The sequence below is a fragment of the Nocardioides plantarum genome, from assembly GCF_006346395.1.
GTDB lineage: Bacteria > Actinomycetota > Actinomycetes > Propionibacteriales > Nocardioidaceae > Nocardioides > Nocardioides plantarum.
The window spans coordinates 111,896-169,566 of sequence record NZ_VDMS01000001.1; the positions used below are offsets into that span (position 1 = coordinate 111,896).

The following is a 57,671-nucleotide window of genomic DNA, read 5'->3' on the forward strand; positions in this document are numbered from 1 at the left end:
GGGCCTCGGACTCGCTGAAGTTGCCGCTGATCTCGGCGTTGCCGTCGGAGATCACCGAGCTGAAGTAGGGCGCGGACAGCACGACGCCGTCGAGCACCATCGCGAAGTTCTCGCCGCTCTGACCCTTGGTCAGCTGGCTGGACACGTCGGCGAAGGCCTTCTCGCCCTTGCCGCCGATGTCGAGGGTCACGGAGTACCGCAGCGCGCCCTGCGGGATCTGGTAGGACGCGTTCTTGAGGTCGGTGCCCTGGATGACGGCGGGCGAGAGGAGGTACTTGGACGGACCCGAGTCGGGGAGATCGGGGTCGGTCGACTTCTGAGCGGCCTCGCAGGCGACCAGGGGCTTGGTCGGGTCGTCGGCGGGCACCTCGGGCGCGGACTTCGCCGCCTTGGCCTCGGGGGTCAGCGCGATCGTGCCGTCGTTGGCGCAGGTGTAGGCGTTGAACAGCGTGACGTCGGCCGCGCTGTAGCCACCGCGCATGAACGCGATCGCGTCGTCGACCGGGACGACGGCGTTGGAGTCGAACGTCTCGGCGTCGGGAGCCGTGGGCGTCGCGCCGTCGGTCGCGCTGGGCGTGTCGGTGGGCGTCGCGCCCGGCGTCTCGGTGGACGTCGCGCTGGGCGACTCGGAGGGGGCCTCGCTCGTGTTAGCGGAGGGCGAGTCGGTCGGGCTGGCGGTGCCGCTGCCGGCGAAGCCCGGGGCCACGCGGTTGGCGGAGGTCGGCGCCTCGGCCGGCGTGGTCGCGTCACCCTCGGGACTGGCGCTGCCGCTCGGGTCGGCGGGGACCGAGACGGTCGGGTCGGCCGTCGGGTCGGCGGTCTGCGGGATCGACGGGGTGGCGGCGCTCGGGTCGGAGCAGGTGTCGCGGCAGGCCACCAGCCGGAACCGCAGCTGCGCGGCGCGCTGGACGGTCGCGACGAGGTCGCGACGCGGGTCGCCCGGGATCTCGACGACGATGTTGGAGTTGCTGGTCTGGACCTCGGCCTCGGAGATGCCCGAGCCGTTGACGCGCGCGTCGATGATCTTGCGCGCTTCCTCGAGGTTGTCGTTGCTCGGGTCGCCCTTGGACTTGAGGGTGATCCGGGTGCCGCCCTGCAGGTCGAGGCCGAGGTCGGGCTTCCAGGCGCTCGAGTTTCCGCTGCTGGTCGCACCAGCCAGGGCCACGAGGCCGTAGAGGATCGCTGTGCCCAGGAGGAACACCAGCAAGGTGCGCCCCGGTCGGGCCTGCTTCTTCGCCACGTGTGTCAGTTCTCCTCGGGCTCGGGCGTCGACGTCTTGGCGTCGCTCGTCGTGGGGTGCGCCGTCTTGCGCAGGTCGGTGGTGGGCTCGGGGGTCTCGGGAGCCCGGTCGGGCTCGAGTCCGCCGACGGCGCCGAGGGCGACGGTGACCGTCGTCCCGGGCGCGAGCTCGATGTCGGCGCGGTCGTCGTGGAGGGCGCGGATCGTGCCGAAGAAGCCCGACGTCAGCAGCACCCGGTCACCGACGGCGAGGGCGGCCTGCATCGAGCGGCGCTCGCGCTCTCGGCGTACGCCTGGACGGATGACAAGGAGCCAGAAGACGAGCGCGATGCCCAGGATGGGCAGAACGGGGGCGAACCCTTCCACGAACGAGACCTCTCAGCAGGCAGGAGCACGGGCCGCGAGAGCGCGACGCGACCGACGGGGAAGTGTAACCGTGGGGGTGTGTCCCCCGACCAATCGCCCGCCAGGGGCAACAACGGGCGAGGGACGGACAGAGTTCCGCGAACGCCCACCCGGCCACGCACGCGCCTCAAGCGTCCGTGGCCGGGCCGTCAAGGTCGATCCGGACGGTCAGCCGTCCTTGGAGTCACTAGTTGTAGGGGTTCTCGTAGTCCGAGTATGAGTTGGTGCAGTCGACGCCCGCGTAGCAGGTGTCGCTCTCCTGCAACCGGAACATGAGCCACTCGAGCTTGCCGCTGACGGTGATGGTCTTCTCGAATGAGACATAGCCCGTGCCGCAGCCGTTGGCGTCGTCACCCATGAACGGGGTGCCGATGGAGGTGGTGCCGTTCTTGGCGCCGGACGCGTAGAGCCGGGCCTCCTGGCCGTCTGCGGGACACGCGTCACGAACTCCGCCCGACACGACTGCGGTACTCCGAGACACCCAGTGAATCCTCACGTTGGCGAAAGCCTGTCCGGCGAACCGGCCGCCCTTCTCCGTAGCCAGGCTGGTGGCGACGGTAGTCGACGCAGCACCCGCCGACGCGACTTCAGGACTGACGAGGAACGACGACGCCATTGCAGCGACTGCTACCCACTTCACCAAGGTCACCGTTGGATCTCCTATGCGCACGCCCGAGTTGGCGGCGCCGAACCTAACATGGCTAGCAATGCGTCCTGAAGCGGACTGGTGGAAGTCGGCTATGGATGCATGACAGGTCAACTGCTGAACAACGGCGGGTCCGAGTCGGGCAGTTTCGGTGCCGTGAGCCCGAGGTGCTCCCACGCCGCCGGAGTGGCGATGCGGCCGCGGGGGGTGCGCGCCAGGAACCCCAGGCGCACCAGGAACGGCTCGGCGACCTCCTCGACCGTCTCGCGCTCCTCGCCGACGGCGACGGCCAACGTCGAGACGCCCACTGGGCCGCCGCCGAAGCGGCGGCAGAGCACGTCGATGACCGCCCGGTCGAGCCGGTCCAGGCCGAGCCGGTCGACCTCGTAGAGGTCGAGCGTGGCGTGGGCGACCGCGAGGGTCACGACGCCGTCGGCCCGGACCTGTGCGTAGTCACGGACCCGACGCAGCAGTCGGTTGGCGATGCGGGGCGTGCCGCGCGAGCGCAGGGCGATCTCGGCGGCCCCCTCGTCGGTCAGGCGTACGCCGAGCAGGTCGGCCGAGCGGTGGATGATCAGGTCGAGCTCGGCGGGGTCGTAGAACTCGAGGTGGCCGGTGAAGCCGAACCGGTCGCGCAGCGGCCCGGGCAGCAGCCCGGCCCGGGTCGTGGCACCGACCAGCGTGAACGGCGGGATCTCGAGCGGGATGGCGGTCGCGCCGGGGCCCTTGCCGATGATGACGTCGACGCGGAAGTCCTCCATCGCGAGGTAGAGCATCTCCTCGGCCGGGCGCGACATCCGGTGGATCTCGTCGATGAAGAGCACGTCGTCCTGGTTGAGACCGGACAGGATCGCCGCCAGGTCGCCGGCGTGGGTGATGGCGGGCCCGCTGGTGAGTCGCAGCGGCGCGGTCATCTCGGCGGCGATGATCATGGCCAGGGTGGTCTTGCCGAGGCCCGGGGGGCCCGAGAGCAGCACGTGGTCGGGAGCGCGGCCGCGCTGGCGCGCGGCCTCGAGGACCAGGCCCAGCTGGTCGCGCACGCGCACCTGGCCGACGACCTCCTCGAGCGTGCGCGGGCGCAGCGCCGCCTCGATGGTGCGCTCGTCGCCCTCCGCCTCGGCGGCGGTGAGCGAGCCGCCGAGGGCGCGCAGGTGCAGCTCCTCGGCAGCCGCGAGGCCGTCCAGCTGGCCCAGGTCGTCCTCGTCCACGTCGTGAGCCTGTCAGGCCTTGCTCAGCGACCGCAGTGCGGCCCGCAGCAGCGCGCCGACGTCGGGGCCGTGGGGCGTCTGGAGGGTGTCGGCCTGGTCGGCCACGGCCTCGATCGCCCGCTCGGCGTCCTTGGGGGTCCACCCGAGCCCGACCAGGCCCTGGTGGACCTGCTCGCGCCACGCGTCGGCGGCCTGCGGGCCACCCGCGGTCGCGCCGGACCGCGCGCCCGTGGGGGCGCCGATGCGGTCCTTGAGCTCGAGGATGATCCGCTGGGCGCCCTTCTGCCCGATGCCGGGGACGCGGGTCAGGGTCTTGACGTCGTCGGCGGCGATGGCGCGGCGCAGGTCGTCTGGGGCGAGCACCGCGGTGATCGCCTGGGCCACCTTGGGCCCGACGCCCGAGGCGGTCTGGACGAGCTCGAACATCGACTTCTCGTCGTCGTCGACGAACCCGAACAGGGTCAGGGAGTCCTCGCGCACGACCATGCTCGTCGGCAGCGTCGCCGGCTGCCCTGGGCGCAGCGTCGCGAGGGTGCCGGGGGTGCACATCAGCTCGAGGCCGACGCCCCCGACGTCGACGACGGCGCTGGTGAGGGAGACGGCGGCGACCTGGCCGCGGACGTAGGCGATCACGAGATTCCCCTTCGGGCCGTGGGTCGGGCTTGGCTGGGCGGTCGAGCCTGACTAGGTGGTCGGGCCTGTCGGGACCCGGCGGCGGCGAGCGCCGCGTCGATGCGGGCCTGCGCTCCCCCGCGCCAGATGTGGGTGATGGCCAGGGCGAGCGCGTCGGCGGCGTCAGCGGGCTTGGGCATCGCGTCGAGCCGCAGGATGCGGGTGACCATGGCGCCGACCTGCGCCTTGTCGGCGCGCCCGTTGCCCGACACGGCGGCCTTGACCTCGCTCGGGGTGTGCAGGGCGACGGGGATGCCACGCCGCGCGGCGCAGACCATGGCGATGCCGCTGGCCTGGGCGGTGCCCATGACGGTGCTGACGTCGGAGCGGGCGAAGACCCGCTCGATCGCGACCGCGTCGGGCTGGTGCTCCTCGATCCAGGCGTCGACGCCCTTCTCGATGGTGACCAGTCGCGTGGGCACGGCCAGCGTGGAGGAGGTGCGGATGACGTTGACGTCGACGAGGCGCAGCGGCTTGCCCACGTCGCCCTCGACGACCCCCATGCCCATCCGGGTCAACCCGGGGTCGATGCCCAGCACCCGCACGCGCGCACCCCTCACCATCTCGTCCGTCGAACGTGTGTTCGGGAGGAACGTTAGGTGCAGCACGTCGATCTTCCGGTCCGACACGCGGGAGGGTCCGCAGATCGCCTGCGGTGGTCTCGAGACGCGTCGCTCCTCAACCTTCGCTCAGGCGAGCTCCAGCTCCGCCAGCACGTCGTCGGAGACGTCGTAGTTGGCGTAGATGTTCTGGACGTCGTCGAGGTCCTCGAGCACGTCGATGAGCTGGAAGACCTTGCCGGCCCCCTCGGCGTCGAGGCCGACCTTGTTGTCGGGCACGAACGAGGCGTCGGCGGCGTCGTAGTCGATGCCGGCGGCCTGGAGCGCGGTGCGTACGCCGACCAGGTCGTTGGACTCGCTGATGACCTCGAGCTTGTCTCCGAGGTCGTTGACCTCGTCGGCGCCGGCCTCGAGGGTGGCCTCGAGGACGTCGTCCTCACCGATGGTCTTGCCGTCCTGCTCGACCGGCACGAGCACGACGCCCTTGCGGTTGAACAGGAACGACACCGAGCCGGGGTCGGCCAGGGATCCGCCGTTGCGCGACATGGCGGTGCGGACCTCCATCGCGGCGCGGTTCTTGTTGTCGGTGAGGCACTCGATGAGGATCGCGACACCGCCGGGGCCGTAGCCCTCGTACATGATCGTCTGGTAGTCGGCACCGCCGGTCTCGGCGCCGGAGCCCCGCTTGACCGCACGGTCGATGTTGTCCTTGGTGACCGACGACTTCTTCGCCTTCTGGATGGCGTCGAACAGCGTCGGGTTGCCCGACGGGTCTCCCCCGCCCATGCGCGCAGCGACCTCGATGTTCTTGATCAGCTTGGTCGTCATCTTGCTGCGCTTGGAGTCGAGCGCGGCCTTCTTGTGCTTCGTGGTCGCCCACTTGGAGTGCCCGGACATGCGCTACCTCTTCTAGATCTGCGTCACGAGGTCCACGAACAGTCCGTGGACCCGGGGGTCGTCGCCCACCTCGGGATGGAAGGACGTCGCCATGAGCGGGCCCTGTCGCACCATGACGATCCTATCCAGGACCTCGCCGTCGTGACCGTCGACCTCGACGCGCGCCAGCACCTCGACGTCGGGACCCGTCGACTCGACCCACGGCGCGCGGATGAACACCCCGTGGACCGGGGCGTCGAGGCCGGTCACCGAGACGGGTCCCTCGAACGAGTCGACCTGGCGCCCGAAGGCGTTGCGTCGCACGGTGACGTCGAGCCCGCCGATGGTCTCCTGGCCGGCGGCGCCGTCGAGGATCCGGTCGGCGAGCAGGATCATCCCGGCGCAGGTGCCGAGCACCGGGCGGCCGTCCGCGACGTGACGGCGCAACGGTGCGAGCAGGTCGAAGGTACGGGCCAGCGTGGCCATCGTCGTCGACTCCCCACCCGGCAGCACGAGGCCGTCGACCGCCTCGAGCTCGGCGGGGCGTCGTACGGCGACCGCGCGGACGTCGAGGGAGGCGAGAGCGCGGAGGTGCTCACGCACGTCGCCCTGCAGGGCGAGCACCCCGATGGTGGGGCCGGAGGGGATGCTCATCCGAGGGATCGTAGGGAGCGACGCGCGCCGCTCGACACCGGGGCTCAGGAGGTGGCCAGGCGCAGGAACCGGAGGCGGCCGAGCCGGCCGTCCACGGGGAACGGCGTGGGGCCCTTGGGTCCGAGCGCGAGGTAGGCGCCGTCCTTGGCGTCGGGCCACGTCGGCAGCCCGGCGACCTCGGGACGCCCGGTGCGGGCGAAGGCCACGAGGTAGTCGGCGACGGCGTCGGAGAGCTCGCCGTCGCGACCATCGGTGACGGTGTCGAAGACGTAGTCGGCGTCGGAGCCGTGCCCGGAGGACGTCGAGGCGGCGAACAGGTAGCGGAACGCCGGGGCCCTGCGGGCGTGGGTGAGCGACTTCGCGACGGCCGGCAGGTCGAAGACGACGTCGTCGAGCACCTCGCCGGCGTAGTCGTCGCCGTAGCGCTTGACGAGACGGGCGTGCCGGATGCCGCCGAGCTTGTTGCGCACTGCCCCGGGGGCGATGCCGCGCGCGCGGAACCTGGCGTCGGAGAACTCGTCGCGCATGGTGCCGGTGAGGTAGGGCACCGCCGCCTCCTCGCCCCGCTGGAAGGCGACCGACGCGGACCGTGGCAGCACCTCGTCGAGGACCGGGGCGTCGCCGACGAACGTGCTGAAGGTCGACGACAGCAGCGCCTCGGCCGGCAGCTCGCGCAGCTCGTCGGCGGTGAGGTCGGGGAACGCGGATCCCCCGCGGTGACGGGCCGCCTTCAGCGGGAGCGCGCGGGCGTCGGTCGGCGCGGACTGGCTGATGGCCTTGTCGAAGAGGCCCTCGGCTGCCGGCGAGACCATCAGGGCGTTGACGGACATCGCACCGGCCGAGGCACCGGCGAGGGTGACGTTGTCGGCGTCACCGCCGAACGCCGCGATGTTGTCGCGGACCCAGGACAGGGCGGCGACCTGGTCGAGGAGACCGAAGTTGGCGATGCCGCCGGGCAGCGACGGGTGGGCGAAGAACCCGAGGCGCCCCAGGCGGTAGTTGACCGTGACCAGCACGATGCCGCGCGTGACCAGGTTGTCGGCCCTGCTCGACACGGCGTTGCCGCTGCCCTGGACGAACCCGCCGCCGTGCAGGTAGACGACCACCGGCAGGCCCTCGCTGGTGTCGTCGGGACGATCGACGTTGAGGTAGAGGCAGTCCTCGCCGGACCCGGCCCGCTGCGTCAGCTCGTCGGCGCCGAACCGGTAGGGCTCGGGCTGGGTGCAGGTCCTGCCGAACCCCACGGCCTGACGGGTGCCCTCCCAGGGTGCGGGCGGCTGCGGCGGCTGCCAGCGCAGCGGGCCGGTCGGCGGGGCGGCGTACGGCAGGCCGCGCCAGGACCGGATGGTCCCGTCGGTGATGCTCTGCACCCGTCCCGACGAGGTGACGGCGACACCGGCCACCGACTCGTCGCCGCCGGAGGATCGCTCTCGGTCGGAGGGCGGGCGGACGACGACCAGGACGATCGCGATGACCAGGAGGGCCGCCGCAGCGAAGACAACCAGGGTCGGGAGGACGGAACGGCGCACGTGAGGGCGCTGCTACCAGCCGCGCTCGGCGAGGCGGTGGGGCTGCGGGATGTCCTCGACGTTGATGCCGACCATGGCCTCGCCCAGGCCCCGCGAGACCTTGGCGACCATCGCCGGGTCGTCGTGGAACGTGGTGGCCTTGACGATGGCCTCGGCGCGCTGGGCCGGGTTGCCGGACTTGAAGATGCCGGAGCCGACGAACACGCCCTCGGCGCCGAGCTGCATCATCATCGCCGCGTCGGCCGGGGTGGCGATGCCGCCGGCGGTGAAGAGCACGACCGGCAGCTTGCCCGCACGGGCGACCTCGGCCACCAGGTCGTAGGGCGCCTGGAGCTCCTTGGCGGCGACGTAGAGCTCGTCGGCCTGCAGCGAGGCGAGTCGGCGGATCTCACCGAGGATCGTGCGCATGTGGGTGACCGCGTTGGAGACGTCGCCGGTGCCGGCCTCGCCCTTGGAGCGGATCATCGCCGCGCCCTCGGTGATGCGGCGCAGCGCCTCGCCCAGGTTGGTCGCGCCACACACGAACGGGGCGGTGAACGCCCACTTGTCGATGTGGTTGGCGTAGTCGGCCGGGGTCAGCACCTCGGACTCGTCGATGTAGTCGACCCCGAGGCTCTGGAGCACCTGCGCCTCGGCGAAGTGGCCGATGCGGGCCTTGGCCATCACCGGGATCGAGACGGTCTCGATGATCGAGTCGATCATGTCGGGGTCGCTCATCCGGCTGACGCCACCCTGGGCCCGGATGTCGGCGGGGACCCGCTCGAGGGCCATCACGGCGACGGCGCCGGCGTCCTCGGCGATCTTGGCCTGCTCGGCGGTGACGACGTCCATGATGACGCCGCCCTTGAGCATCTCGGCCATGCCGCGCTTGACCCGGTTGGTGCCGGTCCCGGGGGTGCCGGTGGTGTCCGCGTCGGGCGAGGAGTCGTGCGAGGAGTCGACCATGTCGGCGATCCTAGGCGCGTCAGACGGGGTCTGCCGACGCGGGGCCACCCGGTGGGGTGGGGGGCGTGGGAGCCGGTTCGGCGGCGTCGAGCAGCACCGCCTGGCGGTGGACCTTCCGCACCCGGAACACCACGGTGTAGGTGTTGGCGACCACGAGGACCCACAGGGCGCCGTACATCAGGATCGGCAGGTCGAAGATCGCCCCGAGCCCCGTCATCACCAGGATCAGGACCAGCCGGTCGGCGCGCTCGGCGATGCCGCCCTTGGCGTCCATGCCGAGCGACTCGGCGCGGGCGCGGGCGTAGGAGGTGACCGACCCCATCACCAGGCAGTAGATCGAGACGCACTCGTAGAGGTAGCTGTCGCCGGGGCCGGCGAAGTAGAGCGCGAGCCCCCCGAAGATCGCCCCGTCGCCGAAGCGGTCGAGCGTGGAGTCCCAGAAGGCCCCGAACTTGGAGGACCGGCCGAGCTCGCGCGCCATCTTGCCGTCGATGAGGTCGCTGAAGACGAAGGCGGTGATGAACAGGACGCCGGCCAGCAGGTGCCCGGTCGGGAAGAACACCAGCGCGCCCGTGCAGACGCCGACGGTCCCGACGAAGGTCACCGTGTTGGGGCTGATGCCCCACCGGATGAAGAGCCGGACGGCGGGCAGGAGCACGACGCCCTGCCAGAAGTCCTTGAACCGGTCCAGGAAGCTCGTCTGCAGCACGGCAGCAGGCTAGTGGTGCGAGGGGTAGTGTCCGAAGACGGAGCCGTCCAGGCTCTCCATCAGAGGATTCCGCATGAGCGACAAGTCGCCGCGCCAGGGAATGACCAAGAAGACCGGCAAGTCCATCAAGGAGAAGCGCGCCGACAAGAAGGGCAAGGCGGCCGGCGACAGCTCGGCCATCGTCGAGACGCCCGGCAAGCGCCGCTAGCGGGTCATCCCACCCAGCTGTTCGCCAGCAACCCGCGGGTGTCGGCGAGCAGCTCGGGCAGGGTGCGGGTGCGCCCGATGATCGGCATGAAGTTCTGGTCGCCGGGCCAGCGCGGCACGACGTGCTGGTGCAGGTGGGCCGCGATGCCGGCGCCCGCGACCTCGCCCTGGTTCATCCCGACGTTGAAGCCACCGGCGCCCGAGGCCGCGCGCACGGTGCGCATCGCCTGGCGGGTGAGGTCGGCGATCTCGGCGGCCTCCTCGTCGGTGGTGTCGGTGTAGTCGGGGATGTGCCGGTAGGGACAGACCATCAGGTGTCCCGGCGAGTAGGGGTAGAGGTTGAGCACGACGAACGCCAGCCGCCCCCGTCGTACGACGAGCCCGGCGGCGTCGTCGAGGCCGGGGATCCGGCAGAACGGGCACTGGGGCGAGGAGTCGTCGGACGGCTTGTTCTCGCCGCGGATGTAGGCCATCCGGTGCGGGGTCCAGAGGCGCTCGAGGCCGTCGGGCTCCCCCGCGCCGTCCTGCTGGAGCGTCATGCGGTCGGCTCCGTGGTCGCCGGGAGCAGCTCGACGAGCGGCAGGTCGGGGTCGATCGTCAGGCCGAGCCGGCGGGCGTGGCCGTCGAGGAGGTTCCAGACCGACTGGGCGAGCAGGTCGACCAGCACGGGCGCCGCGGGGAGCCGGGGCTCCCGCGACACCCAGCGGCGTACGGCGCCGAAGACGGCTCCGACCAGCCCGTGCGCCAGGGGGTCGACGAGGGACCGCTCGTCGTCGTCGAGCTCGGCGCCGAGCAGCGCGATCGCGAGCTCGAGGATGTCGGTGACGGCGTGCGCGATGCGGTCGGTGCCCTGCTCGAAGGGTCCGGAGAGCTCCTGGGCGGCGAACGCGTGGGCCGCGGGGTGCGCGACCACCCAGTCGACGTAGGCGGCGATGATGCGCCGGATGATCTGGTTGACCGTGCCGTCGAGCGTGACCTCGGGGACCAGCCCGGCTGTGAGGTCGTCGGCGATGTGGGCGCGGATGGCGCGGTCGAGGTCGGCGCGGTCCTCGAAGTGGCGGTAGACGACGGTGCGGTTGAGCCCGGCACGCGCGGCGATCTGCTGGACGTGGAACTCGGCGCCCGGCTCGCCCTCGCCGATGACGGCGAGCGCGGCGTCGAGGATCGTGGCGCGTCGCTCGGCGTTGTGCTTGTCCCAGCGGACCTGCCGGCCGTCCTGCTGCACCATGTCACCTCGCCCGCCGTGTCGTCTCAGGTGCGCCGGTCGCGCCCCGTGACCAGTCGCCTGAGCGAAGGGTAGCCGCGTCGGTCGGGACCGGCTGCGGACGGTGGGTGGGCCACCCGCGTCATCTCGTCGACATCGACGATCTTGGCCCGGGGCCGCCCGCGGCGCTCCCCGCGGCGACGCTCCTCGGCGTCGATCGCGCGCCACCCGGCGAGGTCGACGAGGTCGGGTCGGCGTCCGGCGACGACGGCCGCGATCGACGCGGCGGTGCCGACGGGGGCCGGGAGGCCGCTGACGGACTCGTCAGGGTCGTCGAGGTCGTCGAGCAGGGAGGCCACGGTCTCCTCGGCGCACGACTTGTTGGTGCCGATGAACCCGGTCGGCCCGCGCTTGACCCACCCGGCGACGTACAGGCCGGGGCGGACGCGGCCGGCGACGTGGGGCACGGTGCCGGTGGCCTCGTCGTGGGGCAGGTCGCGGACGGGCCGGCCCCGGTAGCCGATGGCACGCAGCACGATGTCGGCGTCGACGACCTCGGTCGTGCCGTCGCGCTCGACCTCGACACCTCGGACACCGGTGGTCGCGTCGCCGAGGATGCGGGTCGGGCGGGTGTGGAACCGCAGCACGATCCGGCGTACGCCGTGGTGCGCGGGGGTCACCGGCCGCGACGCCAGCCGGGCGAGGACCTCCAGCTTGCGGGTGCCGGTCGGGAGCGATGCTCCCCCGGTGTCGACCACGACGTCGAGAGCACCGCTCTCGGCCAGTCCGGCGAGGCCGACGAGCTCGGGCAGCGTGAAGGCGGCGTCGGCCGGCCCGCGCCGGCCCAGGACGACGACCTCGCGCACCCCGCTGCGGCACAGCGCGGCCCACGGGAGCGCGGCGATGTCGGTGTGCTCGAGGGCGGACGGGTCGAGGGCGAGGATCCGGGCCACGTCGAGCGCGACGTTGCCGTTGCCGACCACGACGGCCCGCCCCGAGGCACCGTCGAGCGGGACCTCGAGGTCGACCTGGTCGGGGTGGCCGTTGTACCAGCCGACGAGGTCGGTCGCCGACAGCGAGCCCCGCAGGTGCTCGCCGTCGATGCCGAGGCTCCGGTCGGCGCTGGCGCCGACGGCGTAGACCACGGCGTCGTACTGGGCCTGCAGCTCGGCGAGGGTCAGGTCGCGCCCGATCTCGACGCCGAGGAAGTAGCGGAAGCCGGGCTGCTCCTCGATGGCGCGGAACAGCCTCTCGACCTGCTTGGTGTGCTGGTGGTCGGGGGCGACCCCGGCCCGCACCAGGCCGTACGGCGTCGGCAGCCGGTCATAGACGTCGACGCTGATCTCGGGGTGCTTGAGCAGCTCGTCGGCGGTGTAGAGCCCGGCCGGTCCGGCGCCGACGATCGCGACGCGGCGGCGTCCGCCGCGGCCAAGCCGGCGCTGCGGGACCGTCGCCGCGAGCGGACGGCGGTCGAGGTGGGGGAAGCAGTCGTAGTAGTCGGCGTTGATCGCGACGAAGGGCTGCTCCTGCGGCGTGAGCACCGAGTCGGGCTTGATGGCGTCGACCGGGCAGGCCGTCGCGCAGGCGCCGCAGCCGACGCAGGCCGTCGCGTCGACGTACAGCATCTCGGCCTCGGCGAAGCCCGGCTCCCCCGGCGCCGGGTGGATGCAGTTGACGGGGCACGCGATGACGCAGGACGCGTCGGCGCAGCAGGACTGCGTGACGACGTAGGCCATGTCAGGCCGCTCAGGCCGCGGCAGACGCCGGCTGGCTGCGGTAGCGCGAGCTCCGGCCGTCGATCCCGAGTGCGCGCCAGACCCGGCGGGAGACGGGGTTCATGATGCCGGTCTCCTCGGCGAGCATCCGAACGTCGCCGAAGAGGTCGCGCAGGAACTTCTGCGAGTCCTCGCTGTCCCAGTAGAGGTCGTCGACGACCGACTTGGGGATGCCCATGTCACGCCGGGCCTTGGCGCTCGGCACGAGGATCTCGTTGCAGAGCCACTTCATCACCACCGGTACGACGATCGAGAGCACCGCTCGCTCGCCACGGCGCAGGCGCGGCGCCTTGTGCACGAGGTATTGGTGGGCGAACCCGATGTGGCGGGCCTCCTCGGCCACGTGGATCTGCATGATCCGCTGCAGCAGCGGGTGCATGCCGTCTCCCGCACGCAGGACGGACTTCTGCACGTGGTCGATCGGCTCCTCGCCGGCGAGCACGCCGTAGAAGAAGCCGAACGGCGCGAGCTTGGCCGCCAGCGGCAGGAGCGGTCCGACGGTCCGGAAGAACCGCGAGCCGCCGCCGACGTCCTGTCCGGAGCGGTTGACGAACTCCTGGAACATCTGCGTGTGGTGGCACTCCTCGGTCGCCTCGTGGGTGGCGTAGCGGAACTCGGCCGAGCCGTTGGGCAGCGTGAGCGCGTAGTTCATCAGCCCGGCGATGAGGATCTGCTCGAACTGCAGCCCGACCTTGGTCACGTTGGCCTGTCGGTAGATCCCGATCCTGATCTGCTCGTCACGGGGCAGTGCCTGGTACCACGGGTGGCGCCCGAGCACGTCGACCTCGGGCAGGATCCACCGCTCGTCGGTGGGGTCGATCGCGTGGTCCGGGTCGTCCCAGTCGATGTCGAGGAAGGCGTCGAAGTGCTGCTCGACCGACGCCTCGCTGAGCGTGCGCAGTCGCTCCTCGTAGGTGAGGAACGGGTCGCCGGCCTGTGGCTCGAGCGTGCTGGTCATGGGGGTCACCTCTCGTCGACGGAGCGATCTCCCCCGACGTTAGTGCGACACGACGTCTAGGTAAAGGGTGTGTGCGACATCGAGTCCCGATAACCCGTTCAGAGCACGTGCTCGCCGTACATCTCGCCGAGCGGGTCGGCGATCAGCTCGATCCGAGCACCGTCGGGGTCGCGGAAGTAGACCGAGACCCCGCTGTGCACGACGTGCTCGACGCCGGCGGCCTCGAGCTTGGCGACCAGCCGGTCCCAGTGGACGGGATCGACCGAGATCGCCACGTGGTGCAGGCCGCCCAGCACCTCGGCGTACGGACCGACGTCGAGCCCCGGGAAGTCGAAGAACGCCAGCAGGTTGCCGTTGCCGAGGTCGAAGAAGAAGTGCGACGACCCGGGGTAGTCGCGGTTGTCGATGAGCTCGGTGAGCGGGAACTCCAGCAGGTCCTGGTAGAAGCGGATCGTCGTCTCGACGTCGCTGCTGATCAGCGCGGTGTGGTGGAGGCCGCGCGCCGACGAGGCCGGCCGCTCCCCCGCCGGGCGCAGGTGGGTCGCGCGGATGCGGACACGCTCGGCCTCGATCGCGGTGAGGTCGTGGTCGGTCATGACGGTCTCCTTCAGGACGCGATCCCGGCGTGCATCTCCCACACCAGGATCTCGGCGGACTCGGTGGCGGTGACGCGCTGGCCGCCGGTGGCGGTGAAGCGGACGGCGTCGCCGGTGGCGAGCGGACCCGCGCCCTCGAGCGTGACGGCACCGCGTGGCACGAACAGGTGGAGGTACGGCGCCTCGGGCAGCTGCACGGACCGGCCGGGCTCGAGGCGCGCGGCATGCAGGGCGGCGTACTTGTTGCGGATGCGGATCGCGGCATTGCCGGCGTGCGCGGCCATGCCGGAGGCGACGGGCACGAGAGCACCGCTCATCAGGTCGGCGTCGATCTCGAGCTGCTCGTAGCCGGGGACGACGCCGCTCTCGTCGGGCACGACCCACATCTGTACGAAGTGCACGGGCTCGTCGTGCGGCTTGCTGCTGTCGGCCTCCCCGCCCGACAGGCGCCAGGAGTCGTTCTTCTCCGAGTGCTGGATGCCGCGCCCGGCGCTCATCCGCTGGGCCAGGCCGGGGTAGATCAGCCCGTGGTGGCCGGTGGAGTCCTGGTGCACGAGGGAGCCGCGCATCACCCAGGTGACGATCTCCATGTCGCGGTGGGGGTGGGTGTCGAAGCCGGTGCCGGCGTCGACGACGTCGTCGTTGTTGACCAGCAGCAGCCCGTGGTGGGTGTTGGTGCGGTCATGGTGGTGGCCGAACGAGAACGAGTGCTTGCTGTCGAGCCAGCCGAAGTTGCTGGCGAACCGGTCCGCAGCGCGGCGTACGTCGACGGTGGGCTCGATCTGCATGGTGGTCATGATCGTCCCAACTTAGGTGACACGTCAACTATTCCGGTAGGATCGGCCCATGACGACGGACGAGCCCTGGCTCTCAGCGACCCAGCAGCAGGTCTGGCGTCGCTGGGTCGCCGTCACCGGCGAGCTTCCCGCGCGGCTCAACCGCGAGCTGCAGGCGACGTCCGGCCTGTCGCTGAGCGACTACGACGTCCTGGTCGCGCTCAGCGAGGCCATGGACTCACGACTGCGGGCCGGCGATCTCGCCACCGCGCTGGCCTGGGAGCGCAGCCGCCTCTCCCACCACGTACGCCGGATGGTCGGCCGCGACCTGCTCGCCCGCGAGGAGTGCGCGGACGACGGCCGCGGGGCGTGGGTCGTGCTGACGCCGACCGGGCGCGACGCGATCGCCCAGGCGGCTCCGGGGCACGCCCGACTGGTGCGCGAGCTGGTCTTCGACGACCTGGACGATGCCGACCTCGCGGTCCTCGACCGGGTGCTCGGCATCGCCCTCGACCGCACCCGCGGTCGGGAGTGACGCCGGAGTGATGCGGGCCCGGCTCAGTCAGCCAGGCGGGCGGGGAACCCGCCGGTGGCGACCGGCCCCCAGCGCGTCGGCGTGATGCGCAGCAGCGACTTGCCCTGGTCGCGCATGGCCTGCCGGTACTCGTCCCAGTCGGGGTGCTCCCCCGCGATGCAGCGGTAGTAGTCGACCAGCGGCTCGACCGAGTCGGGCGGGTCGATGACCTCGCACGTGCCGTCGACCTGCACCCACGCGTCGTTGAACTCGTCACCCAGCACCAGCACGGTCACCGCGGGGTCGCGGCGCGCGTTGGCCGTCTTCGCCCGCTCCGGGTACGTCGAGATCACCAGCCGCCCCTGCTCGTCGACTCCCCCGCTCACCGGGCTGGCCTGCGGGCTCCCGTCCTGGCGACGGGTGATCAGCACGAAGTGGTGCCGCGGTCGGACGAAGTCGAGCAGCTCGTCGAGGTCGACGCGGTCAGCGGTGGCGATGGTCCGAGGCATGTCACCCACTCCACCACATCCCGCCCACCCCTCTCCCAACGCGACCCGCCCCGCGCCGGCTGAGGTGCGAGGCCGGCCACGGCCGAGCCTCGAAGCCACCCCCAGCCGACCCACCCAACCGGCCCGACGCCGGCTGAGGTGCGAGGCCGGCCACGGCCGAGCCTCGAAGCCACCCCAACCGACCCACCCAACCCGGCCGAACGGTGGTCGAGGAGGCCGCCCGCGGCCGTCTCGAGACCACGCCAGCCGCCAGTTGTCCACAATCACCACGACGCCTCTGTCCCTCGTGACTGACAGTGACTAATCTCGGCCGCACCGGTTGTTCTCGGGGAACGACCACGTGGGGATCGAGGTCCTTCGATGCGTCATCGCCTCCCGGGCGCCGTCCTGCTGGCGCTGCTCACCGTGACCGTCGCCGGGTGCAGCGACGACCCCGACCCCGAGGTGCCCGACCCGACTTCCAGTACGCCGGCGCCAACCTCGACGTCGTCTGAGCCGACGTCGGAGCCGACGACGACTGCGCCAACATCGACACCCACACCTGAGCAAGAAACTGCAGAAGCATTCCTGCGGAGGTTTGGCGACCTTGAACGAACAATGGAAGAGACCGGAGAAACCGGTCCGTACCGGGCAATCAGCGAGGGTTGCGAGGCTTGCGACAACCTGGCTGACGCCGTTGAGCGGTACTACGCCGCTGGCGGCAGCGTGTCTTGGGACGGCTGGAAGGTACTCCGGGTTCGCCCGTACGACCGGTTGATCAAGGGGTCGTACCTGATGAGCGTCGACGCCACTCCGACGGTCTACCGGGAGTCATCGAGCGGTCCTAAGAAGCGCCTGGCAGGCGGGCGTACCGACTACGTGTTCAAGCTGAAGCGGAAGGGGACGTCGTGGGTCGTTACAGACAAGGATCGACTCGTCTCCTAGCGATAGCGGTCGCTGTCGTCGTGGCTTCCGGAACATCCGCGCACGCCGACCCGGACGTGGGCGGCACGCTTGGCGACGTGTACGGAACGGAGGTGTACACCGGTTCCGAGGCCGCGGCCCTGTTCGCGTCCTCTGGCTCATCGGGCGACGGCCACACCTACGCCGTCCGCCCCAAGTGCGGCGACGCCAGCAACGGCGAGGCCATCTGCAGCCAGGTCCAGGAGTGCACGTCCGACGACGGCGACCAGGGGATCATGATGATCCTGCTGCGCGACGGCGAGACCTACGGCGAGACCTGTCTCAGCGACACCCAAGCCGGCAACCTCGGCGTCATCACCCCCGGCCTGGTGCTCCGCGAGTTCAAGCGCCTGACCTGGCCGGAGAGTCCGCTGACCATCCAGCCGCCGGGCGGCAAGACCGCGGTCAACTTCACGACGTACTTCTTCACCGACAACGTCGCGCCCACGACCCAAACCGTCACGATCATCGGCCAGGAGGTCGAGATCGAGGCGACACCGACCAGCTACCGCTACCGGTTCGACGCGCACGACGCGGTGGAGACCCGCAGCGCCGGCGGGCCCTACCCGAGCGGCGACGTCACCCACGAGTACGCCTACCAGGGCGGCGCCCGCCCCTCCGTCGACACCGTCTACTCCGGCCGCTACCGGGTCAACGGGGGCGGGTGGCAGGACATCCCCGAGACCGTCACGGTCGAGGGCGCCCCCGTCGCGCTGCGGATCGTCGAGGTGCGCCCGACGCTGGTCGCCCCGGGCGCTCCCTAGGCTCATGGCGTGACCACGCTGCGCCCCGCCACCCCCGACGACATGGCCGAGCTCGCCGAGCTCTGGCACGCCGGATGGCACGACGCCCACCCCGGCCACGTGCCGGCCGAGCTCACCGCGTCACGCACGCTGGCGGAGTTCCAGCACCGTGCGCCGGGCCGCACCGCCGACACGACGGTCGCCGAGGTCGACGGCGAGCTCGCGGGGTTCGTGATGGTGGTCGGCGACGAGGTCGAGCAGGTCTACGTCGCGGCGCCCCACCGTGGGTCCGGGGTGGCCGACGTACTCCTCGACGAGGCCGTGCGTCAGGTCGCGGCCGGCGGCCACGACGAGGCGTGGCTCGCGGTGGTCGAGGGCAACGCCCGGGCCCGTCGGTTCTACGAGCGCCGGGGCTGGCGCGACGAGGGCGCCCTGCCCTACGAGGTCACGTCGGGTGGGCGCACTCTCGTGTCGCCGTGCCGTCGCTACGTGGTCTTGATCCCCCACGAGTAGCGGACCCGCTCGCGGTCCTCGACCGCACCACGGCTGGCGAACGTCGCGCGGGCGCCGGCGTTCTTGTCCTCGGTGCCGGTCACCACCCAGACGGCACCGCACTGGGTGTCGATGGCGAGCGCCTCGAGCCGGTCGAGCATGGCGTGGGCGATGCCGCGACCCTGCTGGGCGTCGTCGACGCGCATGTCGTAGAGGAACATCTCGGTGCCGCCGTCGGGATAGGTCATCTCAATGACGACGACCATGCCGATCGGGCGCTCCCCGTCCCAGGCCAGGATGAGGTGGTGGCTCGAGTCGCCGAGGAACCGGCGTACGGCGGAGGGGTGCAGCTCGTGCTCGAAGAGGTGCGCGGCCGCCTCGACGTCCTCGGGGGTGACCGCCAGCCGGATGTCGACGACCCCGCCCTTGACCTCGACGGTCGTCGTGGTCGTGTCCTGCAGCGACTCGGTCATACCTGCTCCCTCGCGTTCACTGCCGTCGCCACCCTGGCGATGGCCTCATCGATCGGTACGCCGTTGTCCTGGCGGCCGTCGCGGTAGCGGAATGACACCGCACCCGCCTCGATGTCGTCGTTGCCGGCGATCATCATGAACGGCACCTTCTGCAGCTGCGCGTTGCGGATCTTCTTCTGGAACCGGTCGTCGGAGTGGTCGACCTCGACCCGCAGCCCCTGCAGCTTCATTCGGCGGGCGACGTCCTGCAGGTAGTCGCCGGCGAAGTCGGCGACCGGGATCGCCTGCACCTGGACCGGAGCGAGCCACGGAGGGAACGCGCCGGCGTAGTGCTCGACGAGGACGCCGATGAACCGCTCGATCGAGCCGAACTTGGCCGAGTGGATCATCACCGGCTGCTGCCGGGTGCCGTCGGCGGCCTGGTACTGCAGGTCGAAGCCGGCGGGCTGGTTGAAGTCGTACTGGATCGTCGACATCTGCCAGGTGCGGCCGATGGCGTCGCGGGCCTGGACCGAGATCTTGGGCCCGTAGAACGCGGCGCCGCCCGGGTCGGGGACGAGCTCGATGCCGCTGTCGAGCGCGACCTTCTCGAGCACGCCCGTGGCCTCGGCCCACTGCTCGTCGGAGCCGACGAACTTGTCGGGCTTGGAGTCGTCGCGGGTCGACAGCTCGAGGTAGAAGTCGTCGAGGCCGAAGTCCTTGAGCAGCCCGAGGACGAAGTCGAGGAGGTGCTGAACCTCGCCCGGCGCCTGCTCCTTGGTGACGTAGGAGTGCGAGTCGTCCTGGGTCAGCCCGCGCACGCGGGTCAGTCCGTGCACGACGCCGGACTTCTCGTAGCGGTAGACCGACCCGAACTCGAACAGCCGCAGCGGCAGCTCACGGTAGGAGCGGCCCTTCGACCGGAAGATCAGGTTGTGCATCGGGCAGTTCATCGCCTTGAGGAAGTAGCGGCTGCTTTCGAGCTCCATCGGCGGGAACATCGTGTCCTCGTAGTAGGGCAGGTGCCCCGAGAGGTGGAACAGTCCCTCCTTCGAGATGTGCGGGGTGCCGACGTAGTCGAAGCCCTCCTCGATGTGCCGCTGGCGGACGTAGTCCTCCATCTCGCGCTTGATGACGCCACCCTTGGGGTGGAAGACCGCCATGCCGGAGCCGATCTCGTCCGGGAACGAGAACAGGTCGAGCTCGCGACCGAGCTTGCGGTGGTCGCGCTTCTCGGCCTCGGCGATCCGCTCGAGGTGGGCGTCGAGCGCCTCCTTCGAGGGCCAGGCGGTGCCGTAGATGCGCTGCAGCTGCTTGTTCTTCTCGTCGCCGCGCCAGTACGCCGCCGCCGAGCGCATCAGCTTGAACGCCGGGATCCGCTTGGTGGTCGGCAGGTGCGGGCCCCGACACAGGTCGGACCACGCCACCTCGCCCTTGCGGTTGACGTTGTCGTAGATCGTCAGCTCGCCGGCGCCGACCTCGACGCTGGCGCCCTCGGCGACCTCGGAGCCCTCGGTGGTCGAGCCCCCCTCGGTGATCGAGCCCCCCTCGGTGATCGAGCTTGTCGAGATCTTCCCCTTGAGCCCGATCAGCTCGATCTTGTAGGGCTCGTCCTTGAGCTCGTCGAGCGCGTCGCCATCGGTGGTCACGCGCCGCGTGAAGCGCTGCCCCTCCTTGACGATCTTGCGCATCCGGGTCTCGATCTTGTCGAGGTCGTCGGGCACGAACGGCGTGGGCACGTCGAAGTCGTAGTAGAAGCCGTCGACGATCGGCGGGCCGATGCCGAGCTTGGCCTCGGGGAACAGCTCCTGCACCGCCTGCGCCATCACGTGGGCGGTCGAGTGGCGCAGGATGTCGAGGCCGTCGGGGCTGTCGATCGCGACGCTCTCGACCTGGTCACCGTCGACCAGCTCGTAGGAGAGGTCCTTGAGCTGGCCACCGACCCGGGCCGCGATCACGTCGGTGTCGTCGGCGTACAACTCCCAGGCCTTGGTGCCGGTCGTCGTCGTCCGCTCCTCACGCTCACCGGCGTGGATGCGGACGACCTTGATCTCGGACACAGGGGGGCCTCTCGGTGGTACGACGGGTGGTCGCCGCAGCCTATCGGCGCGCCCGGGCGCGCCTCGCCCGGGATTGGCTCGGCGCGCTCAGCGCATCTTCGAGGCGACCTGGCGCAGGGCCGCCCTGCGCTGGGTCGGGGTCAGCCTGCCCTGCAGGGAGGTCCAGCGCGGGGCCTCGACGGAACGCACCGTGGGCGTCCGTGCCTTCTTGGACCCGCTGGAACCAGTCGTGCCGGTCGTCGTCGCTGAGCTCATGATCTTCCTCCGTTGTCTGACGGTACTAGGTGGTGTGCTGAACCGTAGGTGGCGCCGCCGACACAACCCGGAGCAACCGTGTCGCCACGGCGGCGATGAGCGCCTGCGCCACGAAGCTCCCCCACAAGATCGCCGTCAACGCCCGTGCGTCGGCCGGCACCGTGACCAGCACGATGGCGACGGCGTAGAGCAGCAGGGCGGTCGTGATGTTGAGCAGCCTCGGCAGGAACAGCGCCCGAGCGACCCACGCATGCTCCGGCGTCCGGGCCTGGACGGAGAGGAACAGCGCCGGGACGGCGAGTGCGGCGGCGGCCACCGCGCCCCCGCGGTTGGCCTCCAGCGCCGCTCGGACGACCTCGGCCCGGGCGGCACCCACCAGCAGCAACACCGCCACGAAGACTGTCGCGAAGCAGGTCTGCCGGACGATGCCGTCGGCCACGGGCTCGAGCTGCACCCGCGCCCGCACGCCCGAGCCGTTGGCGGGCGCGAGCTCGTGGAGCCCGGTGAGGTGTGCGGTGCTGCCACCGTCGATGTGCGGCCCGGGCACGGGCAGCGGCTCGTCGTGCTCGTCCAGGAGAGTCACCGACGCGACCCGCAGGCCGACCGGTGCCCTGAACTCGAAGTGTGCGGAGGCGGCTGCATCGGCCAGCGACAGGACGAGGTCCATGGACCGCCCCTCCTGCGAGAGGGCCCAGTCCGAGAACCGCCCGGTCACCTCCTCGGTGACGGCGACCTTGATGACGACGCGCCGATCGACGTAGTCGAGGGGTAGGAGCACGGCGAACAGGAACGAGGACACGAGGTCGGACGTCAGAGCCAGGACCGCGGCCACCTGGTCAGGGTCGGAGGTGGGTGCTGCCTCGACCGCAGCACGGACCCTCGCGACCGCGAGGTCCATCCGGTCGGGGTCGTTGGCCATGACCGCAGCGCCGATGGCCTCCCGGACGACGGCCGTGACCCCGCCGACGAGGAGCCGCTCGAATGCCTCGATGAGCATCGCAGCCACGAGCTCGCCGTTGTCCTGGCGGCCGAAGACAGGGAGCGGGCGACCGTCCGGGCCGACCGTGTCGAGGCGGCGGAGCGGCACCTTGGTCATCAGCGTCAGCGGGGTGACGACGCCGCCACTGCGCCTGATCGCCAGGTCATCGCTGACCGTCAGGTCGAAGCTGATGCGCCGCGTCGTCTCGCCGTCGCTCTCGAGGTCGGTGCGGTCGACGCGCCGGTGGATCCACTCCGGCTGGCCGGTCAGCAGGTCGAAGAGCCGGGAGGCGTCGCTCGCGCCCGCTGACGCGCCGGTCTGGGTCATCGCCACTCCCGAGGAGGCAGGTATCGAGCAGGTGGCTCGAACCTAGCCGGAGGCGGGGACAGTCGCGTCTGCTCCTGTCACCGCGCCTCCGTCTCGCGCTCAGGCCTCGTCGCGGTAGCGCTTGGCCGCGCCCAGCCGCACGGTCAGCAGCTCGGCGTTGACCTGGCGCGGCGTGGTGAAGTCGCCCTCGGTGGAGTAGAGGCCGGCGTACGCCGCGGTGTCGCGCTGGTAGCGCCACCCCTCGGCGAGCGGGCCGACGTCGTGGGTGTCGTAGCCGAGGGAGTCGATGAAGTCGCCGGCCGTCTTCTTGGCCGCGTCGTCGTCACCGGCGATCGCCAGCACACTGCGCTCGGGGCTGCCGGCCGGGCGGGCCAGCGTCAGGAGGTGCTCGAAGTAGATGTTGTTGAACGCCTTCACGACGTGCGACTCGGGCAGGTGCGCCTGGAGCAGCTCGGAGGTGGTCGTCGACTCGTCGTCGAGCTCGGCGATCTGGCCGTCGCGCTCGGGGTAGTAGTTGTTGGTGTCGATGACGACCTTGCCGGCCAGCGGCTCGACGGGTACGTCGCGGTAGGACTTGAGCGGGACGGTCACGACGACGACGTCGCCGGCCGCAGCGGCCTCGGCGGCGGTGGCGGCGCGGGCCTTCGGGCCGAGCTCCTCGACGAGGTCGGCGAGCGTCTCCGGGCCGCGGCTGTTGCTGAGCACGACGTCGTGGCCGGCGGCCACGGCGAGCCGGGCGAGGGTGCCGCCGATGTTGCCGGCGCCGATGAGTCCAAGGGTGATCGGGGTGGTGGTCATACCAGGCACATCGCCCTCAGCGGGCCGTCTATTCCGACTTCACCCCCAGGGCTGGTCTCAGCACCCGTCGATCATCAGCGCGGGCCGCACGCTCCCCCGGGTCACCCCGACCAGGGTGATCTTGTCGGTGCTCCTGAGCGGCCCGTCAGCGACGAGCGCCTCACCGAACAGGAACCCGATCCACAGGCGGTTGGGGCCTGTGCCATAGCTGACGAAGCGTCCCCACTGCTCGTAGCCGATGTTCTTGGGCGCGCTGAGCTTGGCGCCGTAGATCTTCTTGACAGCCGCGACGGTGTTGCCGACGCCGATCGCCTTCGGCGTGCGCACGTGCTTGCCGAAGACGTCCATCTCGGTGATCCGACCACCCTCGTCGACGAAGACGGCGTACTCGCGGTTGAAGGGGTACGTCGGTCGCAGCGGCACGGTCGTGCCCTCGCAGGCACCCGGGGTGTCGGCAACCATCTCGCCGGTGGCGACGGCCTGGGCCTTGGTCATCCGCGCCGTCACCTGCCCGACCCGACCGGGGTAGAGGTAGCGCTTGGCCGGCGCCGCCTTGGCGGCCGGCGCCTGGTCCCCCGCGCTCACGGCCGGCGAGCTGGGGGCGAGCACCGCCGCGAGGGCGGCACAGGTCAGGGCGGCGAGGGTGACACGAAGTGGCTTCATGTCCGCAAGCTAGGGACGCGGTCTTCGGGTTGTCTTAGCGGAACCTTCGTGCCGGCGCCTCTCGACCCCGCCGGACACCAACGGCGCCGCGAGCCGGCTTACGATGCCGCACGAAGCGATCGATGTCTCGGCTAAGGGGCTGCCACGCTGCACTCGGCGACCGCGTGGCGCAGGTCGTCGTCGAACGAGCCTGCCTCAGGGACTCGAGAGAGACGCCCTTCAAGATCATCCGGGCTGAGAATCGGTTCTGTGTGGCCGAGATCGGTGCGAGACAGCACGAGGTCTCGGCTGCCGACCGTCACACGCAACTGATCGATCCACGTAGGCAGTTGATTGTGGAGGGACATGACGATCGCGGTGCGCTGCTCCAAGGTCAGGCGCATGTCATCGGGTTTGCTGAAAGAGACCTCGAGCCGGTCGCCAATGGCGCTTGCCGTGACGGCTGCCGAGTAGAGCCCACCCAGATCGTCGTAGAGGTTATCCGCGTAGCACTGGAGTACCTGTTCGGCTTCACTCTGACCGATCTCGAGGGCGGCCTTCTCGACTCCTGGGATGGGTGTGTCCCGCACGAATTGCGACGCTGAACCGAACGGAGCCCACGACGACGGGGTGAGGAGCAGAGCGAAGCCAAGGGACAACACCACGACGGCTACGGATGCCGCCGTCAGTTGATTCTCGCTCATTCGTTTAACCGAGGTGTCAAGTCGGAGCCGCAACGCCGACTTCTTACTCACACTGAGCCAGACGAGGACGGCAAGCAGCGCCGCGAGGTAACGAGGCCCGTTGGACCAAACGCCCATGCGGACGGCTGCGGCAGTGACCCAGCCCTCGTTGTCCTCCGCGTCGGGGGCGCCCAGCCACGCCAGACCGGCCGCAACGGCCCCCGCAACCACCATCGCCAAGACGACCAAGATCAATGCTCTGATGAGCTTGAAAGGTTTGATGAGAGCCGTGAAGAACGGTTGGAACGCGCGGCGTAGAAGCACGAACGGCGCCACTAGCAGGTCGGCGGCCCCAACATTGCCCTTCGGGCCTTTCCTGTCCGCTGCCGCGATCACGAGCACCGCAAGAATGGTTAGAGCAAGCCCTGGGATGGGCCAGATTGAGGTGAGCGCACCCAACGGGATCGCGAGGAAGACCCAGCTCAACCGCTGCAACTTCTTGGCGCTGCTGCTCAGCTCACGCTCAAGCGATCGGACGGGAGTCTGAGAGCTCGGGGTTGCTCCCTCTGGTGCTCTGGGCCCCCCGGGTGCTTGAGGCCGGTTGATGGGTCCCACGCTGAGCGGACGGTCCTCAAGCGGACCTCGAGTTTCGTTAGTCATGGGGGCTGACCTTCCTCTCTTCCTGCAGAAGGAGTTGGCGGTACGAGCGCCGGAGGATCTCCAGCTGTGAAGACACCGACTGTGGTGGGTTGGCCTGGTCTGCCCTGTCTGCCAATCCCGCAGCGCTCAGACAGTAGGCCTGCTTTCTGCGGCGATCCGCAGACTTGGTGCGAGGCAGGAGAGCGAAGCTGCGTCGCAGCAGGGCCTTGTGATCAGACCAGTCGAGAGCCTGGTCGGCAACCAAGGTTTCGAGTCGCCGCAAGCCACCGGAGCCCTCACACATGTGAGGGCATCCCACACAGAAGACGGATTGGGGCACAGGGTCCAGCGTCATCGATCCCGACGCAACGACCTGTGGCGGTGACGAGGTGGTGTGGAGTTCATCGACGTCGATGAGCGCGGCCTCCGTGGCGGTCGACGTGTAGACGATCGCTCGCCGAGTGGCCAGGCGTGCGACGTCGTCGACCTGTGCGTCGTCGAGGACCATGGCGGCGCCGAGGCTCTTCCGTTCCGCCTCTTCGACAACACGATGGATGATCTTCGTCCCGGTCAGCTTGCTGACGCCGGGATGCAGACTGGAGGGGGCCTGGTCTACGACGATAAAGCCTTCGCCGGCTGAGCGCAGTTCCGCGATCGCGTCGACGAACACCTCGACGCCGGAATCGCGGCCGCTGCCAGCGCGCAGCACTCTATGTGCTTCTTCGAGGACGGTCAGGTGGCGAAGCACCCCGTGGGAGGGATGCGCTTCCACGTGGGACACCAGGCCAGCAATGAGCAGCCCAAACATGAGCGATCGTTCCGAGGAACCGGTGAACGCGCCAAGCTCGATGAGCGTCGGTCGACCCATGATGCTGGCCCAGTCGATTGTGGCCCGCGGACCGCCGAGGAGAGCGCGGCCCATGGGCCCGGCGGCGAGATACTCGATGCGCCCCAGCAGCGACCCCTCCAGGTTCGAGCGCACGTCGCCGCTGAACCTTGAGTTTCTGATCGTGGCACCGAGCTCGCGGTACAGGTCTCGTAGCGTCGGTTGCTGCTGCGACGTCTCGTACAACCTGTGTACGACTCGAACAAGCTCCAGGTGCGCCAGGGGCCACTGCTCGGACAGATCGAACGCCGAGTCGAACGCTGCGATGACCCTGCCGGCGTGGGCGAACCGGTCGACACCGTCGGGGATCGACAACGGGTTGAACGCTGGCGAGTGCGGCGTCAGGCGAATGACGGCGACATCGCGACCTTCTGCGGCGAGGTTCGCGAACAGAGATCGGTAGTCGGACTTCGAGGGGTCCAAGACCAGGAACGGAACGTCGAGTTCCTCGAGTGCCCGGGTAAGCAACAGCTGGACGGTTGAAGACTTGCCGAACCCGGGAAGCCCCGCTACCAGGGTGTGCCGGTTCAGGTCGGCCGTGGTCAACCGTAGGCGTTCACCCGCCGAGGTCGTACCCAGGCCGATGGATGTTTGCTGAGTCTCCAGCCCTACCGCCCTGCCACGACTGATGGAGCTGACGCGCTGCGTGGCGAGGCCAGCGAGACCGCCGGACGGGGAGATGGGTAGACGGAACGCGGTGTTCGCTTCCATCGGATCGAACATGTAGGCCAGACGTGCGAGGTCAGCATCAGCCGGTTCCCTCCAACTGATACTGCGGCAGTCCTCCAGCAGAGCAGCACACGCATCGAGCTCGCTTGGGCTCTCAGGGACGAGCACCGCTGCCGTCCCGAACCAGCTGTCGGTCCCAGCCTCGAAGGACCTGGTGAGGTCCGTGCTAAGCGACTCAGCCAACCCGGGCGAGAGGGGCGCGTTACTGGCCAGCATCATCCGAAGGTTCGCGCACCCCTTTGGCAACAGGCGAAGCCACCGCCGGTACGCCTGCAGTACGGCGTGGCCAAGGGGATTCTCCTTGCTGGCGAGGAGGTTTGTCACCAGGCGACGCACCTCGTCCTGGAGGAACAACGCGATGTCGGCCGGGAAGTCGACCGGTTCGAGGTGGACGACCAGCACTGTCTCCGCGCTCTGCAGACGCAGTTGGCCGAGCGAGTTCAACAGCGCCTGAGCACTCCACACCCACGGAAACAGCACCGGGTCGTCGGAGTAGGTGTCCTCGAACGACGGATCCAACTTGTCGATGGCGCGTCTAATCTCAGCAACGTGGCGGGAAGTCAGTTGGTCCCCGTCCACGACACCGAGGGTCGCCGCCACGTCATCCTTGGCAACTGACTCCAACGGGTATTCGGGCGGGAGCGCGGTCAGTACGATCTGGTTCAACGTTCGCACGGCTGCCTCGTCAGCGCCCGCACCCACCAGCTGACAATCGATCGTCCCTAGGTCCGGCCTCGCCACAAACCGCAGCTGCAGACTCGTACCCCGAGGCGCACCCGCAGTCACAGCCCGGAGAAACGAGATTTGCCGTCCGAATGCTTCCCGGATGGGGCTGCCCGTCAGCGTCAATCCCGTGGGGTTGCCAAGAAGGTCCGGAAGCCAAGGAACCGAGGTCACCCAGGCATAACGACCAGCCCGGATCTGAAGTATCGGCGACTCATTGCGGCCAGCCATCAACCGCCCGCGATCTCGAGAACTACCGCGCTCGCCCTGAGCAGGTCTCGCAACGGAACCAACAACTCTGAGTCAGGCACCGTCAGATCCCTGAGCACGGGCCCCAGCCGGATCTTCTCGCTCCCCACCTGGATCCGAACGACATCGCCCTCGGCCAGGACCCGGATGTGAAGGTCGGCCTCAGCAAGTGCTGGCTGCACCGAGGCCAGGTACTTCTCGACGATCTCCTCGATAGTCGAGACGTTGTCGATCGTGAGGACCCTCGAGGCATCAACGTGATGCCCGTACACCGCGACAGCCTCGTCGCCAGAGGGCAGCTCCCCCGTGCTCACAACCACTACCGTCGTCTCGGCGCTGAACTCGGAGAGACTCAACCCGATTGGTTCCCCCGGCAGACCGCTCTTCTTCCAGAACGATGCCAGCGTCTTGTCACGTTCGAGCGAGGTCATGCTCCACGACGAGGGTTCCGGACTGGCCAGCTCCGGCGTCCAGCGCCCCGCGACAGAGTTCGACCGAAGGACCTCCCCCACCAGCTCAAGACCTCCGACCCGCCGCAGGCTCTCCATCTGCTCGATCATCGCCAACCGGACCTCGTGATCCTGCTGGCGCTGCAGAGCAACCAGCTCGGGATTCTCGAGCTCGTTCAAGCTCAAACCTCGCCGTTGTGCCGTCTCGGCGGCGGCCAGGTCCTTCGCCGATTGCAGCTCGCGGTCGATCGTGAGTGTGTGCTCGAGTTCTAGCGCCTTCTCCGCCAATTCTCGCGCCTTACGAGCCGCAGCCTCTCGGACCCGAATGAATTCAGGATCCCAATCGGCCCGTACCCGTTGGATGCTGCGGACGACGAACAGACCATCGAGGAGCCGCTCCAAGCCCGCCAGGCGTGAGGTCAGGTTGCCCCGTTCGTAGAGATCCTGCGCGGTCGAGTCCCGCAAGGCGTCCCGGACAGCAGCGTCGAGGGCGTTGCCGACTTCGGCGTCCAACAGATCAGCGAAGTTCTTGCCCTTCTGCGCGACGTAGTTCTTGAGCCCGGCGAAGTCGTCCGACCGATCGACGGCAATGCGGAGATCAACCTCGACACCCGAGACGCCATAAGGACCCTGCACAACGACGTTGCTGACGTACTTCTGGATCGGCACATCTTCGGTACTGACGATGATGCCCTCAGGCGCCAGGGTGAGCGGGAGACCCCTGCCGCGGCGAAGCTTTCGACCAGGCTGAACTACGTCACACGGAGCGCCGAACTTCAGCGTGAGCATCACCGTGCCGGTCTGCACGTTCAGTGGTGGCTTTAACGTGAACAGGTCGCTCACGAGATCATGCAAGCTACCCATCAGAACCCACCCCCTCCGCCATCGCCGCCGTCTCCATCACCGTCTCCATCACCGTCTCCATCACCGTCTCCATCACCGTCTCCATCACCGTCTCCATCACCGTCTCCATCACCGTCTCCATCACCGTCTCCATCACCGTTGCCGCCATCACGATCCCCTCCGGCGTCGTCGCCGTTGCCGCCATCGCCGTCCCCTCCGCCGCCGTCTACGTCACTGCTGTCGCTTCCGTCGGCGCCATCGCCATCGCCAAACCCCGCCGCATTGGCGCTGTCCGCAGAATCGCTCCTGTCGCTGTCGTTAGCGTCGCCCGACTCGGTGCCGGTGTCCTCCCCCGCATCGCTGTGATCGCTATCAGTGCCATCCGTCTCGCCGAAGCCCGATGCGTCGGCGTTGTCCCCCGAACCGCTATATCCGGAGTCGTTGTCGCTGCTACCGATGTCGTCGTTGCCCTCGGCGGCATCGGTGTCACTGCTGTCGCCGGCATCGGCGTCGCCGCGGTCGGTATCACTGCTGTTGTCGCCGGCATCGGCGTCGCCGCTGTCGGTATCACTGCTGTCGCCGGCATCGGCGTCGCCGCTGTCGGTATCACTGCTGTCGCCGGCATCGGCGTCGCCGCTGTCGGTATCACTGCTGTCGCCGGCATCGGCGTCGCCGCTGCTCGCGGCATCTGTGTCGACGCGATCGCTGCTGTCCTCGGAATCGGTGTGAGTGGTGGCGTCGCTCACTGCACCCGACTCGCCAAAGCCCACCGCCTCGGCGCCATCTTCGAAGGCGCCATCCCCGAAACCACCGTCACCGCGATCACCGACATCGCTATCGCTGCCGTCGTCACCGTCATCACCGAGCGACTCCCCGAAGCCCGTCGCGTCGGCGGCGTCGCCGGAATTGAAGTCGCCGGGATTGCCGTCGTTCCCGTCGTTGTCGGCGGCGGTCCCGCCGAAACCCTCTTGATCGGCGCCCCCTACTCCGTCGGAACCCTCAGTTCCGTCGCCTCCCCACGTCTCGGGAACGTCAGAACTGGTCGTGTCATCTACACCGTTGGCGTCGCCCCGCGCACCGGCCGCCTCCTCACCGTCGTCGGCAGGGCTCGCTACGCCCCTGCCGTCGACCGTGTCGCGACTCCGCATCTCAGAGGCAACCGGACCCGGATCCAGAGCGCGGGCCATCTCGACATCGAGCCGCACTTCGTCTTCAAGTGATCGCCGGTCGGCGAGATCCTCGACGTCCGGAGTGATGCCCGCCGCACCCAGGGCCGCCTGTCGCGAATCGAGAAACCCATCCGCAAGAGTCCACAACTGTTGTGCCGGCGCCTGACCTGGAAGATCGGTCAGGACCACGTGACTCTGAGTGTCCTCAGCCGACACACCTACGAGAGGCGACTGTGGCGGCGGGCCCCCGAACGGACCAATCACGCTGCCAACCACACCGGCGGTCGTCACGGCCGCGTCGACAGCTGACTTCGCTCTATCAACTAGCGAGCGGTCTTCACTGTCCGACGATTCGTCACCTGCCATCTATCCCCCTCAGACGGGGGGACGATATCCGTACTGGCCGCGCTGCTGGACCGTTTTCAGAAGAATGGGCGGGCAGGGTCAGGGTGGCAACAACGAAGGCGTGCGCTGAGTGCCAGCGACCGTCTTCGTCCCACCGGCAAGCTTGTCGACCAGGAACACCTCGTCATCGTTGGTGCACAGCGGGCACATCACAGACTCATCCCAGTGCCTCTCGTTCTTGGGTTCTACCCGGGTACTAGTCATGGTGCAGCTGAGCACAAACCGACAGCATCCTCCCTAGACGTGCTTGGACGTGCCGCACGGAGATCTTCTGCCACCCGGGAAGCGATGTTTCCGTGAGATCCAGCGGTGCTGGAAACATCCAAGATTAAGGGGGCACCCGTGTCAGCACGACAGCAAGTGGCCGACTTCTGAGACGATTGAATCGCCCTGGGTTTCTTGGAGGCTCTGGTCTGCCCCCGGTTCCGCGGAGTCGAGATTCTCTGGATCTCATGCCACGGTGATGATGCGGTTCCTCTCGAACTCTATCGGCGTGAGCCATCCGAGTTGGCTGTGCCGGCGCCTGCGGTTGTGCCAGATCTCGAGGTACTCGAAGATCGCGTTGGCCAGCTCGAGTCGGGTGTTCCACTTCTTTCGGTCCAGGAGCTCGACCTGCATGCGCGAGCAGAACGATTCGATCATCGAGTTGTCGTAGCAGTCGCCGATGCTGCCCATCGAGGCCAGCAGACCGGAGTCCTTGGCGCGCTTGATGAAGGTCCATGATCCGAACTGGACGCCCTGGTCGGAGTGAATGATGGTTGCCCGGCTCGCGATGTTTGTCGAGCCGGCTGTCGATGGCCATGCCGAGCGCGTTGGTCACCAACGCGCCGGTCGGAGATGAGTCGATCGACCAGCCCACGACCCGGCGCGAGTAGGTGTCGAGGATGACGCAGCAGTAGACCTTGCCCTCTCGGGTCGGGTGCTCGGTGATGTCGGTGACCCACAGCTGGTTCGGGCCGGCGCGGTTGAAGTTCCGCTCGACTCGATCAGTCGCGATGTCATCGGGCTTGATCCGCTTCCAACGCCGTCTGCCGGTGACGCCCTGCAGGCCAGCGCGGCGCATCAGCAGCTCGACCTGGTTATGGCCGACCAGGACTCCGCGACCCAAGGTGAGTTCGGCGTGGATACGCCGGCTGCCGTAGATGCCGTGAGCCTCCGTGTGAATCTGGGTGATCAAGTCCCTCAGCATCGCATGCCGGATCGACCGCTCGGATGGGGTCCGCTTGCGGTGCTCGTAGTACCCGGACTCCGAGACCCCGAGAACACGGCAGGCGACCTGAACGGGGAGGTTCTCCGCGGCCATCACCTCGACGGCCGCGTACCGCCTTTTGGGCTGGTCTCTCCCTTAAGGAGCTCGACGGAGCGTCGGCTGACAGCCAACTCGATCTCGAGCTCACGGGTCCGCTTCTTCGCCGCCGCGAGCTCGCTAGCCTCTGCGGTGCTCAGACCCGTCGCGAGGCCACGGTCGATGCGGTCTTGGCGTCGCCAGTTGTAGATCGTCTGATCGCTGATGTCGAGGTCGTGCGCAACGCTCGCGACGCTTCGCCCGGCTCCAAGTAGATCGAGGACCTTGCTCCTGAACTCGGCTGAGTAGCCCTGTCGTCCCATCTGTTCCTCCTGGTGTCAGGCACCAGAATCCAGAAACCCAGACGCCGTGGAACCCAGGACACACCAGAGCCTCTACAGAACCCAGGGCGGTTCATATGGCCTAAGAAGCTGTACCCGAGGCTGCAAGAGCGAGGGCCGCTGGAAGCGTGCAAGATTGCTCAGCTGAACGGCGCGCTCGCCCGCGCAATGCGTCCGGCGTGACGCCGATCCGCCTGAAGGTGCGGAGCCAGGAGTTGGCCGCGTAGCGCCGTTGAGCGAGCCATTCTGGTGCGCTCGAATCACTGAGGCTCACCGAACAAACGCTCCCGCTCGGCCGCGATCACCACCCACGCCAGTTCGGCGTTGGTCATATCGAAGGCGTCGGGAGCCCGACCAGCGATCACGCTGTCGCGAGCGAACTCGTCAAACACGGCGAGCTTGTCGGCCAGAATCTCGCGAATCCGTTCATCAACACTGCGCTCGCTGACGAGGTGGTGTACCTGGACAGTCCTCGTCTGGCCCCCCGATGGGCCCGTGCGGCATCCTGTGCGTCCAGGGTCGGTCTGACCCGCGGCTCGCACAGGATGACCGTTGAGGTCGACTGGATGTTGAGACCCACTCTGCCGGCCGTGATCTGGGCGACTAGAACACCACCACCATCGGCCTTGCTGAAGTCGTCCACGAGCATCTGTCGGGCCGCAGCGGGGGTTGATCCGGTGAGCGGACCGAATACGACGCCCGGAAGTTCTCCGCAGACTCGGTCAAGGACGTCGCGAAAGTAGGAGAACACGATCACCCGGCGCTCATTGGCCTCTACCTCCTCGACAATCTCCACCAGCCGGTCGACTTTGACGGACCGCTCGGAGTGCATTGCGGCACGCCGCATCGCCATGAAGCTCCCCTCGGGCACCGCCTCGCCGTAGTCTCGCTCGTCCTCGGTCGACATGCCCAACCACTCGTCGGTCTCGGCGAGCTCGGGCAGCTCGGTGAGGACGTCCTCCTGGTCGCGACGCAGGTAGGCCGGCGCGGCGCGCTTGCGAAACGACAACGGCAGGAACTCCAGCGCGGACTCCGCGATATCGGGCACGCGACCTGCTGCCACGCGTCAACCTAGCCGCTGCAATCTTCGACGAGGCTCACTACCATCAAGAACCCCGCGTCCAAGCGCCTACATATCGCGGCCGAGATCATCGACGACGTGTGCCACGTCATGCTGATGACGGGGACGCCGCTGAAGAACAACGTCCAGGAGTTCAGCAACCTGATCGGCTACGTCCGGCCCCGGCCGAGCAGGTCGTAATGTCGTCACTGCGACCCCGCCGATGCGGGTCCAGACCTTGGCCGCTTGGGATCTCTCCCGCTGCGGACCGTTCAGACCGTGCACCGGGATGGTGGTGTGCTTGCGCGTCTCATTAGCCCAGTTGCTCACCACCGCCGCCGGACACACGACAAGGAAATGAACCTGACCGGAGGAGCGCAGTGGGCGGTCATCGCCAAGGCCTTGAGCGTCTTGCCGAGCCCCATCTCGTCGCCGACCACGACCTTCTCCTGCACCAGCGCGAACCGTGCGCCGAAGCTCTGGTAAGCGCGCAGCGAGGCTGTCAGGAGTCGCTTGATCTCCTTGCCCCGGACTGCCTCGACGATCTCCTCGGGGAGATCCCCGACAACTGGTCGGGCATGACCCGAAGTGGCTGTGGCACCGCTGTGCCGTCGGACGCGAGCACGGTTACGCCATGGACTTGACCTTCTCCTCGACGAAGGCAATCTCGTCATCGTCGAGCCCGTACTTGGCGTAAAGTTGGCCGTCGATCTCAGGGATCGACTTCACCCAGTCAATGTCTGACGCACTGGTGAAGTCCTGAGCTGGGACGAACTTCCAGGTGCTCCGAGGGTTGTGCTGCGTCACCTTGAGGATGCCAAGCATTACCCGCGCGAACTTCGACCTGACGTACTTCAGGCAGGCGTCCATCTCCCCCTCGGTCTCGAAGGAACCGATGGTGATGAACGTTTGAGTCACGCCCGATCCTGGCCCCAAACCGAGAGAATAACCCGACACGAGCGCTGGCTTGTCGCCAAGAACACCGCTTGCGTTTCTTGAGGCGGGGACCACCACCTTGAACTTGCCGTAACTTTCGGGCCCCGCCAAGTAGTCGCTGCGGATCCATCGGGATGCTCGCTGGTTCTTGATCAAGCCGAAGACCTGGACGTGCTTATGACCATCGGTCGGCTGTGCCTCGTGGAAGACGAACGAGAACAACTCAAATGCGTTGGTGCTGACCAGGGCGGTGTTTCCTTCGGGTCGTAGGGCGAGCGCCTCAGGATGATCCTCATACAGTTTGTCGGTGTAGCGGTACGAGCGGGAACTTGTGATTCCGAGAGTCTCGATGAAAGCGGTTCCAGATTCTATCACCTTCTGGAGAATGGTGTTCAGTTCCGGATACTTGGTAAAAGTCCCAATCGGCTGACCTTGACGGTCGACGTCTCGGTAGGTGACGGCGATGCCGCCCATGATCTCGGTGCCGGGGAACAGCGCGTCACTGTTGGGCACATAGATCGGGACTGTCATGTGTGGATCTGCAAGCATCTTCGCGTTCCACGGCTTGGGCGTGAACCCTGCGTTGAACAGGAATCGCGCGGGCGTGATGAGCACGACTTTGGCACCGACTTCATAGGCGGCGTCCATGAACCGGTGGTAGACCGGAGTGTCCCGCGTCCCTCCGCCTTGTGCCTCTTCTTGGTAGGGCGGATTGCCGATGACCACGTCGAACTTCTTCGTCATCTCAGTCGTCTCCCAGCATCTCGTCGACGGCGGCTTGCCGCTCGGCCGCGCTCATCTTGGCGAGATTTCCCACCTTGAAGTGCCCGGAGTCCACTATCCATGCCCTGCGTTCCGGGACGCCCCCGGAAACAGCCTCCATCGTGATCGCGTGAAGAATCTGGTCGTGGCTCATTTCGAAGATTTGTGAGGTGAGAATGTGCCGCAGACGTTCCTCCTGGTCGGGAAGGACGGTTGCCAGGCCCGTGTCCAGCCGCCGTACGATCTCCATGAGGAAGAGCCCGGCCGTGGAAAACAGGTCGGCGAACGTCTTGTCCGGGTCGGAGAAAACGCCCGGGTTCTCCGCCTCGAGGATGTCGACCATCGTCTTGACGACCGACTGCGGTGTGAAAACCAGCGATGTCTTCTGCTGCGGGATGTAGGCGAAGATGTTCTCGGTTTGCGCGTCGTTGAAGTAGTCAGCCAGCGCCTGCTTCTTGTCCAGGAACTCCTGAACCGCCTGGTCGAACACCGCTTCGTCGAAGAGGCCGGGGATCGTAGTTGACGTGCCGTCCTCCTCGACGACCTCACGGCCGTCGCGGAGCAGGCGGAACTCAGCCTCGGTTATGCCAGTGATCTCTTCGAACACGTCTGCGGGCGTGTAGTCGTCGAAGTTCGACAAGCGGACGTCCCGGTCGGCGTACGCCATGAGGAACATCGGGATCGTGCGGGCGAATCCGCGCAGGTGCGAACGGGCGTCGTCCATGGTCTTGTTCGCCCGCTTCTGTTCCTTCATGGTCTCCTCGCGGGTGACGACGTCGGGTACGACCTCGTCGATCGTCTTGGTGACGATCGCGAGGATGTCGGCCTGAAAGGACAGGTCCAGCTTCGCCTTCTTGTCCTGAGCAGCCTCGGCCTCGGCCTCGGTCGCGGCGTTCTTAAGCTCGTCGTCGAGGTGCCTGGTCGCGATGTTGCGCTCGGTGTAGGCCCGCTCGATCTGATCCTTAACGGCCTGCTCGACGCGCTTCTCGTCGCGTTCGACCTGCCCGTTGGTGAGGCCATACGCATCCTTCAGCTTCTTGCGCTCGGGTCTCGTCTGCTCCGTCACCGCCTTGGCGATCGCAGCTGCCGCAGTTGCAGCCGGCGCATCGGGCGCTGCCACCGGGATGTCGTCGACGCTCCACACTGGCTTGCCGAGCTCTTCGACCTTGGGGTTGATGACGGTCTCGACGTCGACCTGCACGTTGCCGTCCCGATCGGTGACGGGCGGCGGCACCGGGATCTCGATTGGGTCTCCAAGCTTGACCTTCCCCTGCTTGGCGGTGGGAAGCTTGTCGAGAATCTCCTTGATGTGCTCGGAGTAGCGGAAGATCCCCGCGACGTTGGCGAACAGCAGGTTCGACAGGAAGCCACGCCGCACGACCTCACGCGCCTTGAAGACCTGGGGGAAGGTGAGAACCTGCCCGGCGTCGAGCTCGATCATCCGACCCTCGGCGTCCTCGCCGAGAACGGGGAAAAAGTTCAGGAGGACACGGATGTTCTCCCGACGGAGATGCGGGTCTCCAGACGGGTTGGCACGGAGGTTGTTGGCGAAGGCGTCGAAGATCGTGAGGGTGCGCTCAGGTGCGAAGTCGAAAATGTAGGCGTTCTGCTTCTGGTAGACGTGCCCGGCGCGCTCGAAGGTGCACGGGTTCTGCGCTCGGAAAGCCGCCTGCATGTACTGGGCCGGTGACGAGAGATTCGACAGCATGATGACCGCCGTCCACTCCGGCACCGTCACGCCGGTGGTCAATTGGCCCACCGACAGCGTGATCGTCCTGCCGTCGGCCTTCTCGGCCTGGGCGATCGCTGTACGCACCTTGTCGAGGGACTTGCCGACCGCGACCACGTCGACGGCGTCATCGTTGGTTCTCCCGTCGCCCGCAGCGAGGATGACGGTGTAGTCCTTGAAGACTTCGTGCTTCTTGAGAAGCCTCTCAAGGGCCTTGGCCGAGGCAACGCGGTTGAGCAGCCAGAACGAGTGGCGCACCTCATCTCGCAGCTCGGGCGTGGAGAAGGGGTACTTCTCGTTCGTCGCCATGCAGTCCAGGAACTTAACGACCTCGTCCTCGTGCTCGAAGAAACCACTCGCCTTCGTGGCGAAGAACTCGTTGAGGTCGAAGGTGAAGTCGACGTTCGCCTCTTCCTCGGCCACGGCGACGCCCTCCGCCAGACGATCGGTGATCATGCGCGAGACCTGATATGTCAGGAGGTTAAGTGTCGGCAACGCCGCATAAGGGTTCTCCTGTCCATCCTCGACCCACTGGCGACGTGCGAGCTGTTCGTCCTCGTAGGTCCAGTTGAAGATCTGGTCCGGCGTGAACTTGCCCGACGCGAGCGCCTTGAAAGGCGTCCCCGACAGATGCAGCGTCCACTTCCGCGTGATCTGGTCGAAGGCGACGTCGGTCTTGGTGGTGTCGATGCCCTCGTGGGCCTCGTCGATCACCAGCAGGTCCCAGTCGAACTGGGCGATGTGCTTGAGCTTGTCGAAGGCGCCGCCGAAGTACTGCGAACCCTTGAGGTCCTGCAGCGAGAGGAACTCGCAAATGCGTGGGTCCTCGCCCTGATGGTTGGACAGGTAAGCGCGCCACTGGTCCCGCGTCATAGGAGCACGAGCGGCCAGGGACGCCGAGTCCGAGACGAACTTGAAGGTCGTCTGGTGAGCGATGAAGCGCGAGAAGTCGTCGAACCAGGAGTTCGCGATCGCCGGTCGGTTCGTGACGATGAGGACCTTGCGCACGTCAAGACTGCGCATCAGGTCGTAGGTGGTCAGGGTCTTACCGAAGCGTGGCTTGGCGTTCCAGAGCACCTGGTCGTGGCCGGCTTCGAAGGCCACGACCGCTTGGTCGACAGCCGCCCGTTGCTCAGGCCGTAGCTCGTACTCTTCCTCGCTATCGCCCGTGAGGTCTGGGAAGTCCTGGCCGGCGAAATCGTTGAAATAGTCCAGGGACGACTTCGGCGCGGGATCGAGGTTGTGCCATTCAGTACGTGCGGGATGAGTCTCGCGCTCGACGCCCTGCTGCTTCATGTAGGCGTGAAAGTCGGAGTCTTTAAAACGCCCGCCAGCCTCGGACGTGAACAATGCCCGCCTTGACCACACCCGCTGCTTCTCGACGGAGAGTTGGGACGCCTGCTGCGCGATGCGGAGGTCAGCGCTCGCCTGTTCGGTATAGCCGATCTTCTCCCAGCCGTCGTACTTCGGGATGTCCGGCGTGCGCCACGAGTAGACAAGCGGAACGATCTCTCGGTACGTCCTGATCTTGGGGCTAGGCATCGGTCTTCTCTGATTCGTGGACCTTGTCGATCCGGCACGCGGGATAGTTGGCGTAGACAGCGAAGTCGAAGCCAGACTCGCCTCGCAGCGAGACGAAGGTAAACGGATCACGCTGAACGTCGCGGGGTTTTCCGTTGATCCGGTGCCACCAGGAGAACTGGATGGACTGTCCTTCAGCGGTCTGGCCCGTCAGCGTGTTGCCGCGCACGATGTTCGCCTCGATCAAGAACGACGCGGCCCGATGCAGGTCGGTCTCAGGGCCGCAGGGCGCGCCGTGGGCGTCGTGGAAACGATCGAACTCGGCGAGCATGGCCGCCCTCGCGTCAATGTGGTTGTCCTCGAGCAGCTCGATGCCGTAGATGGAGGCGAGAGCGAACAAAGACTCAATCGGCCATGCCTCCGCTGCGTGCCACTTCTCGATCGCGTCAAGCTTGCGCCGCAGGATCGCGACGAGGAAGTTGCCGTGGCCAGCCGCCGGTTCGAGGAACGTCCTATCGACGAAATCGGGGCCGGTGTCCAACTCCTCCGAGACTAGGTCGAGCATCTGGTCGACCATGTGGCGCGGAGTGAAGACCTCACCGTAGGTCTTCACCCGATGCCGCGACCGCACCGCCTGCTCCCCCGGGATCGACTGCGAAACTGTCACGTGCACGGCTCGTGCAACATGGGCCTCGGCACCGGTCGTAGGACACGCCTTAACTGTGACGGCACGTGCACTCCAGATTCTCCGAGAAGTTGACTCCCGCCGAACCTATCCTCTTCGGCTTCCAAGTTCACGCTCCGTCGCGCGGGCACTCATCTGCAAGCATGCAGCAAGGCCGATCCGGTGCGCTGGCTGCGCCGTTCGGACACACCTGGTCGACGCTGTGTTTGCCGGCTGGCTCGCCTCAGCGTCCTCGGGCGCCTGATCTCTGTCGCGTTGCCTTTCACCCTGGTCGATGCAGCCCTCAAGACGCGCGAACGCCGCAGCGCAGACCAGGCGGCTGAGAAGGCGGCGAATGAGCCGTCCGACCCGCGCCGGTGCGTAGAATGCGGTCGAATGACAGCCGAGTCTGCTGCACGATGAGGTGACCCCTCTGCGTCTCTCCCGCGTGCTGGATTCGTCCCCAGATGCATTCGGCGATGGCGACAGTCGGGGTCGTCCGTGTGCTGAAACCGGCAGTAAACAGCGGGGCTTACGTGTTGCTGGTCTTGAGCTCAGGAACCGGAAAGCAATCGAGGATCTCGTCCCGTAAAGCGCCTGCTTCACGTTTGTGGCCAGTGGTGAAACTACGCAGCCCTCCCCTTATGTCGGTGATCCGGTCGACGTAGTAGATCTCCTCGACGGAGCACGCCTCGCACACATCAACCGAGACGAATGGCGACATGGCAACGCACGACTCCGTTTGCTCATGACGAAGATAGACGACACCAGAGGCCCGAGGAACGCTCGATACAAACTCGGTCCACTCGAAGTCCGGATGGTCGCCGGTCAACGACCTTGCCTGGACGGCAAACGAGTTCCCCTTCCGCTGCCAATCTGCCCTTTCAACCAAGAGCCACTGGGTTTCTGCGAGCAGGGCAGCGCCCTCTAGTGCCGAGTTCATGGTGTTCAAGATCGCCTCGACCGAGTTGCGGGCCTCGATCCCGGATCGTGGTGCACCACCGTGCGCCGTTGAATTGCGCCAGGTTACAAGCTCAGCGAGATCAGACAGTAGGCCGCGACCCCCCTTGAGTCGACGGGTCGCATCGGCCAGGCCGTAGGCATCAACCCCACGACTTCTGGCAAGTCTTCCGACACCGTCGATGGCTCCGAGCCAATGTCCGAGACTCGGTCCTCCGGATTTCCACTTGTTGGCCAGTTCACCAAGTTGGTGCACATCAACAGCCGTAGCTTCAGCCGCGTGCGCCCAAGCTGCCGCAGTGGAGCCAAGGGTCACCAGAATGGACTCGATCAACCTGATCACAGCCGCGTGCTGCGCCAGCGGTTCCTGCTGTTGTCGAAACTGTCGGAGAGCGCGAGCCACGGGGTAGGGATAAACGTCTTGAAACGCACGTGCAACTTCCTGCTGCCTTTGGAGTTGGCTCTTAACCAGCCGCGCTTCGTCGGCCGCCTCTTGGAGTTCTTGGCCAACAAGGGCTTGATCAAACGATCTGAACGCCTGATCCCTGCGTTGCTTCAGTCCAGAAATCAACCCATCCAATTCATCAATTGCCTGATCAATCTCCCGAAGGCTTTCAGAGCCCGCTGTCTGCTCTATCGCAGCAAGATCTGGAACAGGAACAGCTACGAGATCCTGGCGACGGAGTTGTTGCATCGCCGACCCAACTGGAATATTTAGGCGCTGAGCAGTGGATGACTTTAGGTATGCTGCCAGCAAGCCTGGGGAAACAAGTCCTTTGTTTCGAAGGAGGATCACACCGGTCCCAACGGCGACGCCGTGAAGTTCTTGATCAGCGACCGCCCAGTGTTGCGGGGCTAAGGTCCGACCAACAACATCCCCCGCCGCAATACGCGTCGCCCTCTCGCCGACGGTCTTCAGTGCGAGTTCGCTCAGCCGTGGGAGACGGTCTCGAATGAGACCGGCTGTCAGCAGAGGTTCGCCTCCGGCTAGGCCAGCCGTGTCGCGAGCCTGTTGCGGTCGAGCCATGACAACTTCAACCACATCATCTAGTCGTCGCACGCCCCGAGCTTCTGCTGCTTGGTCCATCAGATCGGCTCGCTCGCCGTCGAGATGGGCCAAATCCCAAGGTGACTCCGGGGCGGGAAGCGGGGATAGCCGAAACGCTCCGCGCTCTGGTCGTTTCCCGCTCGACGTGTTTGCAAGTTCGTCAGCCAGCCGCCTTCCGCTACGTACATCTCGACTCAAAGAAGCTACTTGCACCCTGGGCTGGACGGAGTTGGCGATTGGCTCGCATCGAATCAGTACCTGAGGCGCGGAACTGAGTCCGCCTGGATTCTTCGCAAAGACTATGTGCGTGACCAGCTGTTCAGATAACACCTTTCGAAACTCCTGGTGCCGCGCACTAGTTAGCGATTCCTGACTTATGGCAAGGACGGCGCGACGAGGTTGTCCGTTCTCAGACCTTAAGAACTCCGCAACCCCGCGCATTGTCTCCACCCAAGGAGAAGATTGCGACACGTCAAATGCGGCAAATAGTAGATTCGCCTGAGGATGCAGTTCGATCTGCGCCTTCATACGCTCGAATCGCAACGATAGCGCCGTGGCTATCGCTGGAGTGCCGATGCGAACCCCGCTAGCATGTTCTGGTCGGTCATCGACAGGGATATCGAAACCAACCAGTGCGAGTACTTCCTCGCCTTCCGTGAAGGCTGCTAGAGCTGTCGCGACCGGCGCAACCTCCTGACCAACTAGTTGAGTCACCAGGCGGGAAAACTCACCTACAGGTGATGTCTGTTGCGCTTCCGCATCTTCGATTGATCCACTCACGCCTTCCAACTCTGCCACATGGGTGCCGCAGAAAGTGCCCAATCGGCCCGAGCGATCGCGATAGGCGGAACCAAACGCTCGCTGGTCGGCGTGCTTCGCCCAGGAATCTCTGGATGCTCGGCTAAGCCGATTGAGTGAATCTCGTAGCGATCTGCGGTGAGGATGGCCAGTGCCGCACTGCTAGGTGGTCGATGGCTGCTGCTCCGACGACTCGGCCGGGGTGCCTATTGTTGTGCAGAACACAGTGCTGGCCATGAAGACCGTGCAAGATTCGCCGGTCATCTGCGGCACCGACGTCATGCCCGTTCGAGGGAACGAATTCAACGGGGCGTCTCCCCCAACTCTGACCCACATGGCTCTACGTGCGCTTGCGACCCTACGCGTGACGCACTTCTGCCGTCATCCCCATCGACTTCGACACCTTTTAGACGTCATCGGAAGCGGCGGTCTTCACTCGTGGTCGACTGAAGTCGACAGCGGCAGCGGCGGTGGCTCGAGGTCGATCGCCAGATCGGCCAGGTCCAGTTCCAGATCGCCTAAGTAGCGCAGCAAGTCGGCTTGGCGAGGCTGGCCGAGCACCATCCGGTAGGCGCCGAAAGTACGTAGGAGCCTGCGCAGTGCGTGTGCCTCGCGGCTGAGCGGTAGCGCGGGAATGTAGCGCTCGATGCGCGCCGGACCGTCGAGCGGCGGGATCCACGACGGATAGATCTCGCTCGCCCCTGGCTCCCGATCTGCAGCCGCAAGCTCGAACACGCAGCGCCAAGGACTAATCGCGGCTACGACTTCAGGTCGCCCCCCGTAAACGCTCGCCACGTTCTTGCGCACCGCATGGCCCTGGTAGCGATGCACGCGGCCCTCACGCTGCTCAAGGTCGACGGGGTTGGCCGGGAGGTTCCAGTGGACGACAGCGTGGCTGTACTGATGGAAGTCGAGACCTTCCTGCCCCACCGACGTCGAGGCGAGGACGAAAGGCCAGAATGGCGAGTTGAACGCGGCTCGGACCTGGCCCTCGCGCATCGCGCTGCTGTCGTCCTCGGCGACCCCTCGACCGAACCTGACCGCCAGGTGGCTGCGGGTCCGTCGGGTGGTCAGGTCGACCCGGTGGCGGCGGACCTGGACGTCGGTGAAGGTCTGGGCCGCCGTGCGCAACGAGACGGCCTCATCGAAGCTCCGGGCGATCTCTAGTGCCCGCGCACCCCGCTCCGTTGCCGAGGCCAGCTGGTCGAGCACGTAAACGTACTCATCGAGGACTGCCCCCAGGCCACCGTGGACGCAATACGCGAGGACGTCCTGCCAATAGGCACCATCGGATCCCCCTCGCACGATGCCCATCACCTCGGGCTTGTTGAATAAGTTGCGCAGCGACCAAGCCATCGCCGAAGCTGCCTCACGGACGTCGTCGATCATCTCGGTCGACGACCCGCCAGAGAGTTGCGCCAGACTGCGCACCGCAGCATTCCCAGGCCCACCGATCGCGAGCATCACCAAGACCTCCTCGAGGTCGGCTGGACGACGACCGAGCTCGACCGATGTGATCGCAGAAGCCTCGTCACAGTGGTCGTCGAACCGGCGGTGGTCGTCGTGCTCCTCGTAGGAGAAACCGTAGGTGAGCTCGCCCATCAGGTCGGCCTCGCGCTGGCGGTCGAGGAGTGCTCCCGTTGCCCAGTACCAGCGTTCGTCCTCTGCTCCTGAGCTCGGTCCGAGAGGCAGCTCCGCCAACGCAGCAGCCACTCGTCGACGCACCTCGCCCTCGAGGACCGCCCACGACAGGGGCAGGGTCTGCCCCAGGTCTCGCGCGACGGCGAGCGGGTCACCCAGCTCTGAAAGCGTCACACTCGGATAGAGCAAACCAAACACAGGCATACCAGTGTTGCGCCCCTCAGCGCTCCGATTGAACGTCAGCAGCCCAGTCGGGCGGGTCGCGTCGTACTGAGCGAAACCGCTGGACGTGCTCGTCTCGCGTGCACGTTCGCTGATGCGTCGCTCCGCCTCATAACTGAGGACGGTGCTGATCGCCTTCGGCGCGACGGCCCAGGCCGAGAAGATCAGCCGCTTGGTAAAAGTGACGAGCTCGGCGTCGGCATACGCCAAGTCGAGCTTGTAATAGGGCAAGGAGGGCGGGATCCACAGCAGCTTCCAGGCACCCCGATCGAGTACGTCGCCGACAAGTCCGCGCATCTTGGCATTGCCGGGGTCGATGGCCGCATAACTGCTTACATCGGACCACGTCAGGCGCGATCCACCCGGCGTGGCGAAGGCAGCGACGAGCGCCGGATCATCAGGTGCGTGCTTGGTCAGCCGGTCCTTGACCTGGTAGCGCTCCATAAGCTCGAGCACGAACGGCGAGGAGCGCCAGAACTCCAATGGATCCTGGCCGCCGACCACCTTGGCCACCGCGCCCAGCCGTCGATAGTCGCGGACGTCCTCGGGCACGAGCTTGGTCAGCGGCCACTCGCACTCGACCACAAACCCATCACGGTCCGCGGTCGTTGCGAGGCGCTCGGTCCGGCACATAACCCGACGCAGCTCGGTTTGAGCAGCGTCACGCTCTCGACGTACGCGGTCGAGGTCTCGGGCGTACAGCCCCGAACGCATCCCTGCCATGTGCGACTTGACCCGGGCGGCCCGCTCATTGCCGGCCAGGAAGCGGATGGTGTCCACGAAGTCGCGGTAGTGGTCGTCGCCCTCAGGCTCGTCGGGGAGGGTGTACATCTTGAAGGGCGTGGCACTCAACATCAGTAGACGGCAGTCGGCATGGTCGAAGAGCTCTCGCGCGAGCTCGGCACCCTCGCCCTCGTCAGCCAGAAGGTCCTTGAAACGTTGAAACTCGTCGAGGATCACGAGGTCGGGCTGAAGCCGCGTCACAGCTGCCCTAGCGAGCGATCGACGCAGGCGGCCCATCAGTGCGTAGCGCCGCGAGCTCAGGCCGTACGACACCTTCGTCGCCATGCGAAACTCCTCGACGCAGTCGATCACGTCATCCAGCAGCGACCCCTCGCCCTCGCTGTCGTCGAGCAGCAACTTCTCGAAATCCTTGGCAAGCTCGGCAGAGATGACCGAGTCGTCGTGATCACGCACGTGGCGCTTGAACTTGTCGTGTCCCGCGGTGCATCGGAAGAACTCCGTCCATGGACCTGGTCGGACCCTCGGCTCTGCAATTTTGAGCATGCGATAGAGCAACACCCGCTCTTCAGCGCGCCCGCCGTTGCTGCGCAGGTTGAAGGAGGTGTCGGGCGTGAACGAGATGAAGTTGAGTTTGCGACCCTGCAGATGGCGCAGCTGCGAGGCCAGCATTGTCAACCGGTCCGCATCGTGCCTCGCTACGCCGCCTCCGATCCGGAGCTTGGGGAGGTTCTGGCGCGCGATTTGACTGTTGGAGCAGATGTAGACCACGTCGATGCGGTCGACGGAGTCCCAAAGATGCTCGATCGTCTTGGCGATCACGCCACGGGCAACCAGGGTCTTGCCCAGACCGACCTCGTCGGCCACGAGGAAGCGTCGCGTCGGATCGTCGGGGTGCCAGAGACGGTCGTGCACCATCTCGACGGTCGCACGTTGAAAGTCCTTCAGGATGCTGAGCTCGTGCTCCAGGTCGGGGCGCTCCTGCGAATCAGTGCTCATGCGTGCCTCCCCTCCCAGACGACCTGCCAGAGCTCGAGGAACTCGGCGTCTAGTGCGGGTAGTTCGCCGTCGTCTCCCCGCAGGTCTTCCAGCAAGCGGTGGGCCCGAGCCAGTGCATCGTCGTCACGCGCAGCAGCTCGGATCAGTGGTTCCAACAGGACGAGGTCGTCGAACCATTGACCGAAACCGACGCCAAGCCCGCCGCCAGCGTCGTCGTCGTCGGATGCGAGTCGATCGAGGAGGTCGTCTGCGCCGAGGTCGCCGAGCAGGAGGGTCAGATAGCGAAGCAGATCCTGCTGGCGGGAGAGCAGGTCACGCAGGAGGCGTCGCAGTCGATCAGCGGGCGCCCCCTCGACGTCACACAGGGCAACACATTCGCGCGTGAGGTCTTCGCCATCGAGGGTGACCGTCGTGCTGAGCACCACGTAGGGGCCGAGCGCGTGCAGGCCTAGGCCGCGCCAGATGGCAGTCCGCCCGACGGGTAGGGGCTGAGCGTTGTAGAGGCCGACCGGGCGAACTGTGGTCACGGCGGCCAACCCATGGGGATCCGCGGGCAGCTCGAGCCGGAGGCTCACGTCGTAGGAGTCGCCTGGCTGCGTCACCTCCAGTGCGGGTCGCTCCGCAGCGATCGCCGCGTGCCACGACTCGATGCGCCGCTCGGTTGCGTAAGCGGGATCGTCCACCCCCTCGTCGGCGGCGCACTCGTAGGCTTGGGCGAGCTGTAGCAGTCCCGACTTGCCGTCGCTCAGAAGCGCGTCCGGCCCGCACGTCACGCGAGGCCCAGTGAGGTGGACCGACAGCTCGATGTTGGCGCCGAAGGCGGCTCCCGTGCAGTTCGCGGAGCCCGTTAGTACGTGGCCCGCCTCCCCATCGTCCCAGCAGAACACCTTTGCGTGGAGACCTCTTGGAGGTGGCCCTTGTGCCTGCCGTGCCCGCCCGTCGTCGGCGTCGAGCAGCTCATCGAGGTCGGCGACGTCCGCCATCGGTTGGAGCACCAGGGTTTCCGCTCCTCGACAGGCGGCCCGGCCAACCCGGTCCAGGGTGTCGGACCGGGAGAGCAGCACTCGGCGCCCGTCCGCGCGTGGAAGGCGCCCGAGCGCGCCGACGTCGAGGAACGGCGAGATGACCATCCAGGACAGAGCCGTCGTGGGAAGAGGCCAGGATCCGCCGGACGGCGTGCCGAGCGCGAGTACCTCCGCAGCCGTGAAGGGGGCAGGCACACTGAGACGTGCTTCGGCGAACGTCCGGAACAGGTCGTTGATCAGGTTCTGCTTCGCATCGTCCAAGGGGCGAACCAACATCTCGAGCACCTCAGCGGCAAAGGTAACCAGCGGCGCGGCGTCCATGATAATCGCGGCATCGTCGTCCTCGTCGCAGACGAGCACTGTGTCCCAGGACCGATCTCCGGTGAGATTGCGACTAAGGCACACGAAACGGTGCCGATGGTTGCCCGAGACGTCGATGAACCTGAGTAGCCAGATCTTCGGGTGGAACGTGCCACCCGGTGGCGGGTGCACCTCGGCCACGATCCCCTCGGCGAAGGCCGCCAGTCGCGGATAGGTTGGCGGCACGTGGATGCCGGCGGCCTGACACAGCACCACCGTGTGCTGGGCATGCCGACGAATCGACTCCAGAAGGGCTACTGGGGTTGCCGGGTCGATCGTGGCGGCGTCTCCCTCGCTGTGGTCGTATGCAGCCATTGCCAGTGGCGCCAGAAGCAGCGTGTGCAGGTCGAGGGTGTAAGTCGTGGCGAGCGCCGCATCGACGGCGTGTCCAGCCGGTGGCCGCAAGGCATCAGTGAGGAGGTGACGGTCCTCGGGATCCAGCATCAGAGGATCTCCTCGGTCGACGCGTCGTCTCGTGTTAGACCCTCGTGAAGATCTGTCAGATAGCTGCGCGCAATCCCCCAGCGGTAGCCCAAGCGTCCGGTGCCCGCGCCGGGGGACCAGGTCTCTCGGGCCTGGGCATGGTGCAGACGCGCCCGCCGGCCCTTCAGGCGCAGCTCGCGTTCGATAATCAGTCGTCGCGCTGCTTCGCCCCGATGCTCACCGCGCTCGGCCACGCCACACCAGCGCTCGACGAAGTCCTGGGTTGAGGTGCGCAGGCGTGGGTTGAGAGCGCGCACGTGCGACCAAAAGGTCGGGCGCGACCACGCCTCGAAGACCCGATGGTCGCTCAGCTCCGACTCCCAGTCGGCGAGCGCTTCGTCGAACACCGAGACCAGGTCATCTCGACGGGTGAGCTCAGCGAGCATCAGGTTGTAAAGCAACGGCGCGCCGTGCCATGCGTGGTGCAGCCGCCGGGCGTGCTCGACAGAGGCGCTCAATGTCTCGGGAAGATCGGCAACGGCGGGCATCTCCCATGGCCAAGCACCACTTGCCCCGCGTGGTCGCGCAGCCAGCCACGAGAGCAACGAGCCGCCCGGCAGCCGAACCAGCATGCTCTGGAGGAAGTCAGCCTCGTCGGCGCGGAGATCGAAGGTGGCCGTCTTCAACAGGTCACGAGGAGGAGCCGGAATGTCCCGATGGACGCCTAGATCCGGCCCTCCGGCCTCGTCGACGTCTCCCTCGGTCACGTCGCGACCGCGGCGCGCCGCCTGGCCGGCTCGTCTTAGATGTGCGTCGATGCTCGAATCCCAACCGATCAGACCGAGCCGCTGCAGGGCTGGCCAGTAGACCTGGCTCGGCATCGTCAGGAGGCGCTCCTGGGCCTGACTGCCGATCACCCCGCTGGTCATCCCGCCTTTAAGCAGCGCCTTGATAAGCCGGACCTCGTGGCTTTTCAGCTCGATGCGGGCCGCGTCGATAGGCTGGCCTTTTCGCGTGGACTCGAGCAGGAGCCACGGCACGAACAACAAATAGCGAATGCGGGTATGCAACACCGACGTGCCCGGGAAGAACGAGTTGGAGAACGCGTCGCGGATCGGACCGATGCCGAGTTCGTCGACACTGGATTTGTCCTGGAAGAGCTTGACGACCTCGTTCATCGCCGCTCGCTGAGCGTCGTCCTGGTCGAGCCAGCCGAAGGTGGATGCCATTGCTATACGACCTCCACCACCGTGAGGTGCTCCTCCGAGCGATCCGTCGTCACAGCGGGCCGCCCCCAGCATTATCCGCGTCGTCGAGCGCCGCACCGAGCACGTCGTCGGGGTCGCTCTCGTCGTGCAGCGTCCAGGAGCCCGGATCAATGTCGTACTTCTCGCTGAGGAATCGGAGCCGGTACACGTCGCGGGCCGTGCGGTAGGTGCTGTCGGCCATCTGAGCCGACAACCCCGCGTTGATGAGCACACCCGCGATGGGCACGGCCTGCCCGAGTTTCTGCTTGGTCAGGCGTTCACCCAGCGCATCGAAAGTGCGACGGATGATCTGCACCAAGACACTCTGATTGAGTTCTGCCCAGGTCGCCTGGCGCATCATCTGATTGGCGAGACGCCGCAGGCTCGCCAAGGCCGCGACCTTCTCTGCCGCCGTTCCTGCCGTGCCGAGAGAGATGATGCCCAAGGCGAACGCTTCCTCGTCGGGCAACCTGACGTCGTAGCCGTACTCGGCTGCAACTCGTCCGATCACCCGCCCCATGATTGCCATCGACGCCACGACGTCTGCAGCGATCGCGCCTGCGGCGACTCCAGCCGTCGCTCCTGCGCTCACGGTCGTGGCTACCTCGGCCCCCGTGACGGCCAGCGCGCTGCCGCCGCCCTCGATCAAAGCGGCGCCGGTGTAGGCGGTGCGCAGTCGGGGGAATGACCGGTCGATCTCCTCCAGATCGAGCGCGAGCAACCCACGTCGATCGGAGAACCCACGCCGGCTCAACGGCTTGCCTGCATTGACACTACGGAGCGCGGGATCGAATGTCACTGCTTTCAAGCCGCGCATGGCTTTGAAGACCGACTCCTCCAGGTTTTCGTGGAGCGGCAAGGTCTTCCAGACCTGCACCGTCAGCCGACCTACTGGCTTGGTGACCGGTGCGGCGAACTTGCGCATTAGTCCGTCCCGGCGGGTGTTAAGTCGTTCTACCGCAGAAGTCCACGTCTTCTGTTCGTACGCCGACAGCTTGGTGAAGTCGGCGAGCCTAGAAGGGAGGTTGGTCATCTCAGGTTTTGACTCTCGGTTCGCCGGGGCCGGTAAGCCATCGACGAATCGCATGGGTCTCGAGACTCACCGTGACCGATCTGGACGCGGCCACTCGAGGTGTCTACCTCAGTAGGTAAAGAACCGCACCCCGTTCGCTGGATCTGTTCGCGCGGCACGCCTGACCCGGATCAAACCGGCACGCTATGAACGACCGAGCCTTAGCGTCACCCTTGCCGTGCAGAGATTCTCAGGCAGGCTCACATGCGCAGCTCATTGCCGAAGCGACAACGGGGCCTGTTGCGTCGTCGTCGCACTCCGGCTCAGAGCGGTTCAGGATGACTGATTCGATGCTGACAGGACTCAGTTGCCACGAGTTCGCCGACCTGCCGGCCATGTGACACGACCGGCAGGATCCCTGAGGCGCGCCCTATGTGCGGGCTATGGCTTTCGAGCGTCTTGTCAATGCGGAGGCGCTCGTGCCTGAGTTCGTGACGCGCCATCGGGCTGCTCCGACTCGACCAACCCAGTGCTGGGCAGGTGCGCTCGGGGGGTTCAAGGGTCGACGCAGTCGCGACCGCGCGGGCCAACTTCAAGGCGACCTACGCCCTCGAAACACCCCCCCGTGCAACCGGCATGCGACCGTACTTTGCGATCTCGCAACCCGTTGCGACGGCAGTCGTATGGTCCCGGTCGTGGATGGTGATGAGGCGGTGCTAAGGAGTACTAATGCATCCGCTCCCGTTCGGTCCCGCGCTGACGGCCCGCGAACGCGCGAAGTCTGGGAACCCGTGGGGAACATCGCCGCCATAACTCTTGGTGTTCCCAATAGTTCCCCGGCGACACCGTCGATTCTTTAAAACACCCTCTGACCTGCGGAAACGGGGTGGGCGATACTGGGTTCGAACCAGTGACCTCTTCGGTGTGAACGAAGCGCGCTACCACTGCGCCAATCGCCCCGGTGTGCGGTCATGGACTCTAACGCATGGTCGCGGGGACGTCGTAGTCGGTCACCGAACGGTAACGATCCACGGAAATCTTTCCGGTTGACGCAACCGAACGACCTGAAGATGCGTCCATAGGTGCGAGAGACGTCGCGTTCTCTCGTCCCCCACCGGTCTCGGACACCAGGAACCCCCCATGCCTCAGCCGCTTGCTCCCGCGGTCACCGCCGACATCGCCCTGCACTGCGACGACGAGCACGGACGACCGATGGCGTTCATCGCCACGTTCTCCTACGACGTCACCGATCCGTACGCCGTCAGGGTCACCTTCCACGTGCCGTCCGGGGAGATCCCGTGGGTGATGGCGCGCAGCCTGCTTGCCCGCGGTCTGGGCGAGCCTGCCGGCGACGGCGACATCCGGCTGTCCCCCGGCCTCGACGAGAACGGTCTCGCGGTCGTCCGGGTGGACTTCCACTCCCCCGAGGGTCGGTTGCAGGTCGAGGTGCGTAGTGGTGACCTGCTGGCGTTCCTCGGGCGTACGTGGCTTGCGGTGCTACCTGGTGAGGAGACCGTTGACGTCGACGGGTTCCTGGCCGAGCTGCTGGCCTGACGGGGTCTCGACAGGCTCGACCACCGACGGGGTGGGCTGGGTGGGCCGGCTGCGGGGGTCTCGACTCGATCGGCGCTGGGGCGCCTCTCGGCTCGACCACCGATGGGGGTGTGGCCTGACGGGGTCTCGACAGGCTCGACCACCGACGGGGTGGGCTGACGGGGTCTCGACAAGCTCGACCACCGAGGGTGGGGTGGCCTCGGGACGACCACCGTGGTGTGTGGGGCTACTGGCCGAGCAGCTCCGGCTCGCGCTCGCGCCAAGCCGCTGCGGCGCCCAGCGTCACCGGACCCACGTCGAGCACCCGCTCGCCCCACCGCACGACCGGCTGGACATCGCGGGTCGTCGAGACGAGGAAGACCTCGTCGGCGGCCTCGGCGACCGCGATCGGCTCGTCGACCTCGATCCCGCCGTACCAGTCGAGCAGGAGGCGCCGGGTGACCCCCGCCAGGCACCCAGAAGCGAGCGTGGGCGTGCGCAGCTCCCCGTCGACGACGTAGAAGACGTTGGAACCGGTTCCCTCGCACAGGTGGCCGGCCAGGTTGGCGAAGACCGCCTCGGTCGCCCCCTGGCGCTTGGCCTCGGCCAGCGCGACCACGTTCTCGGCGTACGACGTCGTCTTGAGCCCCGCGAGGGCCCCGCGCTCGTTGCGTGGCCACGGCACCGTCACCACGCTCGTGGTCGGCTCGCCCGACCCCATGGGCGCGGCGACCACGACCACCGTCATCGGGTGGTCGCCCCGCCCGGACCCGAGCGGCGCCGGTCCCCCGGTCAGCGTGATCCGGATCCGTCCGAGCTCGAGGTCCTGGCCGTCGAGGACGGCCGCGATGCCGGCGCGCAGGTGCGCCTCGTCGACCTCGCCGAGACCGAGCCCGTCGGCCGACCGCGCGAGCCGCGCCAGGTGCAGCCCCAGCGCGAACGGCTGGCCGTCGACGACCTTGATCGCCTCGAACACCCCGTCGCCGACGGTCAGGCCGTGGTCGATGACGCTCACCGCCGGGGCGGTGGGGTCGTCCAGCAGGGCTCCGTCGATCCAGGCGCGCATGGCCGCACTCTAGGCATCAGGCGCGTGACGACACGACGACAGGCATACCGGTTTTGGTCGACCCCGAGGCATCGGGTACGGTTCTCACGCACTCAAGGACAGCCAAGGCAAGGGCGGCTGACACCAGGTTGCAGGCGGACATAGCTCAGTTGGTAGAGCGCAACCTTGCCAAGGTTGAGGTCGCGAGTTCGAGTCTCGTTGTCCGCTCGGAGAGGTCAGTGTCACGGCCGGACCTCCTGTCAGTAGCACGGTGGGTTGGCCGAGAGGCGAGGCAACGGACTGCAAATCCGTGTACACGGGTTCAAATCCCGTACCCACCTCCACACGACAACTCAACAGCACCACCACGGACGATTGGCGCAGCGGTAGCGCGCTTCCCTGACACGGAAGAGGTCACTGGTTCAATCCCAGTATCGTCCACCAGCTCTTCACCCCTGGTCCTCTCTCGGCGTCGTACGCCGGTCGACCGGGACCGCTCGTCAGCCGATCTCGTCGGCGACCGCGACGATGTCCGCCGCCACGTCCCGCAGCTTGCGCTCGGTCGACGACGACAGGCGCATGAGGAACTGGAAGGCGGCCTCGCTGTTGATGCCGTACTCCTTCATCGTCAGGCCCACCGCCTGACCGATCGTCGAGCGGCTCTCGATGGCCCGGTACAGGTTCTCGACCTGGCGGGCGTGACTGATGGCGAGCGTCGCGTGGGTGGCCAGGAGCGGAGCGAGCTCGCGGGTGTGGTCGCCGATGCGGTCGCTCGAGGTCGAGTAGAGGTTGAGACCACCCACGGTGCGATCGCCGAGGCGCAGCGTCAGCGCGAGCTGTGACCGCAGGCCGAGCCGGACCGCCCGCACCAGGTAGTCGTGCCAGCGGGGATCGTGCCGGGCGTTCTCCAGCTCCACGACTGCGGTCCGGGGGTCGAGCAGGGCGTCGACGCACGGCCCCTGACGCAGCTCGTACTGGATGCTGTCGAGCTGCAGCGCGACGTCGTCGCTGGCCGACGACGTCGACCACTTCTCGTCCTCGGCGACCAGGGTGACCGCGGCGTGGTCGATGGCCGGCAGGGCGTCGAGAGCAGTTTGGACGACGACACGAAGGGTGTCGTCGAGGCTGAGGGCCGAGCTCAGCTTGGCCGCAGCAGCGGTCAGCACCTCGACATGAGGGTAGGAAGGCACCGCGGGGCTCCTGAGGAAATCCTCCGAGCCCTACGTGAGGCGCAGATAAAGCGAACCAGGCCGCTGTATGACCCGGGGGTCCTACGGTAACCCGCTGTCCTGCATTCTCCGTACTCGCTCTCCGTCCGCTGGTTATGCTGGATTAGTTCACGGGTCAGACCACGGCTCATGGGTGGACGTGCACAAGGAACGATCGTGACATCGGAGTCCCTCCGCGACGGTTCGGCAACTACCCGCCTCCTGGGCTTCGAGAACCTCGAGAACCACCCCCGGCCTTGCTCGGCAGGGGTCCCGTGACGTCGTCGACCGAGCGGCTGGTCGGGGTGCTCAGCGAGTTCGCTCGGACCCTGCTGACCGACTACCCGGTCCAGGACCTGCTCGAGGAGCTGATCCGTCACGCCGTCGACCTGCTGCCCATCGACGCCGCCGGGGTCAGCCTGATCTCGCAGCGGACCCGACCGCGGATGGTCGCCAGCAGGGGCCCGGCCGCTGCCGAGTTCGAGCAGCTGCAGACCGACCTCGACGAGGGACCCTGCATCGCGGCGTACTCGAGCGAGCACCCGATCCTGGTGCCGGACCTGGCCGTCGAGACGCCGTTCCCACGGTTCGCCAAGCACGCCCGAGAGGCCGGGCTCGCGGCCGTGTTCGCCTTCCCGCTGCGCAGCGCGGACCGCCGGGTCGGGGCTCTCGACCTGTACCGGACCAGCGCGGGAGATCTGGACCCCCAGGATCTCGCGGTCGCCCAGACCCTTGCGGACGTGGCCACGGTCTACGTGCTCAACGCCGAGGACCGCATCGCCCGCACCGAGTTCGTCTCCAGCGTCAGTCACGAGCTGCGAACCCCGATGACCAGCATCGGCGGCTACACCGAGCTCCTCAGCGACGAGACGGCCGGAGCCCTCAGCCCACGGCAGCGACAGTTCGTCGAGGCCATCGAGCGCAACACTCGCCGGGCTGCAGCACTGGCCAGCGACCTCCTCGTCGTGGCCACGCTCGAGTCACGGGCGCCGCGACCCCACGTCAGCCTGGACCTCGTCGCGGTCGCGCACGAGGCCCACGATGCTCTGGAGGCGAGCATCGCGGAGCGAGACGTGTCGGTCGAGTTCGACATCGCTGCCGAACCGCTCCTCGTCGAGGGGCGAGCCGAGGACCTCGAACGAGTGGTGGTCAACCTCGTAGGCAACGCCTTGAAGTTCACCCCGGACGGCGGACACGTCCGTTGCTCGGTGAGCCGAACTGCGGAGTCGGAGGGCCAGGGACTCGGCAGCTTCGCGCGGATCGAGGTGAGCGACGACGGCGTGGGCATCCCCGAGGACGAGCAACCCCAGCTGTTCACGCGCTTCTTCCGGTCCTCGACCGCCGAGACCCACCAGATCCAGGGAACCGGACTCGGCCTGCACATCGTGGCCACCATCGTGCGCGAGCACCACGGACGGATCGGCGTACGGTCCCAGCACCAGCAGGGCTCGACCTTCACCGTCGACCTCCCGACCGCCGACTGACCCTCAGAGCAGCCCGAGCCCCACCGCATGCCGTCGTACGGCGTCGGTGTCGGCCGCCAGCACGAACGGCACGTCCTCGTCCCAGGTGCCGGAGACCTTCTCGACCCGCCCGTCACCCGGGTCGAGCCGCACCTCGCGGATGTAGATCGCGAGGATCCGCCCGGGGTTGGCGCGGGCGATGGCGGCGTAGATCTCGGGGTCCTTCTCGCCGGAGTCGCCGAGGAGCACGAACCGCAGCCGGGGGTGGAGGTCGAGGATCTCCTGGATGCGGCCGTGCTTCGGCTCGCGACCGGCAGCCGAGCCGAGCAGGTCGCGCAGCAGGACCGGGCCCCGCGGGAAGCCGCGGTGGCGGATGAAGGCCAGCAGGAAGGCGTGCAGGTTCCAGGGGCTGGAGGAGACGTAGAAGACCGGGTTGGCGTCGGCGGCGAGGTCGACGTAGAGCTCGGCGGCACCCGGGAAGGGCGTCCGGGTCAGGGCGGAGCCGGTGAGGGTCTGCAGGACCATCCGCCCGACGCGCTGCACGCCGGTCTCGAGGATGGTGTCGTCGATGTCGGAGATGACGCCGTACGTCGCGTCGGGCCCCGGCACCGACACGTCGAGCGGCGTGGTCAGCGGATCGGTGAAGCCGCGGTAGGGCCCGGCGAGCTCGACGGTGCCGATGGTCCACGGCGCGGTGAGCCGGTCAGGGTGGGGCTGCAGGCGGACCTGGAAGTAGCCGTCGGCATCGGTGGCGGTCTCGACGGTCGTGCCCGCGACGTTGATCCGCAGGGGCACCCCGGGCAGGTCATCGGTGACGAACTGCCGCACGCTGCGCCGTACGGCGGCGCCGACACCCTCACCCTCGACGGCCTCCGAGGGCGCGGGGTCGTCGAGGACCCGTCCGCGCACGACGACCCCGGCGTCGCTGCCGTGACCCAGGTAGGGCTCGATGCGCAGGTGGGCCGGCGGGCGCGGCCCGGCCCGGCGGAGGCGGGCCGCGTCCCAGGCGTGCTCGAGGCGCAGCAGCAACCCGGCGGCACCCATGACGTCACCCTAGGCACCCGCACCTTCGAGACCTGCGCCGCTGCTCGGATCGACCCACCTCCCGGCGGGGCTGCGCGAAACTTGTGTGAACCTTGAGGGAATCTTGACGATTTGCTTCACCAATCGTGAAATTTAGTCAAGTATCAGGGGCAACCCCACCGATCGGACCCCGATGCGCCCCCTCCCCCGCCCCGTCCGCAGCCTCGCGACGTTCGCCGCGATGGTCGTGGCCGCGTCGCTCCTGGTCGCTGCGTCGGCCGGCCCGCGCGGCGCCCCGGCCGACGCCGCGTCGCCCCCGAGCAGGAGCACGTGGGTGCCGGTGCGCTCGGCCGGGATCCTCACGCTCGACTGGGGTGACATCGACGCCACCGCCGACGCGTGGCGCGGCAACTACCTGGTGCTCGAACCGTGGGAGGGCGCCCGGATCCCGGCGCTGAAGGCGAAGAACCCGCGCCTGAAGGTCCTGATGTACAACAACGTCGCCTCGGTCCGCAAGGACTCCCACGAGTCGGGGATCTACTCCACGGGCCTGTCCTACCGCGAGGCCCAGGCCGGCGGCTGGCTGCTGTCCGACGCCGCCGGACGCACCCTGCAGTGGTCGGACTGGTCCGACCTCTACCCCACCGACGTCGGCGCCACCGCCTACCAGGACCGCTGGGCGAGCAACGTGCTCGGCGAGCTGCGCAGCGCCGCCTGGGACGGGGTGATGATGGACGACACCCTCACCTCCCTCAGCCACACCACCGTCGGCGACCGGGTCTCCACCCAGATTCCGACCGACCAGGCGATGTACGCCGCCACCGAGAGGTTCCTGGCCCGGGTCGCGACCCGGGTCAGGTCCAGCGGGTTCCTGGCCGTCCCCAACCTCACCGTGCAGTGGAACACCTGGCACGCCGTGGTGACCGACTGGACGCGCTACGTCTCCGGCTGGGAGAACGAGTACTTCGTCAAGTGGGGCCTGGACCGCGCGGGCGCCCGGTTCGCCGGGGCCGACTGGACCTGGAAGGCCGACCTGGCCTCCTGGCTGGCCGCCCGCGACGTGCCGCTGCTCGCGGTCACCTACAGCAACCGCAGCGACCTGGCCGCGCAGATCTACCACCGGGCGACCTGGCTGATGACCTGGAACGGCCGCACCGGGTCCAGCGTCTTCGTGCCGTCCGAGTCCGACGTCAACCACTGGACGGCGGCCTCGACGGTCGAGATCGGCACCCCCACCCAGGTGCGTCGCCTCGTGGGTACGACGGGGGTCTGGCGGCGCGCCTACACGCGCGGCACCGCGCTGGTGAACCCCACCGCGACCTCGGCCGTCGTCCAGGTCACGGCGGGCAGCCGCACCCTCGGCGGCACGCCCGTCACCCGCGTCCGGGTCCCCGCCCGGTCCGGGATGATCCTGCGCCACGGCTGACGTCGCCCCCGGGCCCCGGTACGGTCTGCCGGTGGCTCGACGTCGACGCAATCGGCACACCCCGAACCCGCCGAAGACCCCCGAGCGGAAGCCGCCCCCGCCCCTGGTCGTCGTCGGCCTCGTCGTGGCGGTCCTGGTCGGCCTCGTCGCGGTCGTCCTCGGGGCGCGCCTGCTGGCGCGGCAGGTCGCGGCGGTCGTGTTCCTGTGGGCCGACGGCGACTACGCGCGGGTCGTGGCCTTCCTGCTCGTCGTGTGGGCGCTCGGACCGTTCCTGGTGCTCGCGGCCCTGCGCCTGCGCGAGCGCCACGGACGGGTGGCCGCGGCGCCGGCCTGGGTGGTGGTGGGAGCCCTCGGGCTGATGCTCCTCGGGTTCATCCCGGGCAAGCACAACAACGGCAGCCTCCAGCGCGAGCTGACCTCGGCCGCGGGCGCACCGCCCCTCAGCGACACCGGCGACGTCTTCGTCGCGACCGCGCTGGCCGCCCTGGTCTGCCTGCTGGTGGTCGCGACGACGGTCTTCGGGTGGGTCTTCGGGTCCGCGTCGCGCCGGCCCGCGGCCTCCCGGCTGTACGCCGGTGCCGCGGCGTACGTCGTCGCGTGGGTCGCCGCGGGCGCCATCGTGGTCTCGATCGTCGGCGACTCGCCCGCGCGGATCACCTGGCTCGAGACCACCGCGGACGTGCTGGCCGGGGGCGACGACGGCATCACCGGGGAGTTCCAGGTCGGGCTCGACGCCTCGGTGCTCGACGTCG

The 57,671-nt window shown here is 67.6% G+C and carries 52 protein-coding genes, 4 tRNA genes and 1 pseudogene (2 of these 57 running past the window's edge); 12 read left to right on the plus strand and 45 right to left on the minus strand.

Translation table 11 applies throughout. The features are described 5' to 3' along the window. From secD to pgsA, 11 genes are all read right to left on the minus strand, one after another. Positions 1–1,240: the 5' portion of a protein translocase subunit SecD gene (gene secD, locus FJQ56_RS00535; RefSeq protein WP_140007272.1), read on the minus strand. It extends 689 nt beyond the left edge of the window; the window shows 1,240 of its 1,929 coding nt (coding positions 1–1,240); it begins with the start codon at positions 1,238–1,240; its stop codon lies off the left edge, out of view. 5 nt (positions 1,241–1,245) lie between these two features. Next, complete coding sequence (yajC, locus tag FJQ56_RS00540) at positions 1,246–1,605, minus strand: preprotein translocase subunit YajC (RefSeq protein ID WP_140007273.1); 360 nt, start codon at positions 1,603–1,605, stop codon at positions 1,246–1,248. 226 nt (positions 1,606–1,831) lie between these two features. Then, a complete protein-coding gene (locus FJQ56_RS00545) occupies positions 1,832–2,125 on the minus strand; it encodes a hypothetical protein (RefSeq protein ID WP_140007274.1) in 294 nt (97 codons plus the stop codon). Positions 2,126–2,400: 275 nt separating this feature from the next. Beyond that, positions 2,401–3,441, minus strand: coding sequence for a Holliday junction branch migration DNA helicase RuvB (ruvB, locus tag FJQ56_RS00550; RefSeq protein ID WP_379142456.1), 1,041 nt, complete (start codon positions 3,439–3,441; stop codon positions 2,401–2,403). A gap of 69 nt (positions 3,442–3,510) precedes the next feature. Beyond that, complete coding sequence (gene ruvA / locus FJQ56_RS00555; RefSeq protein WP_140007275.1) at positions 3,511–4,131, minus strand: Holliday junction branch migration protein RuvA; 621 nt, start codon at positions 4,129–4,131, stop codon at positions 3,511–3,513. Beyond that, complete coding sequence (ruvC, locus tag FJQ56_RS00560; RefSeq protein ID WP_211350857.1) at positions 4,128–4,706, minus strand: crossover junction endodeoxyribonuclease RuvC; 579 nt, start codon at positions 4,704–4,706, stop codon at positions 4,128–4,130. The genes ruvA and ruvC overlap by 4 nt, the downstream gene beginning before the upstream one ends. Before the next feature lie 153 nt (positions 4,707–4,859). Further along, positions 4,860–5,627 (minus strand): YebC/PmpR family DNA-binding transcriptional regulator, encoded by a 768-nt coding sequence (locus FJQ56_RS00565; RefSeq protein WP_140007277.1) that lies wholly within the window; start codon positions 5,625–5,627, stop codon positions 4,860–4,862. 12 nt (positions 5,628–5,639) lie between these two features. After that, entirely contained in the window at positions 5,640–6,260 is a 621-nt protein-coding gene (gene pdxT, locus FJQ56_RS00570; protein ID WP_140007278.1) for a pyridoxal 5'-phosphate synthase glutaminase subunit PdxT, read from the minus strand. Positions 6,261–6,304: 44 nt separating this feature from the next. Further along, a complete protein-coding gene (locus FJQ56_RS00575; RefSeq protein WP_140007279.1) occupies positions 6,305–7,789 on the minus strand; it encodes a carboxylesterase/lipase family protein in 1,485 nt (494 codons plus the stop codon). A 12-nt stretch (positions 7,790–7,801) separates the two neighbouring features. Then, complete coding sequence (gene pdxS / locus FJQ56_RS00580; RefSeq protein ID WP_140007280.1) at positions 7,802–8,734, minus strand: pyridoxal 5'-phosphate synthase lyase subunit PdxS; 933 nt, start codon at positions 8,732–8,734, stop codon at positions 7,802–7,804. Positions 8,735–8,753: 19 nt separating this feature from the next. Beyond that, the gene (gene pgsA / locus FJQ56_RS00585; RefSeq protein ID WP_246083924.1) at positions 8,754–9,443 is read right to left on the minus strand and encodes a phosphatidylinositol phosphate synthase; all 690 of its coding nucleotides are present in this window, start codon (positions 9,441–9,443) and stop codon (positions 8,754–8,756) included. A gap of 73 nt (positions 9,444–9,516) precedes the next feature. Between pgsA and FJQ56_RS22820 the strand changes: the two genes are divergently transcribed. Beyond that, the gene (locus FJQ56_RS22820; RefSeq protein WP_281284646.1) at positions 9,517–9,651 is read left to right on the plus strand and encodes a hypothetical protein; all 135 of its coding nucleotides are present in this window, start codon (positions 9,517–9,519) and stop codon (positions 9,649–9,651) included. A gap of 4 nt (positions 9,652–9,655) precedes the next feature. Here FJQ56_RS22820 and FJQ56_RS00590 read toward each other — a convergent pair whose 3' ends face one another. The 6 genes from FJQ56_RS00590 to FJQ56_RS00615 form a co-directional block, all read right to left on the minus strand. Beyond that, positions 9,656–10,189: an HIT family protein gene (locus tag FJQ56_RS00590; RefSeq protein WP_140007281.1), complete on the minus strand. Its 534-nt coding sequence runs from the start codon at positions 10,187–10,189 to the stop codon at positions 9,656–9,658. Continuing rightward, positions 10,186–10,878, minus strand: coding sequence for a TetR/AcrR family transcriptional regulator (locus tag FJQ56_RS00595; protein ID WP_140007282.1), 693 nt, complete (start codon positions 10,876–10,878; stop codon positions 10,186–10,188). Before FJQ56_RS00595 ends, FJQ56_RS00590 begins: the two co-directional genes overlap by 4 nt. A gap of 23 nt (positions 10,879–10,901) precedes the next feature. Next, positions 10,902–12,590 (minus strand): FAD-dependent oxidoreductase, encoded by a 1,689-nt coding sequence (locus FJQ56_RS00600; protein ID WP_140007283.1) that lies wholly within the window; start codon positions 12,588–12,590, stop codon positions 10,902–10,904. A gap of 10 nt (positions 12,591–12,600) precedes the next feature. Beyond that, positions 12,601–13,587: an AurF N-oxygenase family protein gene (locus FJQ56_RS00605; RefSeq protein WP_140007284.1), complete on the minus strand. Its 987-nt coding sequence runs from the start codon at positions 13,585–13,587 to the stop codon at positions 12,601–12,603. 98 nt (positions 13,588–13,685) lie between these two features. Beyond that, on the minus strand, positions 13,686–14,183 hold the full coding sequence (locus tag FJQ56_RS00610; protein ID WP_140007285.1) for a VOC family protein: 498 nt from the start codon (positions 14,181–14,183) through the stop codon (positions 13,686–13,688). 11 nt (positions 14,184–14,194) lie between these two features. Further along, positions 14,195–14,980, minus strand: coding sequence for a pirin family protein (locus tag FJQ56_RS00615; protein WP_140007286.1), 786 nt, complete (start codon positions 14,978–14,980; stop codon positions 14,195–14,197). Between the two features lie 49 nt (positions 14,981–15,029). On the opposite strand from FJQ56_RS00615, the gene FJQ56_RS00620 reads away from it, so the two are divergent. Further along, positions 15,030–15,494, plus strand: coding sequence for a MarR family winged helix-turn-helix transcriptional regulator (locus FJQ56_RS00620; protein WP_140007287.1), 465 nt, complete (start codon positions 15,030–15,032; stop codon positions 15,492–15,494). Positions 15,495–15,517: 23 nt separating this feature from the next. Here FJQ56_RS00620 and FJQ56_RS00625 read toward each other — a convergent pair whose 3' ends face one another. After that, entirely contained in the window at positions 15,518–15,982 is a 465-nt protein-coding gene (locus FJQ56_RS00625) for a PPOX class F420-dependent oxidoreductase (RefSeq protein ID WP_140007288.1), read from the minus strand. A 360-nt stretch (positions 15,983–16,342) separates the two neighbouring features. On the opposite strand from FJQ56_RS00625, the gene FJQ56_RS00630 reads away from it, so the two are divergent. From FJQ56_RS00630 to FJQ56_RS00640, 3 genes are all read left to right on the plus strand, one after another. Continuing rightward, positions 16,343–16,906, plus strand: a complete 564-nt coding sequence (locus FJQ56_RS00630) for a hypothetical protein (RefSeq protein ID WP_140007289.1) — start codon at positions 16,343–16,345, stop codon at positions 16,904–16,906. Between the two features lie 92 nt (positions 16,907–16,998). Further along, entirely contained in the window at positions 16,999–17,688 is a 690-nt protein-coding gene (locus tag FJQ56_RS00635; RefSeq protein WP_140007290.1) for a hypothetical protein, read from the plus strand. Between the two features lie 9 nt (positions 17,689–17,697). After that, on the plus strand, positions 17,698–18,180 hold the full coding sequence (locus tag FJQ56_RS00640; protein WP_246083925.1) for a GNAT family N-acetyltransferase: 483 nt from the start codon (positions 17,698–17,700) through the stop codon (positions 18,178–18,180). Here FJQ56_RS00640 and FJQ56_RS00645 read toward each other — a convergent pair. From FJQ56_RS00645 to FJQ56_RS00755, 24 genes and pseudogenes are all read right to left on the minus strand, one after another. Then, a complete protein-coding gene (locus FJQ56_RS00645; protein WP_140007291.1) occupies positions 18,153–18,632 on the minus strand; it encodes a GNAT family N-acetyltransferase in 480 nt (159 codons plus the stop codon). The genes FJQ56_RS00640 and FJQ56_RS00645 overlap by 28 nt on opposite strands. Continuing rightward, on the minus strand, positions 18,629–20,671 hold the full coding sequence (thrS, locus tag FJQ56_RS00650) for a threonine--tRNA ligase (RefSeq protein WP_140007292.1): 2,043 nt from the start codon (positions 20,669–20,671) through the stop codon (positions 18,629–18,631). Before thrS ends, FJQ56_RS00645 begins: the two co-directional genes overlap by 4 nt. 87 nt (positions 20,672–20,758) lie before the next feature. After that, complete coding sequence (locus FJQ56_RS21910; protein ID WP_170215214.1) at positions 20,759–20,926, minus strand: hypothetical protein; 168 nt, start codon at positions 20,924–20,926, stop codon at positions 20,759–20,761. 25 nt (positions 20,927–20,951) lie between these two features. After that, positions 20,952–22,232 (minus strand): hypothetical protein, encoded by a 1,281-nt coding sequence (locus FJQ56_RS00655; RefSeq protein WP_140007293.1) that lies wholly within the window; start codon positions 22,230–22,232, stop codon positions 20,952–20,954. A 99-nt stretch (positions 22,233–22,331) separates the two neighbouring features. Continuing rightward, positions 22,332–23,030, minus strand: a complete 699-nt coding sequence (locus FJQ56_RS00660) for an NADPH-dependent F420 reductase (protein ID WP_140007294.1) — start codon at positions 23,028–23,030, stop codon at positions 22,332–22,334. Positions 23,031–23,087: 57 nt separating this feature from the next. Then, positions 23,088–23,693 (minus strand): hypothetical protein, encoded by a 606-nt coding sequence (locus tag FJQ56_RS00665; RefSeq protein WP_140007295.1) that lies wholly within the window; start codon positions 23,691–23,693, stop codon positions 23,088–23,090. A gap of 131 nt (positions 23,694–23,824) precedes the next feature. Then, positions 23,825–24,841: a hypothetical protein gene (locus FJQ56_RS00670; protein WP_140007296.1), complete on the minus strand. Its 1,017-nt coding sequence runs from the start codon at positions 24,839–24,841 to the stop codon at positions 23,825–23,827. A gap of 166 nt (positions 24,842–25,007) precedes the next feature. Continuing rightward, entirely contained in the window at positions 25,008–27,284 is a 2,277-nt protein-coding gene (locus FJQ56_RS00675; protein WP_140007297.1) for an ATP-binding protein, read from the minus strand. Positions 27,285–27,562: 278 nt separating this feature from the next. Further along, positions 27,563–28,873 carry an SPFH domain-containing protein gene (locus tag FJQ56_RS00680; protein WP_140007298.1) on the minus strand — a complete coding sequence of 437 codons (1,311 nt, stop codon included), beginning with the start codon at positions 28,871–28,873 and terminating at the stop codon, positions 27,563–27,565. A 20-nt stretch (positions 28,874–28,893) separates the two neighbouring features. Continuing rightward, the gene (locus tag FJQ56_RS22330) at positions 28,894–30,231 is read right to left on the minus strand and encodes a hypothetical protein (RefSeq protein ID WP_211350712.1); all 1,338 of its coding nucleotides are present in this window, start codon (positions 30,229–30,231) and stop codon (positions 28,894–28,896) included. A gap of 666 nt (positions 30,232–30,897) precedes the next feature. Next, the gene (locus FJQ56_RS00695) at positions 30,898–31,122 is read right to left on the minus strand and encodes an integrase core domain-containing protein (protein ID WP_140007300.1); all 225 of its coding nucleotides are present in this window, start codon (positions 31,120–31,122) and stop codon (positions 30,898–30,900) included. 115 nt (positions 31,123–31,237) lie between these two features. After that, positions 31,238–31,750, minus strand: a pseudogene (locus FJQ56_RS23015) (IS3 family transposase); the annotation flags it as partial. Next, entirely contained in the window at positions 31,750–32,055 is a 306-nt protein-coding gene (locus FJQ56_RS00705) for a transposase (RefSeq protein ID WP_140007301.1), read from the minus strand. The pseudogene FJQ56_RS23015 and the gene FJQ56_RS00705, both read right to left, overlap by 1 nt. A 278-nt stretch (positions 32,056–32,333) precedes the next feature. Further along, positions 32,334–32,465 (minus strand): hypothetical protein, encoded by a 132-nt coding sequence (locus FJQ56_RS22825; protein WP_281284647.1) that lies wholly within the window; start codon positions 32,463–32,465, stop codon positions 32,334–32,336. Beyond that, on the minus strand, positions 32,435–33,136 hold the full coding sequence (locus tag FJQ56_RS00710) for a helicase-related protein (RefSeq protein WP_140007302.1): 702 nt from the start codon (positions 33,134–33,136) through the stop codon (positions 32,435–32,437). The genes FJQ56_RS22825 and FJQ56_RS00710 overlap by 31 nt, the downstream gene beginning before the upstream one ends. Positions 33,137–33,760: 624 nt before the next feature. Beyond that, positions 33,761–34,813 carry an Eco57I restriction-modification methylase domain-containing protein gene (locus FJQ56_RS00715; RefSeq protein ID WP_140007303.1) on the minus strand — a complete coding sequence of 351 codons (1,053 nt, stop codon included), beginning with the start codon at positions 34,811–34,813 and terminating at the stop codon, positions 33,761–33,763. A gap of 1 nt (position 34,814) precedes the next feature. Continuing rightward, a complete protein-coding gene (locus tag FJQ56_RS00720) occupies positions 34,815–38,102 on the minus strand; it encodes a DEAD/DEAH box helicase (RefSeq protein ID WP_140007304.1) in 3,288 nt (1,095 codons plus the stop codon). Then, positions 38,095–38,694, minus strand: coding sequence for a DNA methyltransferase family protein (locus FJQ56_RS00725; RefSeq protein WP_140007305.1), 600 nt, complete (start codon positions 38,692–38,694; stop codon positions 38,095–38,097). The genes FJQ56_RS00720 and FJQ56_RS00725 overlap by 8 nt, the downstream gene beginning before the upstream one ends. A 583-nt stretch (positions 38,695–39,277) precedes the next feature. Then, entirely contained in the window at positions 39,278–41,533 is a 2,256-nt protein-coding gene (locus FJQ56_RS00730) for a restriction endonuclease subunit S domain-containing protein (protein WP_140007306.1), read from the minus strand. A gap of 450 nt (positions 41,534–41,983) precedes the next feature. After that, positions 41,984–45,154: a DEAD/DEAH box helicase gene (locus tag FJQ56_RS00735; protein ID WP_140007307.1), complete on the minus strand. Its 3,171-nt coding sequence runs from the start codon at positions 45,152–45,154 to the stop codon at positions 41,984–41,986. Continuing rightward, on the minus strand, positions 45,151–46,983 hold the full coding sequence (locus tag FJQ56_RS00740) for a phospholipase D family protein (RefSeq protein WP_140007308.1): 1,833 nt from the start codon (positions 46,981–46,983) through the stop codon (positions 45,151–45,153). The genes FJQ56_RS00735 and FJQ56_RS00740 overlap by 4 nt, the downstream gene beginning before the upstream one ends. Further along, positions 46,983–48,191, minus strand: a complete 1,209-nt coding sequence (locus tag FJQ56_RS00745; protein WP_140007309.1) for a DUF6361 family protein — start codon at positions 48,189–48,191, stop codon at positions 46,983–46,985. The genes FJQ56_RS00740 and FJQ56_RS00745 overlap by 1 nt, the downstream gene beginning before the upstream one ends. Before the next feature lie 49 nt (positions 48,192–48,240). Further along, on the minus strand, positions 48,241–49,242 hold the full coding sequence (locus FJQ56_RS00750) for an EcsC family protein (RefSeq protein WP_170215215.1): 1,002 nt from the start codon (positions 49,240–49,242) through the stop codon (positions 48,241–48,243). Positions 49,243–50,108: 866 nt separating this feature from the next. Then, positions 50,109–50,180 (minus strand) — tRNA-Val (locus FJQ56_RS00755). A gap of 181 nt (positions 50,181–50,361) precedes the next feature. On the opposite strand from FJQ56_RS00755, the gene FJQ56_RS00760 reads away from it, so the two are divergent. After that, entirely contained in the window at positions 50,362–50,775 is a 414-nt protein-coding gene (locus FJQ56_RS00760) for an SsgA family sporulation/cell division regulator (RefSeq protein ID WP_140007311.1), read from the plus strand. Between the two features lie 226 nt (positions 50,776–51,001). Here FJQ56_RS00760 and FJQ56_RS00765 read toward each other — a convergent pair whose 3' ends face one another. After that, entirely contained in the window at positions 51,002–51,820 is an 819-nt protein-coding gene (locus tag FJQ56_RS00765) for an aminotransferase class IV (protein WP_140007312.1), read from the minus strand. 134 nt (positions 51,821–51,954) lie between these two features. Here FJQ56_RS00765 and FJQ56_RS00770 point away from each other — a divergent pair. From FJQ56_RS00770 to FJQ56_RS00780, 3 genes are all read left to right on the plus strand, one after another. After that, a tRNA-Gly gene (locus tag FJQ56_RS00770) sits at positions 51,955–52,027 on the plus strand. Positions 52,028–52,069: 42 nt separating this feature from the next. Continuing rightward, a tRNA-Cys gene (locus FJQ56_RS00775) sits at positions 52,070–52,143 on the plus strand. 25 nt (positions 52,144–52,168) lie between these two features. Next, a tRNA-Val gene (locus FJQ56_RS00780) sits at positions 52,169–52,243 on the plus strand. Between the two features lie 56 nt (positions 52,244–52,299). On the opposite strand, the gene FJQ56_RS00785 is transcribed toward FJQ56_RS00780, so the two are convergent. Beyond that, positions 52,300–52,989 carry a GAF and ANTAR domain-containing protein gene (locus FJQ56_RS00785; protein WP_140007313.1) on the minus strand — a complete coding sequence of 230 codons (690 nt, stop codon included), beginning with the start codon at positions 52,987–52,989 and terminating at the stop codon, positions 52,300–52,302. A 293-nt stretch (positions 52,990–53,282) separates the two neighbouring features. On the opposite strand from FJQ56_RS00785, the gene FJQ56_RS00790 reads away from it, so the two are divergent. Beyond that, positions 53,283–54,491 carry an ATP-binding protein gene (locus FJQ56_RS00790; RefSeq protein ID WP_140007314.1) on the plus strand — a complete coding sequence of 403 codons (1,209 nt, stop codon included), beginning with the start codon at positions 53,283–53,285 and terminating at the stop codon, positions 54,489–54,491. 3 nt (positions 54,492–54,494) lie between these two features. Here the strand turns inward: FJQ56_RS00790 and FJQ56_RS00795 are convergent, their stop codons facing one another. Next, a complete protein-coding gene (locus FJQ56_RS00795) occupies positions 54,495–55,514 on the minus strand; it encodes an App1 family protein phosphatidate phosphatase (RefSeq protein WP_140007315.1) in 1,020 nt (339 codons plus the stop codon). 172 nt (positions 55,515–55,686) lie between these two features. On the opposite strand from FJQ56_RS00795, the gene FJQ56_RS00800 reads away from it, so the two are divergent. Both FJQ56_RS00800 and FJQ56_RS00805 read left to right on the plus strand, forming a co-directional pair. Continuing rightward, positions 55,687–56,919: a putative glycoside hydrolase gene (locus tag FJQ56_RS00800; RefSeq protein ID WP_140007316.1), complete on the plus strand. Its 1,233-nt coding sequence runs from the start codon at positions 55,687–55,689 to the stop codon at positions 56,917–56,919. Positions 56,920–56,950: 31 nt separating this feature from the next. Next, positions 56,951–57,671, plus strand: partial view of a hypothetical protein gene (locus FJQ56_RS00805; RefSeq protein WP_140007317.1) — the 5' portion only. Its footprint extends 434 nt past the window's final position; 721 of the gene's 1,155 nt are visible here — the first part of the coding sequence; it begins with the start codon at positions 56,951–56,953; its stop codon lies off the right edge, out of view.

Excerpts from the sequence above, each read along its gene's own strand:
- FJQ56_RS00655 (WP_140007293.1), bottom strand. The coding sequence starts at position 22,232 with ATGACCCAGACCGGCGCGTCAGCGGGCGCGAGCGACGCCTCCCGGCTC.
- FJQ56_RS22820 (WP_281284646.1), top strand. The coding sequence starts at position 9,517 with ATGAGCGACAAGTCGCCGCGCCAGGGAATGACCAAGAAGACCGGCAAG.
- FJQ56_RS00740 (WP_140007308.1), bottom strand. The coding sequence starts at position 46,983 with ATGCTGGATCCCGAGGACCGTCACCTCCTCACTGATGCCTTGCGGCCA.
- FJQ56_RS00735 (WP_140007307.1), bottom strand. The coding sequence starts at position 45,154 with ATGAGCACTGATTCGCAGGAGCGCCCCGACCTGGAGCACGAGCTCAGC.
- FJQ56_RS00630 (WP_140007289.1), top strand. The coding sequence starts at position 16,343 with ATGCGTCATCGCCTCCCGGGCGCCGTCCTGCTGGCGCTGCTCACCGTG.
- FJQ56_RS00600 (WP_140007283.1), bottom strand. The coding sequence starts at position 12,590 with ATGGCCTACGTCGTCACGCAGTCCTGCTGCGCCGACGCGTCCTGCGTC.
- FJQ56_RS00705 (WP_140007301.1), bottom strand. The coding sequence starts at position 32,055 with ATGGGACGACAGGGCTACTCAGCCGAGTTCAGGAGCAAGGTCCTCGAT.
- FJQ56_RS00565 (WP_140007277.1), bottom strand. The coding sequence starts at position 5,627 with ATGTCCGGGCACTCCAAGTGGGCGACCACGAAGCACAAGAAGGCCGCG.
- FJQ56_RS00645 (WP_140007291.1), bottom strand. The coding sequence starts at position 18,632 with ATGACCGAGTCGCTGCAGGACACGACCACGACGACCGTCGAGGTCAAG.
- FJQ56_RS00795 (WP_140007315.1), bottom strand. The coding sequence starts at position 55,514 with ATGGGTGCCGCCGGGTTGCTGCTGCGCCTCGAGCACGCCTGGGACGCG.
- FJQ56_RS00750 (WP_170215215.1), bottom strand. The coding sequence starts at position 49,242 with ATGACCAACCTCCCTTCTAGGCTCGCCGACTTCACCAAGCTGTCGGCG.
- FJQ56_RS00605 (WP_140007284.1), bottom strand. The coding sequence starts at position 13,587 with ATGACCAGCACGCTCGAGCCACAGGCCGGCGACCCGTTCCTCACCTAC.
- FJQ56_RS00665 (WP_140007295.1), bottom strand. The coding sequence starts at position 23,693 with ATGAAGCCACTTCGTGTCACCCTCGCCGCCCTGACCTGTGCCGCCCTC.
- FJQ56_RS00695 (WP_140007300.1), bottom strand. The coding sequence starts at position 31,122 with ATGGGCAGCATCGGCGACTGCTACGACAACTCGATGATCGAATCGTTC.
- FJQ56_RS00760 (WP_140007311.1), top strand. The coding sequence starts at position 50,362 with ATGCCTCAGCCGCTTGCTCCCGCGGTCACCGCCGACATCGCCCTGCAC.
- FJQ56_RS00590 (WP_140007281.1), bottom strand. The coding sequence starts at position 10,189 with ATGACGCTCCAGCAGGACGGCGCGGGGGAGCCCGACGGCCTCGAGCGC.
- FJQ56_RS00745 (WP_140007309.1), bottom strand. The coding sequence starts at position 48,191 with ATGGCATCCACCTTCGGCTGGCTCGACCAGGACGACGCTCAGCGAGCG.
- pdxT (WP_140007278.1), bottom strand. The coding sequence starts at position 6,260 with ATGAGCATCCCCTCCGGCCCCACCATCGGGGTGCTCGCCCTGCAGGGC.
- FJQ56_RS00620 (WP_140007287.1), top strand. The coding sequence starts at position 15,030 with ATGACGACGGACGAGCCCTGGCTCTCAGCGACCCAGCAGCAGGTCTGG.
- FJQ56_RS00765 (WP_140007312.1), bottom strand. The coding sequence starts at position 51,820 with ATGCGCGCCTGGATCGACGGAGCCCTGCTGGACGACCCCACCGCCCCG.
- FJQ56_RS00610 (WP_140007285.1), bottom strand. The coding sequence starts at position 14,183 with ATGACCGACCACGACCTCACCGCGATCGAGGCCGAGCGTGTCCGCATC.
- pdxS (WP_140007280.1), bottom strand. The coding sequence starts at position 8,734 with ATGGTCGACTCCTCGCACGACTCCTCGCCCGACGCGGACACCACCGGC.
- FJQ56_RS00660 (WP_140007294.1), bottom strand. The coding sequence starts at position 23,030 with ATGACCACCACCCCGATCACCCTTGGACTCATCGGCGCCGGCAACATC.
- FJQ56_RS00800 (WP_140007316.1), top strand. The coding sequence starts at position 55,687 with ATGCGCCCCCTCCCCCGCCCCGTCCGCAGCCTCGCGACGTTCGCCGCG.
- FJQ56_RS00625 (WP_140007288.1), bottom strand. The coding sequence starts at position 15,982 with ATGCCTCGGACCATCGCCACCGCTGACCGCGTCGACCTCGACGAGCTG.
- FJQ56_RS00720 (WP_140007304.1), bottom strand. The coding sequence starts at position 38,102 with ATGCCTAGCCCCAAGATCAGGACGTACCGAGAGATCGTTCCGCTTGTC.
- FJQ56_RS00595 (WP_140007282.1), bottom strand. The coding sequence starts at position 10,878 with ATGGTGCAGCAGGACGGCCGGCAGGTCCGCTGGGACAAGCACAACGCC.
- FJQ56_RS21910 (WP_170215214.1), bottom strand. The coding sequence starts at position 20,926 with ATGAGCTCAGCGACGACGACCGGCACGACTGGTTCCAGCGGGTCCAAG.
- FJQ56_RS00715 (WP_140007303.1), bottom strand. The coding sequence starts at position 34,813 with ATGACGAAGAAGTTCGACGTGGTCATCGGCAATCCGCCCTACCAAGAA.
- FJQ56_RS00615 (WP_140007286.1), bottom strand. The coding sequence starts at position 14,980 with ATGACCACCATGCAGATCGAGCCCACCGTCGACGTACGCCGCGCTGCG.